Origin of the sequence: Pseudacidovorax intermedius, from assembly GCF_003350475.1 — a bacterium.
Taxonomy (GTDB): domain Bacteria; phylum Pseudomonadota; class Gammaproteobacteria; order Burkholderiales; family Burkholderiaceae_C; genus Xenophilus; species Xenophilus intermedius.
This window is the reverse complement of record NZ_QQAV01000009.1, coordinates 166,398-222,508: the sequence shown is the minus strand read 5'-3', so window position 1 is coordinate 222,508 and position 56,111 is coordinate 166,398. Positions and strand designations below refer to the sequence as shown.

Genomic DNA, 56,111 nt, shown 5'->3' with positions numbered 1-56,111 from the left:
AAGCGCGCGGCACCGATGCTTGGCCGTACCACCAAGGTCGCATCGCCCACCACGAAGGGCTGGATGAAGGCTTGCTCGATGCGGCTGCTCAATAGGTAGGCGCCGCGTCCGCCGATGTCCTGCTCCAGCAGCACCACGAATTCGTCGCCGCCAAGCCGCGCTAACACATCGGCGCTCCTAACCGTTGCACCCAGCCGGTCAGCCACGGACTGCAGCAGGCGGTCGCCCATCGCGTGGCCCATGCTGTCGTTCACCCGCTTGAATTCGTCCAGATCGAGGAAAAGCAACGACAGCTCCGAATCGCGCTCCTGCGCCGCGCGTACTGCGGCGGACAGGCGCTCGACGAAGGAACGGCGGTTGAGCAATTGGGTCAACTGGTCGCGTTGGGCGAGGGTCTGCAGACCCACATGGAGTCGCTTGCGTTCGATTGCGGTCGCCACCTGGGACGCGATGAAATGCAGCAGTTCGGCATCGGCGGCCCCATAGCCCTTCTCGGGATCCTCACTGCGCAAAACCAGTGCGCCGATCGGCCCGTCCTGCGTGGGCAGCGCGGCGGCGAGTAGCCCCGGCGGCGAGTCGCCCGCCTCCTCGGCCGACGCCTGGCCAAGCAGACGCGCCAGCCAGGGCGCATCTGCCGGGCTCACCGGCCCAGGCGCTCTGCCCATCACGTCGACTTGGTAGGCAGGGTGCAGCAGCTGCTTTGCGTCATCGAAGAGCAGTACCGCGAAGTTCCGCGCGTCGAGCAAGGTGCCGACGATGCCGTGCACGCTTTCGAACAAGGAGAACAGGTCCTGCGCCGTATGCGCCGCTTCGGAGATGGCGTAGAGCGCCGCCTGCAGGGCGCGACTCTGATGCAGCTCGGTGATGTCGTGCGCGACGGCCACGCGCAGGCCGGCGCTCTCCACCCACTGCGCCGTCCACCTCACGTGGACGACACCCCCATCCTTGCGGATGTAGCGGTTCTCGAAGTGGAGTTGCAGATGCCCCTGCATCACCCGACGGGCGGCCTCCAGGGTGGGCGCCCGATCATGCGGATGCACGAACTCCATCATGTTCCGACCCACGACCTCTTGCGTGCCGTAGCCGAAGATTCGCTCGAACGCCGCGTTCACGAAAACGAAGTCACCCGACGGCGTGACCGCACAGACGGCATCGAGCAGCAGGTCCAGAAAGTTTTCGGAAACGAATCCGCGCATGGGCATGGGGAGCCGGGCTTGAAACCTAGAGGCTCATTGTCCCGCCATTCGCCCCGAAGGAGGGCTTGAGCGTGTCGCGCCCCGCCGATGGAGACACACCACCGCAGTGATGCGGACGAAAAAAAACGCCACTGGATGGTGGCGCCTTCTTGGAATGGTGGTGGGCGGTGAGGGCTTTGAACCCCCGACCCCAGCAGTGTGAATGCTGTGCTCTACCCCTGAGCTAACCGCCCGAGGAGAAGGACTTTTTGTCTTTCTCTTCAGTTTCGTGCAGTGCTGCGCGAAGCCTTAGATTATGCCATGCTTTTTTGATCTTGCAACCGAAAAATGGTTTTTCCGCCGCTGGCCTTGTCCAGGTCGAGCAACGCCTGTTCATGCGAAGCCAGTTCGTCCACGGTCGCGGCCAGCACAGGCAGGCTGAACTGGCGCAGATCCACATCGACGATGATGCCCTGCTCTTCGCTTTCGCCCGTGTCGATGTCGATCAGCAGCGCGTCTTGGCCGCGCGTGAGATTGATGTAGACGTCAGCCAGCAGCTGGGCGTCGAGCTTGGCGCCGTGGAAGGTCCGGTTCGACCGGTCCACGCCGAAACGGTCGCACAACGCATCGAGCGAGTTGCGCTTGCCCGGGAAAAGTTGCTTGGCCATGACCAGCGTGTCGGTCACCTCGGCCACGTAATCGCGCAACGGCTTCAGGCCCGCACGTTCCAACTCCTTGTTAAGGAAGCCGACGTCGAAGGCCGCGTTGTGAATGATCAACTCGGCGCCACGCAGGTACTCGATCACATCCTGCGCCATCGTGACGAACTTGGGCTTGTCGCGCAGGAACTCGGTGGTCAGGCCGTGGACCCGGAGGGCGTCCTCGTGGCTCTCGCGCTCCGGATTGAAGTACAGGTGCAGATCGTTGCCGGTCAGCTTGCGGTTGACGAGTTCTACACAGCCCAGCTCGATCACACGGTCGCCGTTCTCTGCCGACAGGCCGGTGGTTTCGGTATCGAGGACGATCAGGCGCGACATGCTCTTTCCTTGCCGGGCACGCAACGGGTGGCGGACACGGCCATGGTCAGTGGTTTTCCTTGGCGTGGTTGATCGTGTACTTGGGAATCTCCACGACCAAGTCCTTCTGCGCCAGGATCGCCTGGCACGACAGGCGCGACTGCGGTGTCAGGCCCCAGGCGCGGTCGAGCAAGTCTTCCTCTTCTTCCTCGGCCTCGTTCAGGGAGGCGAGGCCTTCCCGCACGATCACATGGCACGTCGTGCAGGCGCAGCTCATCTCGCAGGCGTGCTCGATCTCGATGCCGTTTTCGAGCAGCGCTTCGCAGATGGAGGTGCCGGCCGGCGCCTGGATCTCGGTGCCCTGCGGACAGTACTCGGCGTGGGGAAGAATCTTGATGATGGGCATGGGTCTCAAACGGATTCGATGCTGCGGCCCGCCAGCGCCTGGGCGATGCCCTTGTTCATGCGCTGCGCGGCGAACGCCTCGGTGCCATGGGCCAGTGCCTCGGTGGCCTCGGAGATGGCCGACTTGTCGTCGCCATCACGTACGGCAGCCAAGGCATCCAGCAACTGATCGATGGCCTGGCGCTCCGGCGCGCTCAGCAGCGCGCCGTCGGCTGCCAGTGCGGTGCGGGTGGCCTGCAACATGCGGTCGGCCTCGACGCGCGCCTCGATCAACGCGCGCTGCTGCATGTCGGCTTGCGCGGTCGCGAAGCCCTCCTGCAGCATGGTGGCAATCTGGTCGTCCGACAGGCCATAGGAAGGCTTGACGGTGACGCTGGCCTCGACGCCGCTGCTCTGCTCCTTGGCGGAAACAGAAAGCAGGCCGTCGGCATCCACGGTGAAGGTCACGCGGATGCGCGCCGCGCCAGCCGCCATCGGCGGAATGCCACGCAGCGTGAAGCGCGCCAGGCTGCGGCAGTCGGCGACCAGATCGCGCTCGCCCTGCACCACATGCAATGCCAGAGCGGTCTGGCCATCCTGGTAGGTGGTGAAGTCCTGCGCCATCGCGGTGGGGATGGTCGTGTTGCGCGGCACGATGCGCTCCACGAGTCCGCCCATGGTCTCGAGTCCGAGCGACAGCGGGATCACGTCCAGCAACAGCAGGTTGCCTGCACCATCGTTGCCAGCCAGTTGATTGGCCTGGATCGCCGCGCCGAGCGCCACGACCTCGTCAGGATTGAGGTTGGTGAGCGGCGGACGCCCAAAGAAATTGCCCACGGCCTGCCGGATCTGCGGCATGCGCGTGGCGCCACCCACCAGCACGATGCCCTGCAATTCGTTCGGCGTCAGCCGCGCATCGCGTAGCGCCTTGCGCACGGCGGCGAGGGTGCGCTGCGTCAGGGGCTGCGTGGCGGCATCGAAGTCGGTGCGCGTGATGGTCAGCTCGTGCGTCGCACCTGCCAGCTCGACCTTGAGCGGCGCCGCGTCGGCATCGGTCAAGGCCTCCTTGCAGTGACGCGCGGCAACCAGCATGCGTGCCCGCTCCTCGTCGTTGGCCGGCACCCGTCCCAGGCGCTTGATCACCAGGTTTGCCAGCGCATGGTCGTAGTCGTCGCCGCCCAGGGCCGAGTCACCGCCAGTGGCAATGACCTCGAACACGCCCTGCGTCAGCCGCAGCACCGAGATGTCGAAGGTGCCGCCCCCCAGGTCGTAGACGGCGTACACACCCTCGCTGCCGTTGTCGAGGCCATAGGCGATGGCAGCGGCGGTGGGCTCGCTGATCAGGCGCAGAACGTTGAGCCCCGCCAGTTGCGCGGCATCCTTGGTGGCCTGACGCTGGCCTTCGTCGAAATAGGCCGGCACGGTGATGACCGCGCCATACAGGTCGCCATCGAAGGTGTCTTCTGCGCGGTAGCGCAGCGTGGCCAGGATCTCCGCGCTCACCTCCACGGGCGACTTGGGGCCGGCGACGGTCTGCACCTTCACCATGCCGCCCTCGTCGAGCAGCGTGTAGGGCATGGCAGACCGGTTGGCGATGTCGCCCAGCCCGCGGCCCATGAGCCGCTTGGCGGACGTGACGGTATTGGCCGGATCCGCAGCGCGCGCATCCAGGGCCGCAAATCCGATCTGCCGCCGGTGCGCATCCAGGTAGCGCACCGCCGATGGAAGGATCACCCTGCCCTGCTCGTCGGGCAGGCATTCGGCGACGCCATTGCGCACCGAGGCAACCAGCGAATGGGTGGTGCCCAGGTCGATGCCGACTGCGATGCGCCGCTGATGCGGGTCCGGCGCCTGGCCGGGTTCGGAGATCTGAAGAAGTGCCATGGAGAAAACTATTGTCCCAGCCGGTCGAGTCGCTCATCGAGCTCGGTCGAAAAGCGTTCGATGAACATGAGGGCTCTCACCTGCTGAGCTGCGGCGGGATAGTCACCCTTCTCGTCGATCAGCCAGTCCAGGCTGGAGAGGGCGCGGGCGCGGGCGGACTGGACCCCCTGCTGCAAGGCATCGAGCGCCGACGCGTCGCCGGCTTCTTCCAGCTCCTCACGCCAACTCATCTGCTGCATGAGGAAGTCCGCCGGCATGGCCGTATTGTTCTCGGCCTGCACGGGCGCGCCGTTCATCTCGCACAGGTAGGCCGCACGGCTCAACGGATCCTTCAGACGCTGATAGGCCTCATTGATGCGCACGGACCATTGCATGGCCAGTCGCTGCGCCGCCGGGCCCTGCGCCGCGAAGCGATCAGGATGCGCCTCACGCTGCAATTCCTTCCAGCGCGTATCCAGCGCACCCCGATCCTGCCCGAACGTGGGCGGCACCGCGAACAGCGTGAAGTCATCGTCGGTCAATTGCATGGGCCATTCCTCGTGCTGCCAAGAAAAAGCCGCCAAGCCCTTTCGGGTGGCGGCCCCGCTCCCTCCGAGTCGCAATCAGACGCGGAAGCTCTCACCGCAACCACAGCGGTCGCGCTCGTTCGGGTTGTTGAAGCGAAAGCCTTCGTTCAGCCCCTCGCGCACGAAGTCCAACTCCGTGCCATCGATGTAGGCCAGGCTTTTGGGATCCACCAGCACCTTGACGCCATGCTCCTCGAAGATGACATCCTCCGGCGCCGACTCGTCCACGTACTCCAGCTTGTAGGCAAGACCGGAGCAGCCCGTGGTCTTCACACCCAGCCGCACGCCGATCCCCTTGCCACGCTTGCTCAGGTAGCGGGACACATGGCGCGCCGCAGCTTCGGTCAGCGTGATCGCCATTGCGTTCGAAGCTCCGGTCACGAGGCGAGGGCTTCGGCGCCGGTCTTCGCGCCAGCCTTGGCGCGATAGTCGTTCACGGCGGCCTTGATGGCATCCTCGGCCAGGATCGAGCAGTGGATCTTGACCGGCGGCAATGCCAGCTCTTCGGCGATCTGCGCGTTCTTGAGCGAGGCGGCCTCGTCGAGCGTCTTGCCCTTCACCCACTCGGTGACGAGCGACGACGATGCGATCGCAGAGCCGCAGCCATAGGTCTTGAAGCGCGCGTCCTCGATGACGCCGGTCTGCGGATTCACCTTGATCTGCAGCTTCATCACATCGCCGCAGGCGGGCGCACCCACCATACCGGTGCCGACGGTGTCGTCGCCCTTGTCGAAGGAGCCGACGTTGCGGGGGTTTTCGTAGTGGTCGATGACCTTGTCCGAATAAGCCATGGGGTCCTCTTCTTTCTTGGTGGATTCAGTGGGCAGACCACTGGATCGTGCTCAGGTCGACGCCATCCTTGTACATCTCCCACAGCGGGCTCAGCTCGCGCAACTTGGCGACGTTGTGGCGGATGGCCGCGATGGCGACGTCGATTTCTTCCTCGGTCGTGAAGCGACCGATGGTCATACGCAGGCTGCTGTGGGCCAGCTCGTCGCTGCGACCCAGGGCGCGCAACACGTAGCTCGGCTCCAGGCTGGCCGAGGTGCAGGCAGAGCCCGACGACACCGCCAGGCCCTTGATGCCCATGATCAGCGACTCGCCTTCGACGAAGTTGAAGCTGATGTTCAGGTTGTGCGGCACCCGGCGCTCCAGGTCGCCGTTGATGAACACCTGCTCGATGTCCGACAGACCGTCGATCAGCCGCTTCTGCAGTGCGCGGGCCTTGGCGAGGTCCTGCGCCATCTCTTCCTTGGCGATGCGGAAGGCCTCACCCATGCCCACGATCTGGTGGGTGGGCAGCGTGCCCGAACGCATGCCGCGCTCGTGACCACCGCCGTGCATCTGGGCCTCCAGGCGCACCCGCGGCTTGCGACGCACGTACAGGGCGCCGATGCCCTTGGGGCCGTACGTCTTGTGCGAAGCCAGGCTCATCAAGTCGATGGGCAGCTGGGTGACGTCGATCTCGACCTTGCCGGTGGCCTGCGCTGCGTCGACGTGAAAGATCACGCCCGTCTCGCGGCATGCGTTGCCGAGCGCGACCATGTCCTGCACCACGCCGATCTCGTTGTTGACGAACATGACGCTCGCCAGGATGGTGTCCGGCCGGATGGCGGCCTTGAACTTGTCCAAGTCGAGCAGGCCGTTTTCCTCGACGTCGAGGTAGGTCACCTCGAAGCCCTGGCGCTCCAGCTCACGCATCGTGTCCAGCACGGCCTTGTGCTCGGTCTTCACAGTGATGAGGTGCTTGCCCTTTTCTTTGTAGAAGTGGGCAGCGCCCTTCAGCGCTAGGTTGTCGGACTCGGTGGCACCGGAGGTCCAGATGATTTCGCGCGGATCGGCATTGATCAGGGCGGCGACGTCGCCGCGGGCCTTTTCCACCGCCTCTTCCGCTTCCCAGCCCCACGCATGGCTGCGCGAAGCGGGATTGCCGAAATGCTCACGCAGCCAGGGGATCATGGCGTCGACCACGCGCGGGTCGACCGGCGTGGTTGCGCCGTAATCAAGATAGATCGGGAAATGAGGAGTGACGTCCATGGCTCGCTCGTGCTGGCGTGGATACGGAAACAATCACGAACGGAGGAGCCGGCAGCGACAGGCCGCTGCGGCTCGCCCGCCGTGCATCAGGACTTGGCGAAGGCGTTGCCGAGGGCGAACACCGAGTTGGGCGCATTCACCCGGATCGGCTTGACCACCGGCTGGCTTGAGATCGCCCGCTTGACGGCCGGCTTGTTCTCAACCTGCACGCCCTTGGCGATCTGGTCGTCCACCAGCTTCTGCAGCGTGACGGAATCCAGGAACTCGACCATCTTCTGGTTGAGCGAGGCCCACAGCTCATGGGTCATGCAGCGGCCGGCTTCGCCCATGCAATTTTCCTTGCCGGCGCAGTGGGTAGCGTCGATCGGTTCGTCCACCGACACGATGATGTCGGCGACCGTGATGTCCGCCGCCTTGCGACCCAGCGAATAACCGCCGCCCGGGCCACGCGTGGATTCCACCAGCTCATGGCGACGGAGCTTGCCGAAAAGCTGTTCCAGGTAGGACAGCGAAATCTGCTGCCGCTGGCTGATTGCGGCCAGCGTGACCGGACCGGAGTTCTGGCGCAGTGCCAAGTCGATCATGGCGGTGACCGCAAAACGGCCTTTGGTAGTGAGACGCATCGCAAGCTCCTTCAGTTGGCTTACCGTTAAACAACACCTGGGATCCACAGGATCCGGTGGCGCCCGTCTCCGCCCTGCCCGGCATCCCGCCCATCGAAAGGTAGGAGCCGGCCCTTCATCGCGAAGTTCTTTGTTCTTGAGTGTTTCGCTCAAGTATAACAGAAACCCCGAGCCGTGCTCGGGATAACGCGGGTTTTTCCTCTCACTTTCGCCCGCCGACCGGGAGCACCGCGATGTTGTCGCCGCCCGCCGCCCCGAAGGCCTGCTCGCGCAGCAGCGCCAGTTGGTCGCGCACGCGGGCCGCCTTCTCGAATTCGAGGTTGCGGGCGTGCTCCAGCATCTGCTTTTCCAGTCGCTTGATCTCCTTGGCCACGTCGCGCTCGCTCATGTCCTCGACGCGGGCACGCTCGACCTCGCGCTTGCCGGCCTCCTTGACGGACTTCTCGCCGTAGACGCCGTCGATCAGCTCGCGGACCTGCTTGACGATGCTGCGCGGCACGATGCCGTTGGCTTCGTTGAAGGCGATCTGCCGCTCGCGGCGGCGCTGCGTCTCGCCGATGGCCTTGTTCATCGACGCAGTGATGGTGTCGGCGTACAGGATGGCCTTGCCATGCAGGTTGCGCGCCGCGCGGCCGATGGTCTGGATCAGGCTGCGCTCGGCGCGCAGAAAGCCTTCCTTGTCCGCATCAAGGATGGCAACGAGCGACACCTCGGGAATGTCCAGGCCCTCGCGCAGCAGGTTGATGCCCACCAGCACGTCGAAGCTGCCCAGACGCAGGTCGCGGATGATCTCCACCCGCTCCACGGTGTCCACGTCGCTGTGCAGATAGCGAACCTTCACGCCGTTGTCGCTCAGGTATTCGGTGAGCTGCTCGGCCATGCGCTTGGTCAACGTGGTGATCAGCACGCGCTCGTTCTTCTCGACGCGGATGCGGATCTCGCCCAGCACGTCGTCCACCTGGTGGGTGGCGGGCCGCACCTCGACCTCGGGGTCGATCAGGCCCGTGGGCCGCACCAGTTGCTCCACCACCTGGCCCGCATGCTCCTGCTCGTAGGCCGCCGGTGTGGCCGACACAAAGATGCACTGCCGCATCCGGCGCTCGAATTCCTCGAACTTGAGCGGCCGGTTGTCCAGCGCCGACGGCAGCCGGAAGCCGTACTCCACCAGCGTGGTCTTGCGCGCCCGGTCGCCGTTGTACATGGCGGCGAGCTGGCCGATCATCTGGTGGCTCTCGTCCAGGAACATCAGGGCGTCCTTGGGCAGGTAGTCCGTCAGAGTGGCCGGCGGGTCGCCGGGCGCGGCGCCCGACAGGTGCCGGGTGTAGTTCTCGATGCCCTTGCAGTGGCCGATCTCGGCCAGCATCTCCAGGTCAAAGCGGGTGCGTTGCTCCAGGCGCTGGGCCTCCACCAGCTTGCCGCCACCGACGAGTTCCTTCACCCGGTCGGCGAGCTCCAGTTTGATGGTGTCGACGGCGCGCAGCGTCTTGTCGCGCGGCGTGACGTAATGGCTGGACGGGTAGATCGTGAAGCGCGGAATCTTCTGCCGGACGCGGCCCGTGAGCGGGTCGAACAGCGACAGGCTCTCGATCTCGTCGTCGAACAGCTCGATGCGGATGGCCAGCTCGCTGTGCTCGGCCGGAAACACGTCGATGGTGTCGCCCCGCACCCGAAAGGCGCCGCGCGAGAAGTCCTGCTCGTTGCGCGTGTACTGCATGCGGATGAGCCGGCCGATCACGTCGCGTTGGCCGATCTTGTCGCCCACGCGCATGATGAAGCGCATCTCGGTGTAGTCCTCCGGGGCGCCGATGCCGTAGATGGCACTCACCGTCGCAACGATCACCACATCCCGCCGCTCCAGCACGCTCTTGGTGGCCGACAGCCGCATCTGTTCGATATGCTCGTTGATCGACGAGTCCTTCTCGATGAACAGGTCGCGCTGAGGCACATAGGCCTCGGGCTGGTAGTAGTCGTAGTAGCTGACGAAGTACTCCACCGCGTTCTTCGGGAAGAACTCGCGGAACTCGCTGTACAGCTGCGCCGCGAGCGTCTTGTTGGGCGCGAACACGATGGCCGGCCGGCCCAGGCGTGCGATGACGTTGGCCATGGTGTAGGTCTTGCCCGAGCCCGTCACACCCAGCAGCGTCTGGAAGACCTCGCCGTCCTGCACGCCCTCGACCAGTTGCTCGATGGCCTTGGGCTGATCGCCCGCCGGCGGATAGGGCTGGAACAGCTCGAAGGGCGAATCGGGGTAGCGGACGAACTCGCCTTTGGCGGGCGCGGCGGCATCGTCGGCGGTCTGAAGGTCTGCGGTCATGGTGGTGAGGCTCCGGGGCAGCAGTCCAACTGTGGGGCGGCCGGTAAAATTCCAAGCGAACCGGCAAGGCTAACCCAAAGGCGATGCCAGGTTCTGCACCCAGCCTCGCCGGCCGCGAGGCTCGCCCCAGCATCCAAAGGACTTTCTCCATGTCTCTCTTCTCCGCCGTCGAGATGGCGCCGCGCGACCCCATCCTGGGTTTGAACGAACAATTCGCCGCCGACACCAACCCCAACAAGGTCAACCTGGGCGTGGGCGTGTACTACGACGACAACGGCAAGCTGCCGCTGCTGGAATGCGTCAAGAAGGCCGAGGCCGACATGATGAAGGCCCCCTCGGCCCGCGGCTACCTGCCCATCGACGGCATCGCTGCGTACGACAACGCCGTCAAGGCCCTGGTGTTCGGCGCCGACAGCGAGCCGGTCAAGTCCGGCCGTGTGGCCACCATCCAGGCCCTGGGCGGCACCGGCGGCCTGAAGGTCGGCGCCGACTTCCTCAAGAAGCTCTCGCCCTCGGCCCAGGTGCTGATCAGCGACCCGAGCTGGGAAAACCACCGCGCACTGTTCACGCAGGCTGGCTTCGAGGTCGGCACCTATGCCTACTACGACGCTGCCAAGCGCGGCATCGACTTCGACGGCATGCTGGCCGCGCTGCAGGGCGCTGCCGCCGGCACCATCGTCGTGCTACACGCGTGCTGCCACAACCCGACCGGCTACGACCTCACGCCCGCGCAGTGGGACCAGGTGGTAGAGGTGGTCAAGGCCCGCCAGCTGACGCCCTTCCTGGACATGGCCTACCAGGGCTTCGGCTACGGCATCGCCGAAGATGGCGCCGTGATCGGCAAGTTCGTGGCCGCCGGCCTGACCTTCTTCGTCTCCACCTCCTTCTCCAAGAGCTTCAGCCTGTACGGCGAGCGCGTGGGCGCCCTGTCGGTGCTGTGCGAGAACAAGGAAGAAGCAGCGCGCGTGCTGTCGCAGCTGAAGATCATGATCCGCACCAACTACAGCAACCCGCCGACGCACGGTGGCGCCGTCGTGGCGGCTGTGCTGGGCAACCCCGAGCTGCGCGCCCTGTGGGAGAAGGAGCTGGGCGAGATGCGCGTGCGCATCAAGGCCATGCGCCAGAAGCTGGTGGACGGCCTGAAGGCCGCCGGCGTGGAGCAGGACATGAGCTTCATCACCAGTCAGATCGGCATGTTCAGCTACTCGGGCCTGACCAAGGACCAGATGGTGCGCCTGCGCAACGAGTTCGGCGTCTACGGCACCGACACGGGCCGCATGTGCGTGGCCGCACTCAACAGCAAGAACATCGACCACGTCTGCGCGAGCATCGCCAAGGTGGTCTGAGGCGTTGCGGCCGCTGCCTCCTCTCGGAGGTGGCCGCGCACCAAAGAAAAAGGCAGCACGGGGATCCATGCTGCCTTTTTCTTTGCAGCCCGCCAGCATAGGACCGGCGGGCCGTCCTCACCCGACGATCAGGCGAAGTTCTTTTCGGCGAATTCCCAGTTGACCAGCTTGGCCAGGAAGGTCTCGACAAACTTGGGACGCAGATTGCGGTAGTCGATGTAGTAGGCGTGCTCCCAGACGTCGACGGTCAGCAGCGCCTTGTCTTCGGTCGTCAGGGGCGTACCGGCGGCGCCCGTGTTGACGATGTCGACGGAGCCGTCGGCCTTCTTCACCAGCCAGGTCCAGCCCGAGCCGAAATTGCCGACGGCGGACTTGACGAAGGCTTCCTTGAAGGCGTCGTAGCTGCCCCATTTGGCCTCGATGGCCTTGGCCAGCGCGCCAGAAGGAGCGCCGCCGCCTTGCGGCTTCATGCAGTTCCAGAAGAAGGTGTGGTTCCAGATTTGCGCGGCGTTGTTGTAGATGCCGCCGCTGGACTTCTTCACGATTTCTTCGAGCGTCATGCTCTCGAATTCGGTGCCCTTCTGCAGGTTGTTCAGGTTCACCACATAGGCGTTGTGGTGCTTGCCGTAGTGGTACTCCAGCGTTTCCTTGGAGTACTCGGGGGCCAGCGCGTCCATCGCGTACGGCAGGGGAGGCAGAACATGTTCCATGTGAAGCTCGTTCGTGGGTTGGTTGACAGAAACCGTGGGATTCTAGGAAGGATTGCCGCTGCCTGCGTCGGACGACGTCCCTTGCTGGAGGGTGATGACCTGCAGGTTGGCCGTGCCATCCGCCAGTGTGGCGTTCACGGATTCGCCCGGACGCAGTTGGGCCACGCGGGTCACGGTGCGTCCCTTGGCATCCGCCAGCCAGGCATAGCCCCGCTGGAGCACCACCGCAGGGTCGAGCATCTGGAGACGCAACGCAGCACGCTCCAGCCGATCAGAACGGTTGCGCAAGCTGGTCCGACCCGCGGCGGGCCATCGCCCTTCAGCGGCATCGAGCCGACGCTGCGCCTGATGCAGCCACGCGGTGGTGGCGCGATGCAGACGCTGGTCCCACTGCGCCAGCACCGCCTGCTGCCGCGCCGCGAGCCCGGAGGGTCGGCCAAGCCGGGAAGCAGCCTGGTCGAGCCGCTGCGACAGCCGGTCCAGCCGGCCTTGCAAAGCATCTCGCAGATCGTCTTCGAGCGCATCCAGCCCCTGGAGCCAGCCATCGCGCGAAGGCGCGACGAGTTCGGCGGCGGCGGTCGGCGTGGGTGCGCGCAGGTCGGCGCAGAAGTCGGCGATGGTGAAGTCCGTCTCATGCCCCACGCCGACGACCACCGGTACCTGGCTGGCCACGATGGCGCGCGCGAGTTGCTCGTCGTTGAATGCCCACAGGTCTTCCAGCGAGCCGCCGCCCCGCACCAGCAGGATGGCATCGGGCCGCGGCTCGATCTCCTGCAAGGCCGACAGGGCAGCGACCAGTTCACCCGGCGCCTGGCCGCCCTGCACGGACGCTGGCGCGACCACCACCTCCACATGCGGGGCGCGTCGGCGCAGCGCCGTCACCACATCGTGCAAAGCCGCCGCACCCAGGGAAGTGACCAGCCCGATGCGGGCGGGAAACATCGGCAACGGGCGCTTGCGCGAGGGATCGAACAGCCCCTCGGCCTCCAGCTTCGCCTTGCGCTGCACGAACTGCTCGAACAACGTGCCCTGGCCCGCCCTGCGCAGGCTCTCCACCACCAGTTGCAGGTCGCCGCGGGCTTCGTACACCGTCAGCCGTCCGCGCAACTCGACCAGATCGCCATTGCGCACATCGAAGTCGACCAACGATGCGGCACGGCGGAACATCGCGCAGCGCATCTGCCCCTGGCCATCCTTCAGCGAGAAATAGCAATGGCCGCTGGTGGCACGAGAAAAGCCGCTCACCTCTCCCTGCACCGCCACCGGGTTAAAGCGCGCATCGAGCGCGTCCGCCGCGGCCCGGCACAGCGCCCCCACAGCCCACACGCGCGGCTGGATGCCGAAGCCTTCAGCCATGGCCCGCCGCCTTGCGTCTTCCACAAGTACCGCGGGCACTGACGCGCGTGCGGCGCATGACACTGGAGAGCCACGGTTTGTGGTGCAAGTGCTTGATGGAGAAAGAAAAACGACTGCTCAAAATCTGATCGTCCTGACGCCGGGCCCGTCAATGCTGGGCGCGCCAACGTTGCCCGCAGGGTTAGCCACAAAGTTATCCACAGAAAATGTGGGCGGCTGCAGCGCAGACGCACCGGGTCGCGAGAAACATTCGGTCATAATTTTCGGCTGTTGGGCAGCGCTTCGCGACCACGCAGGAGGAACCTTGTTTTCGATCTTAGTCGCCGCAGGCTGGCCCATCGTGCCGCTGCTTTTGTGCTCGATCATCGCCACTGCTCTCGTCATCGAGCGCTTCCTCAGCCTCAAGGCGGCCAAGGTGCTTCCACCGCAGTTGCTCAACGAGGCCATCGCCGTCTCCCAGGACGGCATTCCTCCCTCCGACGTGATCGCCAAGCTGGAAAGAAATTCGGCGCTGGGCGAGATGCTCGCCAGCGGCTTCCGTGCCGCCCAGGCCGGCCCGGGCCATCCGGCGGATGAAGTGCGCACGGCCATGGAGACCTCGGGCCGGGCGATCGCCCACCGGCTCGAACGCTATCTGCCCGCGCTCGCCACCATCGCCTCGGCCGCGCCACTGCTCGGCCTGCTGGGCACCGTCATCGGCATGATCGAGATCTTCGGCTCGCAGGCACCGGGAACCGGCGCTGCCGGCAATCCGGCGCAACTGGCGCACGGCATCTCCATCGCGCTCTACAACACGGCCTTCGGCCTGATTGTGGCGGTGCCGACGCTGATCTTCTGGCGCTACTTCCGCAGCCGCGTCGACGGCTATCTGCTGCACCTCGAACTGGCCGGCGAGCGCTTCGCCCAACACTTGGCCGGGTTGCGGGCGGCCCCCCGCCCATGAGCGCGCCCCTGCCGGGGGGCGCCCGCCCCGCCTCTGCGCCGGGGAGTCGCCGCAGCGGACGGATTCAACTGCGGGCCGCGTCACGCGACGAGCCGGAGATCAACCTGATCCCCTTCATCGACGTGCTGCTGGTGATCCTGATCTTCCTGATGCTGTCGACCACCTACAACCGGTTCACCGAGATGGAAGTCCGACTGCCCACGGCCGACGCCGAGACGGCCACGACCCGCCCGCGCGAGATCGTAGTGGCGGTGGCGGCGGACGGCCGGTATGCCGTCGACCGGCAAGCACTGCCGGATCGCAGCGTGGAGGCCCTGGCCAGCGCCCTCGCGCCGCTCGCCAAGGTCGACACCGGCGCTCCGGCGCCGATCCTCATCATCAGCGCCGATGCCGCCGCCGCCCATCAGTCGGTCATCACCGTGATGGAGGCGGCGCGGCGTGCGGGGCTGATGCAGATCACCTTTGCCACGCAGACCTCGGGCAAGGCGGCCCGCTGACGTGCTGGCCGAAGCCTGGGAACGCCGCGGCGCACGGGCTTGGTTGCTCCGGCCGCTGGCATGGCTCTTCGGCCTGCTTGCAGCCGCTCGGCGGCAGGCGTATGCCCGCGGGTGGCGCACGGTGCACCGGCTGCCCGTGCCCGTTGTCGTGGTCGGCAACGTGGTGGCAGGCGGCGCGGGCAAGACACCCGTGGTGGTGTCGCTGGTCCGGCACGCGCAGGCCCAGGGCTGGCCGGTTGGCGTCATCTCCCGAGGGCATGGGCGGCGCACGCGGGAGGGGCAGGTCGTCCACGCCGACAGCGATCCGCGCGACGTGGGGGACGAACCTCTGCTGATCCATCGCGCGACCGGCGCACCCGTGGTGGTCGATGCCGACCGGGTGGCCGCCGGGCGCCGGCTCCTGGCGCTGCATCCGGACACCCGCCTCATCGTCGCCGACGATGGTCTGCAGCACCTGCCGCTGGCACGCGATGTGGAGATCTGCGTGTTCGACGACCGCGGCATCGGCAATGGCTGGCTGCTGCCGGCGGGCCCGCTGCGCGAGCCCTGGCCGCGCCGGTGCGATCTGGTGCTGCACACCGGCGAGCAACCGGCCTTCGCGGGCTTCCGCGGACATCGGGCGCTGGCAGCACATGCGCTTGACCGGCAGAAGCAGCCCGTGCTCCTGACTGAACTGGCGGGGCGGGACGATCTGGTGGCAGTCGCAGGCATCGCCCAGCCCCAGCGTTTCTTCGACATGCTGCGCGCCCGGAGCCTGCGCCTGCAGCGCTGCATCGCGCTGCCAGACCACCATGACTACACGGACTGGGCACCGCCCAAGGGCGTGCAGCTGCTCTGCACAGAAAAGGACGCAGCCAAACTGTGGCCACGCGCGCCCTCGGCCCTGGCCGTGCCGCTGGAGTTCTCCCTCGAGCCGGCCTTCTTCGAGGCCCTCGACGCGCGGCTATCATCCCTCGATGGATCCGAAGCTGCTTGAACTGCTGGTCTGCCCGGTCACCAAGGGACCGCTGCAATGGGACGCCGCGCGTCAGGAACTGTGGTCGCGCAGTGCACGTCTCGCCTACCCGGTGCGCGATGGCATTCCTGTGATGCTCGAAAACGAGGCGCGCCCGCTCACGGACGAAGAACTCGGCCTGTGAGCTTCACCGTCCTGATTCCGGCGCGCATGAAGTCGACGCGCCTGCCCGACAAACCACTGGCGGATATTGGCGGCCTGCCGATGGTGGTGCGAGTGGCGCAGCAAGCCGCACGTTCGGGCGCCAGCAGGGTGTGCGTGGCCTGCGACGATCCACGCATCGTGCAGGCCTGCGAGGCGGCCGGCGTGCAGGCCCTGCGCACCCGCGCCGACCATCCCAGCGGCAGCGACCGCTTGGCCGAGGCCTGCGCCCTGCTCGGGTTGGCCGACGACACCATCGTGGTCAATGTCCAGGGCGACGAGCCGCTCATCGAGCCGACCCTGATCGACGCCGTCGCCCAGTCGCTGGCCGCCCGCCCGGACACGCCCATGGGCACGGCGGCGCACGCCATCGAGGACGAGGCCGACTTCGTCAACCCCAATGTCGTGAAGGTGGTACTCGACGCGGCAGGGCAGGCGCTCTACTTCAGCCGCTCTCCCCTTCCCTTCTGGCGCGACGGCGGAATGCCGCCCAGGCTTTCCGCGGACCACCCGGCGCTTCGCCACATCGGCATCTACGCCTACCGCGCCGGCTTCCTGCGCAGCTTCCCGGGCTTGGCAGCTTCACCGCTGGAGCGCGTCGAATCGCTCGAACAGCTTCGGGTGCTGTGGCATGGTCATCGCATCGCCGTGCACGTGACCCCGCACGCGCCGGGCACGGGTGTCGACACGCCCGAGGATCTGGCCCGCGTGCGCCTGCATTTCTGAACCGGCGGCGCATCCCGTTCGGTGCGGGGGGCGCATGCTATCCTCACCGCGATGGCGCGCCCGGAGGAGCCGGCACTGCTCGCCCACACGATTTCCATAAAAAGCTTCCGAGGACACCATGAGACTCATCCTGTTGGGCGCGCCGGGCGCCGGCAAAGGCACGCAGGCCACCTTCATCTGCCAGAAGTTCGGCATTCCCCAGATCTCCACCGGTGACATGCTGCGCGCCGCCGTGAAGGCGGGCACGCCGCTCGGACTCCAGGCCAAGGCCGTGATGGACGCCGGGGCGCTGGTGAGCGATGACCTCATCATCAACCTCGTCAAGGAGCGCATCGCGCTGCCCGACTGCGCCAATGGCTTCCTGTTCGACGGCTTTCCGCGCACCATTCCCCAGGCCGATGCGATGAAGGCGGCCGGCGTCAAGCTGGACTACGTGCTGGAGATCGACGTTCCCTTCTCCGACATCATCGAACGCATGAGCGGTCGCCGCTCGCACCCGGCCTCCGGCCGTACCTATCACGTGCGCTTCAATCCGCCGAAGGTCGAAGGCAAGGACGACGTGAGCGGCGAAGACCTGATCCAGCGCGAGGACGACAAGGAAGAGACGGTGCGCAAGCGCCTCGACGTCTACAGCCAGCAGACGCGCCCGCTGGTGGACTACTACGCGAAGTGGGCCGAGCAGGACCCCGTCAACGCGCCCAAGTACCGCGCGATCAGCGGCGTGGGCACGGTCGACGAGATCACACGCCGCGCGATGGCTGCGCTCGAGGGCTGACCCTCACGCCCTGGGGCTTACGCCCTCGGCATTCCCACGCCAAAGGCCGGCCGCAAGGCCCGGCCTTTTTGCTTCATGCAGGCCGATGGCGGCTGTCCATCAGATGGAGCATGAGCGAGATGCGCGCCTTCACCGGGGACAGGTCGAAGGCATGGGGACAACGATCCTCGCCACTCGACAGCACCGCCCCGTCCGCACAGCGGGTGGCACGTACCACGGCGATTCCCGCAGCCTGCGCCTTCGCGAGCGCCTCCTGGAGGCTCTCGTGGACTGTGCCATTGCCAGTCGCCGCCACCACGATGCCATCCACGCCGCCGGCCTGGACAAGCGCATCGACCAATGCCGTGTCGGCCCCTGCATGACTGGTGATGATCTGCACCGAAGGCCAGAGATCGGCGGCAGGCAGCCGCTGTGCGGAAAGCCTCGGGGCCAGCACCTCGGGCCACGCACAAATGCGCCGAATGCGCCCCTCCTCCACGAAGCCGACCGGTCCGCTTTCACCCGAGGAAAAGGCATCCAGCCGATAGGTGTGCACCTTGCGCACCTGCCGAGCCCGATGGATGGTGCCGGCACAGACTGCAAGCACGCCCCGCGCGCCGTCGGCCACCGCCACGGTCAAGGCGTCTCGCAGGTTCTGCGGGCCATCCGGGACGGGGGAACTCGCCGGCCTCATGGCGCAGGTAAGCACCACAGGCTTGTGCGCCATCAGCAACTCGCCGAGGAAGAACGCCGTCTCTTCCAGCGTGTCCGTGCCATGGGTGATGACGATGCCGCGCACGCCTGGGTCATCGAGCAGTTGCTGGCACCGGGAGGCCAGCGCCCGCCAGTGCGCATGCGACATGTCCTTGCTGTCGAGGTTGCACACCTGTTCGGCGGCCCAGGTGATGCCTTCAGGAATCGGCACGTCCGCAAGGAGCTCGCCGACCTCCACCTGCCCGGCCACGTAGCCGAGGTTGTCGCCAGCAATCGCCGCACGTCCGGCAATCGTGCCTCCGGTGCCGAGCACCACGACGCAGGAGGGATGGACGGGGGTGAGATGAGGACTTGTCAACGGTTTGAAAACTGGTTAAAAATACAGACACTGGATATGCACACAGTATGTGCATCAACCGCTGGAGCCGCAGACACATGCTCAAAGTGCCCACTCCCACCGCGTCGGTCAAGCTTACCGCCCGACAGCAGCAGATTCTCGAGTTGATCCGCGCCACCATGGCTCGCACGGGCGCGCCACCGACACGCGCCGAGATTGCTGCCGAGTTGGGCTTCAAGTCCGCCAATGCTGCCGAAGAGCACCTGCAGGCCCTCGCGCGAAAGGGCGTCATCGAGCTGGTGAGCGGCACCTCGCGTGGCATCCGGCTCAAGAGCGAGGCGCTGCGCAACCTGCAGGAGAGCCGCACGCCGCAGTTCTCGCTGCCCATTCCTGGACTGTCGCAGCTGTCCCTCCCGCTCATCGGCCGCGTCGCCGCTGGTGCTCCCATCCTGGCGCAGGAACATGTCGACCAGACCTATTACGTCGAAAGCACGCTGTTCCAGCATCGCCCCGATTACCTGCTCAAGGTGCGCGGCATGTCGATGCGCGACGCCGGCATCATGGACGGCGACCTGCTTGCAGTGCAAAGCACTCGCGAGGCACGCAACGGCCAGATCGTGGTGGCCCGGCTGGGCGACGAGGTCACCGTCAAGCGGCTCAAGCGGCTCAAGGACGTGGTCGAACTTCATGCCGAGAACCCCGACTACCCCACCATCATCGTCCAGCCCGGCGAGCCGTTCGAGATCGAAGGCCTGGCCGTCGGCCTGATCCGCAACACCATGCTGATGTAGCCCCCGCAGTCATTTGCTGCTGCCGCACCAGGTGGCGGGCGTATGGCCGGATGGCCATCACCCTGGTGCGTCGGCTTCGCTTCTCAATCCTGCCTGTGTCCAAACCCCTTCCGATCCTCAGGAGTTCAACATGGGAACCGCTCTGCTCGCCTTGTCCAGTCTTTTCGCCCCGATCCAGTCCTGGGTCGCTCGCCACGCCGATGCCCGCCGCAGCAGTGGACTGAATGCAACGGAGCTGCATTATGTGAATGTCCGCCCTCGCCCCGGCCGGGAGATGCGGCATGCCGCAAGCAGTCGGCGCGATGCAGCCGAGCGCCCCCCGCTGCGCGTCGTGCGGGTGGTGGAGCCGGGAGCGCCGCGCTCCCACGGTTCAAGACTGGTAATTGCCGGCCGCATGGCCGACGTCTGCGCCGAACTCGACCGCCTCGTCGAGAAGGAATTGCGCGAAGCCGCCCGGCCATCTGGCAGCACGCTGCACTGACGTCGCGCGACAGACGCTCGTCCTTTCGAGGACGAGCGGAAGACCGCCGGAGCCGGAGGCAAAATGGGCGGCCATGAACATCGTGATTCTCGACGACTACCAGGACGCCGTACGCAAGCTGCGCTGCGCCTCCAAGCTGGATGCCTATACCGCCAAGGTCTACACCAACACGGTCAAGGGCATCGGGCAGTTGTCGGTCAGGCTGCGGGACGCGGACGTGATCGTGCTGATCCGCGAGCGCACCCAGATCTCCCGCCAGCTCGTCGAGAAGCTGCCACGCCTCAAGCTGATCTCGCAGACGGGCCGCGTGGGCAGTCATGTGGATGTGAATGCATGTACCGAGTACGGCGTGGCCGTGGCCGAAGGCACCGGCTCTCCACTGGCTCCGGCCGAACTCACATGGGCACTGATCATGGCGGCCACACGCCGGCTGCCGCAGTACATCAGCAACCTCAAGCACGGCGCCTGGCAGCAGTCGGGACTGAAGTCTGCGTCGATGCCGCCCAACTTCGGCCTGGGCTCCGTGCTCAAAGGCAAGACGCTGGGCATCTGGGGCTATGGCCGCATCGGCCAGTTGGTGGCACGGTACGGACAGGCCTTCGGCATGCAGGTGGTGATCTGGGGTCGTGAGGCGAGCTGCGAGCGCGCGCGCAACGACGGCTTCCAGACGGCACCGAGCCGCGAGGCGCTCTTCGAGATGGCGGACGTGCTCACCCTGCACCTTCGGCTGAACGACGACACGCGCGGGCTGGTGAGACTGGAGGATCTGTCCCGCATGAAGCCGACCTCGCTGTTCGTCAACACAAGCCGCGCCGAGCTCGTCGAGTCCGACGCCTTGCTCGCCGCGCTCAACCGAGGCAGGCCTGGCATGGCGGCCATCGATGTCTTCGAAAGCGAGCCGCCCCTGCAAGGTCACGCGCTGCTGCGTCTCGAGAACTGCATCTGCACGCCGCACATCGGTTACGTCGAGCAGGAAAGCTACGAGCTCTACTTCGGACAGGCCTTCGACAACGTCGTGAGTTTCATCCGCGGCAATCCCACGAACATCGTCAATCCGGGGGCACTGCAGGTGCGCCGGTGAGGCGCGAGGCGCCCTGGCCGGGGGCGCTGTGGGCCCTGCTCTTCGGCAATTTCGCGATCGGCACGGGCGTGATGGTAGTGCCGGGCACGCTGCCCGAACTGGCTGCTTCGTTTTCGACCTCTATTGCCGCTGCGGGGCAGTTGATCACGGCGGGCGCACTGGTGGTCTGTGTTGGCGCTCCGCTGCTGGCCGGCCTGGTGGCGGGCTGGGACAGGCGACGGCTCCTCGCCGCCTCACTGGCTTGGTTTGCCTTGGGACACCTGGCGTCCGCACTGATGCCGACGCTCGGTGCGCTGATGCCCGTCCGCATGGCCACGCTTGTCGCGCCCGCGGTCTTCACTCCCCAGGCTGCCGCTTGCGTGGGCATGCTGGTGCCTGCGCACAGGCGCGCAGCGGCCGTGGCCTTCATTGTCCTGGGATGGTCCCTCGCGTCGGTGCTCGGGTTGCCGATGGCCGCCTACCTCGGCGGGCATTGGGGCTGGCGCGCGGCCTTCGGCGTCATCGCCGCCCTGACGGCGATTGGCGCCCTGTGGGTCTGGCGCACCATGCCGGCCGGAGTCAAGCCTGCCCCGCTTTCTCGCGAAGGCTGGTTGCAGGTGCTGCGCCATCCGATCCTGATGCCCGTCGTGGGCATCACGCTGCTTCAGGCAGCGGGGCAGTTCGTGCTCTTCAGCTATTTCGGGCCGCTGCTCGTCCAGCGACTGCACGCGGGTCCGGGCGAACTCAGCCTGATCTGGTTATGGATTGGCCTGTGCGGCGTGGTGGGCAATCTGCTGGCCACGCGCTACATGGACCGGTTGGGCAGTGCCGGGATGGCGATGCTCGCGATGGCGCTGATCAGCGTCAGCCTGCTGTTGTGGCCTTTGGGCCTGGCCCTGGGCTGGGCGGCGCTGACAGCGGTCCTGCTGCCCTGGGGCCTGGGCTGCTTCGCCGCCAACTCGTCGCAGCAGGCCAGGCTGGTGGGGCTGGCGCCCACGCTGGCCTCTGCGTCCATCGCCCTCAACAGTTCCGCGATGTACATGGGGCAGGCGGCAGGCGCAGGGTTGGGGGGCTGGCTGCTCGCCCGAGGCACGTCTTCGTGGATGAACTGGTGCGGCTTGGCGTGCCTGGTGGCCGCCATGCTGCTGAGCCTCCATCTGGGCCGCTGCGGCCGCGCTGCCGCCTGAGGGCGCAGCAGGCGGGCGGTGCACGCCCTAACGGCCGGCCCAGCCCAGCAGACTCAAGGAGTCGGCGGCTTCTTGATGGACGCGCCCGGCCGGATGCTGTCCTCGAGTTCCGGATCGAAGAGCTGGAAGTCCGGCGGCACCGGGTCGAAATCGTTCGGCACGGTCAGCGCCGCATCGGCATCGTGTGCGGCGGGTGGCGCCGGCTCGGCGGGGGGCGTGCGACCCTTCAGCGCCTTGGGGATGGTGTCGATGGACGACGCTTCCAGGTCTGAAAGGTCGAAGTCGATCGTGCCGGGCGGCGGCCCTGCCACGATAGGAGTCGCCGCGCCCCCGGCTGTCCCCGCCGCCAGCGGCAGCGGCGCGGTCGGCGGCTGCGAGACGGCCATCGGTGCCAGCAACCCCATCGCCGAGGTCGTCCCGGCATCGCTGGCCATCATCATGCTGCCGTTCGCGATGCGCTCCTGGGCGGCACCATACAGGGCCAGCAGCTCACGATACGCGGGCAGGTCGAAGGGCGCGTGGCCCTGCGAGTCCACGGCCTGGAACAGGAAGCCCTCGATGACGCCCAGCACCTCCCGGCGCGGCCACGCCTTCTCGATGCGCTCGACCGCCTCGGGATAGGCCGCCAGCGAACGACCTTCGTCCTGGAAGTCGTCATAGGCCGGCAACTCGAGCCCCAGCGCCTTGCGGCATTCGCGCCGTGTGGTGTCGTAATCGGCCCTGCGCCCCTGGGAATGCAACAGCCGCAGCAGTTCCATGTACATGAGCGGGCTGGTGACGCCGTACTCGTCCAGGTGATCGGCCAGCACGCCGACGGCCTGATCGAACTGCCCGAGCGACAGGCAGAACTCGGCCTGCTGCTGCACGTCGAGCAGCCTGTCGGCGCTCACCGGTTCCGGGCCATCCGGGGGCAGCGTGGAAATGGTGTCAGGCCCCGGGTCGGCCACCACCGCCACGGGGGCGGGCGTGGCAGCCGCACCGGCGAGATCGCCGGCAGCAGCGACGGCTGCCAGGCCAGCGGGCTTGATCGGCGGATCCGCTGGCAGATCGGCATCCGGCTCCACCTCGCTAGGCTGCCACCAGGATGCCTCCGCCGCCTGGCGCCTGGCACGGCGCCACAGCACGCCGGCCACGGCGAGCAGCACGGCCAGCAACAGCAGCAACGGCCAGAGCCACCACGGCCTTTCCGAGGCGGCCTCACGGGCCTGCGCCAGCTCGGTCCTGAGGCTTTCGATGGTGCGGTCGCGCTGAGCCATCTGTGCGCGCAGCGCCGCACTCTGACGGTCGGCGGACTGCGCGTCCTGGGGTGCGCTCGCCGCAGCGGCCGGCGTGGCGGCGGCATCGCTCGCGCCACCCTGGGGCAGTGGCGCAACGGCACCGGCCTCGATATTCCTCAGCCGGGTTGCGATCTTGAGCCAGGCGGGTGGCAATGTGTAGTCGTCTGCGGCGCCGGACGCGGCAGCAACGCCGGCAGCAGCCGCTGCGCGGGGGTCGAGCGCGTCCACACGCAGCCGTCCGCCGGTGGTGGCTGCGGGGGTCCGCGGCGCGGTCCGGACAGCACCGCTGGCCCGCTGCGCCGGCGTAGTGTCTCGCGTGCGCGCGCCGGCGGAGGCACTGCGCCCCTCGGTGCTGCGCGCCCCTTGGCGCGGCGGCTGAGCACCCACGGGCGGCAGCGACGCACCCAGCGCTCGCTCGGCGCGGTCGGCATCGATGGCCGAAACCGGGGGCGGGTCGGCCAGCAGCGCGAACTCACGCACCATCGTGGCGCCGCAACCCACACGCACATTCACTGTGACGACCGGCTCGTCGATCGGCCGGGTGGTGCGGATGCGCAGCCAGGGCGCGTCCGGCGAACGCCCCGGCTCCACGGTGGTGCCGAAGTCGCGGTCGGAGAGCGTGGCATCGCCCAGCTTCACACCGACCGAGGGACACGCACCGCCGCTGCCCTCCAGTTGCACGGGCACGCGCAGATCGAGCGGCTTGCCGATCCACACCGCCCCTTCCGGCCGGCCGATCGTCAACGCCGAGGCGGCAACGGGAAGCACAAGCCCCAGTCCGAGTACAAACGAAGCAGTCGATGCAGGTTTCGGAGGCACAGCGGGGCGTCGAGGGGAAGTAAAAGGTTTAAATATTTTCACACCACCCTGACGTTTATGAACAAACAAGATGCATATTTCTAACAGGGCTGCCGCCTCAGCCAAGCATCCCGACTCAATTGGCCTCGCCTCGACGCCATTTCACCCGCATTGCGACACCCTCCCGACGATGACAATCGCCGGGTTTTTTGTATTTCTGGAGACAACTGCCATGCCTCTTTCGCCCCGGCCTGACGCCGCCACGGAGCCTTCCCGATGAGCGCGGAATTGAAGAGCACCACGCAGGGCCGCACGATGGTGCTGACCCTGTCCAATCCTGCCCAGCGCAATGCGCTCGGCCCCGAGATGTACGCCGCCGGCGTCGAGGCCCTGGACGGCGCTGGCAGCAATGCCGAAATACGCTGCGTGGTGCTGGTCGGCGAAGGCCGCTGGTTCTGCGCGGGCGGATCTCTGCAGCGGCTGCAGTCCAACCGGGAGCGCGATCCCAGCGTGCAGGCCGAAAGCATCGACGCACTGCACAACTGGATCGAGGCCATCCGCAGCTTTCCGAAGCCGGTGATCGCCGCCGTCGAAGGCGCCGCCGCCGGCGCGGGGTTCTCGTTGGCGATGGCGTGCGATCTGGTGGTCTCGGCGCGCGATGCCGTGTTCGCGGCGTCGTACAGCAACGTCGCCCTGTCCCCCGATGGCGGCCTCAGCTGGCATCTGGCGCAGTGGCTGCCGCGCCAGCTGGCCACCGAATGGCTGATGAACGGCGAGCGCATCACCGCATCGCGCCTGCACGAACTCGGCCTGGTCAACACGCTGACCGAGACCGGCAATGCGCTGGACGAAGCGATGGCCCTTGCCCAGAAGCTGGAGGCCCGTGCCCCCAATGCGTTGGCCAGCATCAAGGAGCTTCTGGGCGAGGCCCGGGGCCGCACGCTCGGCGAGCAGCTGGGCCAGGAGCGCGAACACTTCGTGCGCAACCTCCACCATGCCAACGCCGGCATCGGCATCGGCGCTTTCCTCGGCAAGACCACCCCGAACTACCAATGAGCATGCTGGTCGCCCCTGCGACAAGCCTGCCAGATCCAGTCACGCAAACGACACGCCATGGATGACCCCATTCTTACCATCGAAGAACGAGAAGCCATCAACAGTGGCCGCTGGTTCACTTCACTCTCCCCTTCGCTCCGTCACGACATCCTCCGATGTGCCTTCGTCAAACGCTACAAGGACGGCGACCTGATCGCCGCACGGGGCGATCCGCCAGACCAGTGGATCGCCTGTGCGAAGGGCGCGGTGCGTGTGAGTTCGACGGCGGTCTCGGGCAAGCAAGTGACGCTGACGTACGTCGAGCCGGGCATCTGGTTCGGGGACGTCGCGATGTTCGATGGCGACCGGCGCACGCACGACGCCTATGCGCATGGCGACACGACCATCCTGTGCGTGGCACGTGCGGACTTCAACAAGATCCTCACCGCCCACGTGGAGTTGTACGAGGCGCTGATGCGCCTGCAGGCGCGACGCATCCGCACGCTCTTTGGCCTGGTGGAAGACCTGAACACCCTGCCCCTTCGGGCGCGGCTGGCCAAGCAGCTGGTGCATCTGGTGCGCAGCTACGGCGTCCCCAATCTGGCCGACGGAAGCCAGACGCGCATCGGCCTGCAGCTGGCACAGGAAGAGTTGGCGCAATTGCTGGGTGCCTCGCGTCAGCGCGTCAACCAGGAACTCAAGACGATGGAGCGCGAGGGCGCGATCCGCATCGAGCCGGCGGGGCTGGTGGTGCTGGACCGCGACGCGCTCACCCGCATCTCGCAGGCGGACAGCTGAGCGCGCCGTGCGGGGCGCGACAGGGCCGCCCCGCTCCCTTTCAAGAACAAAGAAAAAGCCAAGAGACATGAGCCAGGACTTCAGCACCTTCGTCGGCACCCGCGCGGTGTCCTCCCAGCATGCGGTCGACGTGCAGGCTCTCGAAGCCTGGCTCACCACGCACGTGGAAGACTTCAAGGGCCCATTGAGCATCGAGATGTTCAAGGGCGGCCAGTCCAATCCCACGTACAAGCTGCTGACGCCCGGCCGTCAGTACGTGATGCGCGCCAAGCCAGGCCCGGTGGCCAAGCTGCTGCCCTCGGCCCATGCCGTGGAGCGCGAATACAAGGTGATGCATGGCCTGGCAGGCTCCGATGTGCCCGTGCCGAAGATGCTGGCCCTGTGCGAGGACGAATCGGTGATCGGCCGCGCCTTCTACGTGATGGAGTGCATGCAGGGCCGCGTGCTGTGGGACCAGACGCTGCCCGGCATGTCCAACGCCGAGCGCGCCGCGATCTACGACGAGATGAACCGCGTCATGGCGGCGCTGCATACGGTCGACTTCGCCTCTCGCGGCCTGGGCGACTACGGCAAGCCCGGCAACTACTTCGAGCGCCAGATCGGCCGCTGGAGCAAGCAGTACAAGGCCTCCACCGATGGCGCCGGCGAGTTGTCGCAGCCCATCGACGAGATGGAGCGCCTGCTCGAGTGGCTGCCGGCCAACATTCCGGCCAGCGCACTCGATGCCTCGAAGGTGTCGATCGTCCACGGCGACTACCGCCTCGACAACATCATGTTCGCGGCCGATCAGCCGCGCGTCATCGCGGTGCTGGACTGGGAGTTGTCCACGCTGGGCCATCCCCTGGCCGATTTCAGCTACCACTGCATGTCCTGGCACATCCCCGCGGGCACCTTCCGCGGCATCGGCGGGGTGGACTTGGCGCCTCTCGGCATTCCGTCCGAGAAGGACTACGTGCGCCGCTACTGCGAGCGCACAGGGCTGACCACCCCCGAGGCGCTGGCGCAGGACTGGAACTTTTACCTCGCCTACAACCTGTTCCGTATTGCCGCCATCCTGCAAGGCATCGCCAAGCGGGTGGAAGCCGGCACCGCATCCAGCGAGCAGGCGGTCAATTCCGCCAAGGGCGCCCGTCCCATGGCGCAGTTGGCCTGGCAATTCGCCCAGCGCGCCTGAGGACAGCGCCGCTTTTCACGACACGACACCCACCACCGGAGACAGCATGGAGTTCGATTTTTCCCCCAAGGTCAAGGACCTGCAGAAGCGCGTCAGCGACTTCATGGACGAGTACATCTTTCCGGCCGAGGCGGAGTATGCGCAGGAGATGGAAGCCAACACGGCCGCCGGCAAGCGCTGGACGCCGCTGCAGGTGATCGAACGCCTGAAAGACAAGGCCCGCGCCCAGGACCTGTGGAACCTGTTTCTGCCCAACGACACGGCCGAGCTGGCCAAGAAGAAGGGCGGCGGCCTCACCAACATGGAGTACGCGCCGCTGGCCGAGTTGATGGGCCGTGTGCCATGGGCATCCGAGGTCTTCAACTGCTCGGCGCCCGACACGGGCAACATGGAGACCATCGCGCGCTACGGCTCCGATGCGCACCGCGAGCAATGGCTGACACCGCTGCTCGACGGCAAGATCCGCTCGGCCTTCGCCATGACCGAACCTGCTGTGGCGTCCAGCGATGCCACCAACATCGAGACCCGCATCGAACGCCAGGGCGACGAGTACGTCATCAACGGCCGCAAGTGGTGGATCTCGGGCGCCGGTGACCCGCGCTGCAAGGTCTTCATCACCATGGGCAAGTCCGACCCTGAAGCGCCCAAGCATTCGCAGCAGAGCATGGTGCTCGTGCCCGAGGGCACGCCCGGCATCAAGATCCTGCGTCCGCTCAACGTGATGGGCTACGACGACGCGCCCCATGGCCACATGGAGATGGTGTTCGAGAACGTGCGCGTGCCGGCCAGCAACATCCTGCTGGGCGAAGGCCGAGGCTTCGAGATCGCCCAGGGCCGCCTGGGCCCAGGCCGCATCCACCACTGCATGCGCCTGATCGGCCTGGCCGAACGTGCGCTGGAGCTCATGTGCCGCCGCGCGTCGTCCCGCGTTGCCTTCGGCAAGGCCGTGGCCGCGCAGACGGTGACGCAGGAGCGCATTGCCGAAGCACGCTGCCGCATCGACATGGCCCGCCTGCTGACGCTCAAGGCCGCCTGGCTGATGGACGTCGCCGGCAACAAGGTCGCCAAGACGGACATCGCCATGATCAAGGTGGTGGCGCCCAGCATGGCCTGCCAGGTGATCGACTGGGCGATGCAGGTGCATGGCGGCGGTGGCATGAGCGATGACTTCCCGCTGGCCTACGCATACGCCAATGCCCGCACGCTGCGCTTCGCCGACGGCCCGGACGAAGTGCACCGCAATGCCATTGCGAAGTGGGAACTGGGCAAGTACGCGGCGGACAAGACGCCGATCGAGCCGCCCGTCACGCGCTTCTGAGTTCAGGGCCGCACAGAGACAAGAGCCGCTGCTGCCTCGACGGGCTGCAGCGGCTTTTTGCTTGCAGGGTCGCGTCACTGCCGATCGAGCGCGATCACGCGCGGACGACAGCAGGCGAGCTAGAGCTTCTTCTGAAGGAAGATCGCCTTGCCGTACGCCGGGTCGAGCTCGTAGCCATCGAAACCCGCGCGCCGGTAGGCATTGAGCGCGGGCGCATTGCCGGAGAGCACTTCCAGCGTCAGCTTGCAGGCGCCGCGCCGACGGGCCTCTTCCTCCACGACAGCCAGCATTCGCTGCGCCACGCCCTGCCCGCGCGCATGCGCCAGCACCACCACGTCGTGGACATTCACCAGCGGCCGGCAGGCAAAAGTGGAAAAACCTTCGAAGCAGTTGATGAGCCCGACGGGCTCGTCCTGCGCGTCATAGGCCAGCACGCTGAAGGCCTGCGGGCGGGCTGCAAGGGCGGCCGGCAACTGGCGTTTGGCTTCGGCATCCAGCGGTTGCCCGCCACCGGCCGGATCGCAGGCATAGGCATCGAGCAGCCGCACCAGCGCCTCGGCCTGCTGCGGATCAAGGTAGTCGACAAGGCGGGTGCGCATCAGACAGGCTCCAAGGGACGATAGGGCTCGGCAGGCTGGACGACGGTGATAGCATCACCGGCGGCCACCGAACCACCCGTGGTCACGACGGCCATCACACCTGCCTTGCGCACGGTATGGCCCTCGGCATCGCGGTCCAGCACTGCGGCCATCAACCCGGGCTGGAAGCGGTCGATCTGCTTGCATGGATTGCGCAGGCCCGTGAGCATCACTTCGGCGCTCGCGCCGAGCCGCAGCCGCGTGCCGGTGGGGAGGCTCAGAAGGTCCAAGCCGCGCGTCGTGATGTTCTCGCCCATTTCGCCGGGAAAGACCGGGAAGCCCCTCGGCATCAACTCGTCGAACAGTTCGGCATGCAGAAGGTGCACCTGGCGCAAGTTGGGCTGCTGCGGATTGCGGGCCACGCGCGAGCGGTGCTTCACGGTCGTGCCCGCATGGGCATCCCCCTCGACCCCCAGCCCTTCGACCAGCACGATGTGGTCTTCCTCGAACTTGGAGAAGCCGTGCACGGTGCTGGCGTGGACGGCCGCGACGCGCGCTTGCATGTCCGCCGGCTCAGGCGACGGCGACGGTGGCCGCAATGCGCGAGGCCAGCGCCTGGGCGCGCGCTTCCTCGGGGGCTTCCACCATCACCCGCAGCAGCGGCTCCGTGCCGCTGGCACGGATCAGCACGCGGCCCTGGTCGCCCAACTCGGTCTCCACGCGGGCGCTTTCCTCGGCCAGGGCTGGATTGGCCTTCCAGTCCTGCCCGGGGGCGAGCCGCACGTTGACCAGGCTCTGCGGGAAGAGCTGCACCTCGGCCAGCAGTTCGGCCATGCTGCGTCCCCGCCGCACGATGGCCTGAAGCACCTGCAGTGCACTGACCAGACCGTCCCCGGTGGTGTGACGGTCCAGCGCCAGAAGGTGCCCCGAGCCTTCGCCGCCCAGCAGCCAGCCTCTACGATCCAGCTCTTCCAGCACATAGCGATCCCCCACCTTGGCGCGGACGAAGTCAATGCCGGCATTGCGCAAGGCCACCTCGACCGCCTTGTTGGTCATCAATGTGCCGACCACACCTTCGACGGGCATGCCGCGGGCCACGCGGTCCATGGCCATCAAGTACAGGAGCTCGTCGCCATTGAACAGCCGCCCCGACGCATCGACCATCTGCAGGCGATCGGCGTCGCCGTCGAGCGCGATGCCGTAATCCGCACCCTGCGCCCTGACCTCAGCCATCAACGCCCCGGGATGGGTGGCACCCACGCCCTTGTTGATGTTGAGTCCGTCGGGCCGCACGCCGATGCTGGCCACATCGGCACCCAACTCGTGGAAGATGTTGGGCGCCACCTGGTAGGCCGCGCCGTGCGCTGCATCGACCACCAGGCGCATTCCGCGCAGGCTGAGGTCGGTCGGGAAGGTGCTCTTGCAGAACTCGATGTAGCGGCCCGCGGCATCGCTCAGCCGACGGGCACGGCCCAACCCGGCGGAGTCGACCCACACGGGCGGTTCGGCCAGCGCAGCCTCGACCTCTGCCTCCCACTCGTCGCTGAGCTTGGTCCCCTGCGCGCTGAAGAACTTGATGCCGTTGTCGGGATAGGCGTTGTGGCTTGCACTGATCACCACGCCAAGACTGGCTCGCTGGGCACGAGTCAGGTAGGCCACGCCCGGCGTCGGCAAGGGGCCCAGCAGCAGAACGTCGACGCCCGCGGAGTTGAAGCCAGACTCCATCGCCGACTCCAGCATGTAGCCGGAGATGCGCGTGTCCTTGCCGATGAGCACGGTGGGCCGCGCCTCCTTGCGCTTGAGCACCCGCCCCACCGCATGCGCGAGGCGCAGCACGAAGTCGGGGGTGATCGGGGCCTGCCCCACGGTGCCACGGATACCGTCCGTGCCGAAATACTGTCTGGTCATGTGTCGGGTTCTTGTTGTTGTGGTCGAGGGGCTGGAGTCTGGGCCTGCATGGCTGACCACACGGCCAACCCCTGCACCGTCTCGCGCACGTCGTGCACACGCAGCACGCGAGCGCCGCGGTCGGCCGCGAGCACGGCCGCCACGACGCTGGGCAGGGCGCGTTGCGACGCCTCCGCCAGGCCGGTGACGGCACCCAGCGCGGATTTTCGCGACCATCCCGCAAGAATCGGGAAACCAAGTTGCGCAAAGGCCTGCTGGCGGCCCAGAAGTGAGAAATTCTGCTCAACGGTCTTGCCGAAGCCCACGCCAGGGTCGATCACGATGCGCTCGGCAGCCACCCCCAAGGCTTGAAGCTGACGCGCCTGTTCCGCCAGAAAGTCCACCGCCTGGGCCACGGCATCGCCCTCCATGGGCGCCACCTGCATGGTCTGGGGATCGCGGTGCATGTGCATCAGGCAGACGCCGCAGCGAGGATGGCCCGCCACGACCTCGCGGGCGCCTCGCTGACGCAGGCTCCAGATGTCGTTGACGATGTCCGCGCCCAGGTCAAGCACGGCCTTCATCACCTGGGGCTTGTAGGTGTCGATGGACAGCGGCACATCCAGCCGGACCGCTTCGCGGATCACCGGCACGACCCGTCGAAGCTCTTCCTCCAGCGGCACGGCGGGACTTCCGGGCCGGGTGGATTCGCCGCCGATGTCGAGAATGTCGGCTCCTTCGGAAAGAAGTTGTTCGCAGTGCGCCAGCGCAGAAGACACATCCGCATGCGACCCGCCGTCCGAGAAGGAATCGGGCGTCACGTTGACGATGCCCATCACCAGCGGCCGGGCCAGATCCAGCTGGAAACGGCCAGCCTGCCAACCAAAGAAAACGGGGCCCGAAGGCCCCGTCTGCATGAGGTCCGCGGCCGGCATCATGCTGCGGTGGGCGCCGGGTCGGGCTTGACGGCCGGCGCGCCACCGCTGCCGCCACCGGAGGACGGCGTGCGCGGCGTGAAGTCCTTGGGCGGACGCGGCTCACGGCCCGCCATGATGTCGTCCAGTTGTTCGGCGTCGATGGTCTCCCACTCGAGCAGGGCCTTGGCCATGGCGTGCATCTTGTCGCTGTTCTCCTCGATCAGGCGACGCGCCAGGGCGTACTGCTCGTCGATGATGCGGCGCACCTCCGAGTCCACCTTCTGCATGGTGGCCTCGCTCATGTTGGTGGTCTTGGTCACCGAACGGCCCAGGAACACCTCGCCCTCATTCTCGGCATAGACCATCGGGCCCAGGGCTTCGCTCATGCCGTACTTCATGACCATGTCGCGGGCCAGATTGGTGGCACGCTCGAAGTCGTTCGAAGCGCCGGTGGTCATCTGGTTCATGAACACCTCTTCGGCGATCCGGCCACCGAACAGCATGCTGATCTGGTTGAGCATGTACTCGCGGTCGTAGCTGTACCGATCGTTCTCGGGCAGGCTCATCGTTACGCCGAGCGCGCGGCCGCGCGGAATGATGGTGACCTTATGGACCGGATCGCACTTGGGCAGCATCTTGCCGATCAGCGCGTGGCCGGACTCGTGGTAGGCCGTGTTGCGGCGCTCTTCCTCGGGCATGACCATGCTCTTGCGCTCGGGACCCATGAAGATCTTGTCCTTGGCCTTCTCGAAGTCCTGCATCTCCACGACGCGGGCATTGCGGCGGGCCGCCATTAGCGCAGCTTCGTTGCACAGGTTGGCCAGGTCGGCACCTGACATGCCCGGCGTGCCGCGAGCGATGACGCTCGGGTTGACGTCCTGGCCTACCGGGATCTTGCGCATGTGCACGCTCAGGATCTGCTCGCGACCTCGGATGTCCGGCAGCGTCACATAGACCTGGCGGTCGAAGCGACCAGGGCGCAGCAGCGCGGCGTCCAGGATGTCCGGGCGGTTCGTCGCAGCGACGACGATCACGCCGAGGTTGGTCTCGAAGCCGTCCATCTCGACCAGCATCTGGTTGAGAGTCTGCTCGCGCTCGTCGTTGCCGCCGCCCAGGCCCGCGCCACGCTGGCGGCCGACGGCGTCGATTTCATCGATGAAGATGATGCAGGGTGCGTTCTTCTTGGCGTTCTCGAACATGTCGCGCACACGGGCCGCGCCGACGCCGACGAACATTTCCACGAAGTCGGAGCCCGAGATGCTGAAGAACGGCACCTTGGCTTCGCCTGCGATGGACTTGGCCAGCAGCGTCTTGCCGGTGCCCGGAGGGCCGACCAGCAGCAGGCCCCGGGGAATGCGCCCACCAAGCTTCTGGAACTTCTGCGGGTCCTTCAGGAAGTCGACGACCTCCTTCACCTCTTCCTTGGCCTCGTCGCAGCCCGCGACGTCCGCAAAAGTGACGGTGTTGTTGTTCTCGTCCAGCATGCGCGCCTTGCTCTTGCCGAAGCTGAAGGCGCCGCCCTTGCCGCCGCCCTGCATCTGGCGCATGAAGTACACCCACACGCCGATGAGCAGCAGCATGGGGCCCCAGCTCACCAGCAGCGTCATGAGCAACGAGCCCTCTTCGCGCGGCTTGACGTCGAACTTGACGTTGTGGTCGATGAGGTCGCCGACCAAGCCTCGATCGAGGACCGTGGCGTTGGTGCGGATCTTCCGGTCGTCGTTGGTGATGGCGGTGATTTCGCCACCGGCCAAGCCCTCGGGGATGACCGCGCTCTTGATCTGGTTGTTGCGGACCTGCTCCAGGAACTCGGAGTAGTTCACAGTGCCGGATCCCATGGCGCCCCGGGTGTCAAACTGCTTGAACACCGTAAAAAGCACCATGGCGATGACCAGCCAGACGGCGATCTTGGAAAACCACTGATTGTTGTTCAAACGAAGCTCCAGTCGTAATGCGCGATCAGACACGCGCCATCGTGAACCCTTGCACGATGCTAATTGACGGTCATTTTAGGCTTTTCAAGCTGCGAAAAAGACCTACACGCCTATGACGTCCATAGGACCAGCACGGTTACGAAATTCGAATCGCGCTGAAGCTGCGGCACGTCAAGACTTCAGCCCGATGCCCACGAGGAAGGTTTCCGACGAGCGGTCCCGCGAAGACTTGGGCTTGTGGGGCTTTACCACCTTGAACGTCGCCTTGAAAAGGCGCACCAGCGGATCGTAGGCGGCACCATGAAAAACCTTCGTCACCAACGCCCCTTCAGGACGCAGGTGATGGAGCGCGAAATCCACGGCCAGTTCCACCAGGTTCTCGACACGCGCCGCGTCCGCCGACTCGATGCCCGAGAGATTGGGGGCCATGTCCGACACCACCAGATCCACCGGCCGCCCGGCGACGGCGGTCTCCAGTTGCGCGAGCACCTCCGGCTCACGGAAGTCGCCCTGCAGGAAGACGACGCCTTCGATCGGTTCCATCGGCAGCATGTCCAGCGCGATCAGCGTCCCGTCCAGCGCACCTTGCGCAGCGCCCACGGGTGCCATGCGCCGACGCAGGTACTGACTCCAGGCACCCGGTGTGGACCCAAGATCCACCACCACCTGCCCCGGTCGCACCAGGCCGAAGGCTTCGTCGATCTCCTTGAGCTTGTAGGCCGCGCGGGCGCGGTAACCCTCCTTCGCGGCCAGTTTGACGTAAGGATCGTTGACGTGATCGTTGAGCCAGGCCTTATTGACCTTCTTGCTCTGGGTGCGGACTTTCATGCGGGCTCGATAATACGGGGATGCCCGCCATTCAACTGACTCCCGCACAGCGCAAGGCGCATCGTGCGGACGCCCACCACCTCGACCCGATCGTCATGATCGGCAGCGACGGGCTTACCGACGCTGTCAAGAAGGAAGCCGACGCGGCCCTCAAGGCACACGGCCTCATCAAGATCCGCGTCTTCTCCGACGACCGCCTCGCCCGCGACGCCATGCTGGGCGAACTGGCCGATGCCCTGGACGCCGCGCCCATCCAGCACATCGGCAAGTTGCTCGTGCTGTGGCGTCCCAAGCCGGCCAAGGCGCGCGGCGAAGAGGACGAGGACCGCATGCCCGGCCCGCGTGACGTCAAAATTCTCAAGTACAGCAAGCGCGGCGGCCAGCGGCCGGAGGTCAAGATGCTGCGCGTGCTGGGCAACCAGCGCCTCACGCCTGGCGGACTTGTCAAGCGTGCCAAGCCCAAGCAGAAATCGATCAAGAAGCGGCAGGACTGACGCGTGAGCGCGATTTCAGTCGCTGGCGCCGATCACGGCGCGCCTGCGCAGCGGCAACGACACATCCTGTGCATGAAGTGGGGCACCAAGTACGGGCCCCACTACGTCAACCGTCTTTATGCAATGGCCCGCCGGCAAATGACCGGCGACTTCAGCTTCGTCTGCCTCACGGACGACGAGCGCGGCATCCGCCCCGAGGTGCGCTGCCTGCCCATCCCGCAACTGGCGATGGAGCTCAAGCCGGGTCAGCCAGACCGCGCCTGGCGCAAGCTCACCACCTTCGAAGCGGACCTGCACGGCCTGCGCGGCACGGCGCTGTTCGTCGACCTAGACGTGGTGATCGTCGGTGGCCTGGATGCCTTCTTCGAGCAACCCGGTGAATTCCTCATCATCCACGACTACCCGCGCTTCTGGCGATTGGGCGAACGGGTGACGGGCAATTCCTCGGTCTATCGCTTCGAACTGGGTGCTCATGCCGACGTGCTGGCGTACTTCCGCACCCACATGGACGAGGTGCCGCGGCAGTACCGCAATGAACAGGCCTATCTGTCGGCCTTCCTGCACCGCCAGGGCAAGCTGAGCTACTGGCCTGCCGAATGGTGCCCCAGCTTCAAATACCACAGCATTCCGCCGTGGCCCCTCAACCTCTGGAAGCAACCCGAGGTGCCGCCCGGCGCCCGCATCGTCATCTTCCACGGGGAATGCAACCCGCCCGATGCGCTCGCGGGCCGACGCAACCGGCGATTCCGGCACATCGAACCCGCCGGCTGGGTTGACCAGCACTGGCGCGAATAGTCGCGCCTGCGCGGGCCTGAGCTTGGTTCAGGCCGCAGCCTCCGCCCCCACAAGCGCCCGCCCCGTCAGGCGTGTGAGGATGCCGAGCGGGCTCGCTGCGGGGTCGTACTCGCCGCCTGCGCGCAGGAACAGGGTCTGCTCCATCATGTACTGGCCCGACATCGCGGCATGCGAGGTCTGGTCCGAGAAGCAGACCCAGGTCGAGCCTGCCGGGAAGTGGACGGTCTGTTGCGGCGAGTTGCGCTGATAGTCGAGGTCGCGCTTCATGCCGTCATGCAACTGGAGCATCAGGTGGTCGTACTCGCTGCGCAGCGACTTGGTCACATGCAGCGCCGCCAGCGCCTTGGCCTGCCAGAGCGCATAGGGCTTGGCGCGCGGCAGGAAGGTGCGGGCGACGGTCTCGAACGGCTCGCCCACGCGCCAGACGCGCTCGCCACCCGAGGGATGGATGTTGGTGAAGACACGCAGGATGCGCTCGCCGCGGTTGGGCCGTGAGGGAAAGGCATCCACGTGCAGCCGGCGGTCGTCGGCGCGCCAGGACTGCTCGCGGCTCTCCACCTCCGAAGGGCGCAGGCTCGTGGGTGCCAGCCGCAGCTTGTGCTGGTAGCCAGGCAGCAGCCGCGCGATCAACTCCTGCGACTGCGCCCGGAATCGGCCCATCCAGTCGGTGACGGCTGCCTGGACGGCGCCCTCGCCCGCCAAGCCTTTGAGTCGGCCGTCGGCATCGAGGCTGATGTTGCGCGACTTCGGATCACGCATCTCGGGCCGCAGCAGCGCCTGCTCCTCAGCGCTGAGGCCAAAGCCCAGGTGCGGAAAGTACAGCACCTTGCCGGACTCGAGCGCGGCGGTCCACGCCGGGTTTTCCTGCAACTGCCCCACGGACGAGGCGGTGATCTCGATGATCTGGGACTCCATGGTCACTCTTGATGTTGTTATGACCGGCCATGGTGCCACCAAGTGGCGGAACGCGCCTTCGCTAGGCTCTACGCCACAGGGTTGCACCCGCACACAGCCATTGCGCCGCGTACATGGCCGTTCCCACGCCGTGCCACAGGCGAAGGTTCTCGCGCGCGACGATCCGCGGCGCGACGGCGTACTCCACCAGCAGGGCCAGCAGCAAGCCGCCGAGCATCAGCATCACCACGCCCGGGGGCGTCTCCGGCTCGCCCTCGTCCCGGCGGCCCATCGCCACCAGCATGAGGAGCACGCAGCCCACGGTGATCCAGGTCTGGGCGGAGAACAGCTTGGCCGCGGTCGCCCCGGCGAGCGCGGGCGTGGGCAGGTGCATGAACAGCAGCGGCACAGCAACGAAGCCGATTGCCGTGAGACTGCCCCACCAGAGCCCGGCGGCCATCAAGGCCACCCGCGGTTTCCAGGCCATGTGCTCAGGCGTAGCTGACGCCGACGATCTCGTAGCGCTTGACACCACCAGGCGCCTGCACCTCGGCCACGTCTCCCTCCTCCTTGCCGATCAGGGCACGGGCGATGGGGCTGGAAATGTTGATCAGACCCTGCTTCAGGTCGGCCTCGTCCTCGCCGACGATCTGGTACTTGACGGTATCGCCGGTGGACTCTTCCTCGAGCTCGACCGTCGCGCCGAAGACGACCTTGCCACCGCCGTCGATTTCGGAAGGATCGATGACCTGCGCAGCAGACAGCTTGCCTTCGATCTCCTGGATGCGGCCTTCGATGAAGCCCTGTCGGTCCTTGGCAGCGTCGTAGTCGGCGTTCTCGCTCAGGTCGCCCTGGGCGCGCGCCTCGGCGATGGCGTTGATCACGGAGGGACGCTCCACCGTCTTCAGGCGATGGAGTTCTTCGCGCAGCTTTTCTGCGCCACGCTTGGTGATGGGAATGGTGGCCATGTCCGTCGTCGTTCTGGTCTGTCAAAGAAGCCCGGGCGGCCCATCCCAAGGAGGGGCTGCCCCACCGATGCGCGACGCGCACAGCGGCATGGGCCGGCGGCAAAAAAGAACGACACCGCCGGGCCGGAGCCGGGCGGTGTCGGTCATTCGATTATGCCGGCTGTTGCGGCCGGGTCAAAACCCGCACGGACGAGGCAGGCGATCCGGTGACATCAGTCGCGGCCCGCCTCCTCGATCTTCGCGGCGAGCAGGGACGGATTGGAAAAGCACAGCTCATGGCTGCCCGCGCACTCCACCAGCCGGAACAGCCCCAGCCGCTCGGACAGACGCGGATGCCACGGCAGGCTGTGCGGCAGCGCGGTGTCCTGCTGGGCATTGAGGTAGCTCTTGCCCACCTCCAGTGCAGCCAGCGGCTGCGGCAGGACGGCCGGTTCGGTGAACGTGCGGTAGGGGTGCGGATTGAGCAGCGCATAGGTGCTGCGCGCCAGAGCCTCGTCAGCGTCGTTGATGAAGGATTCGCGCCAGATCGGAAAAGGCAGCATCACCGCCTGACCATTGGCCGCCGCCACGCCGTCGAAGAGTTCTCGGTAGTGTGGCGGCACCATGTCGTTGAGGCATTGCCCATCCAGCGGCACGAAGGCGTTCCAGTAGACGAGGCGACGGATGCGCCCCGGAAGCCGGTGCGGCATGTGGCTGATGACCATGCCGCCGTAGCTGTGTCCTACGAGCCGGACGTCCTTCAGATCCTGCTGCTCGATGAAGGCCGCCAGGGAGTCGACGGCATCGGCCAGGCCGATGACGGATCGGTCGTCGCCCGGACGATTGCCGGCCAACGTGGGACAGTGGACGACGTGGCCGCGCTCACGAAGGAATTGCGCGGTCGCTTCCATCTCGGCGCCGGTGTGCCAGGCGCCATGCACGAGAACGTAGGTGTCTGCCATGGGGTTGCTCCATTCGATGATCAAGGCAGCCGGCCGCAGGAAAAAAACGGTGGCCGGCGCAGGGCTGACCTTAGAGGGCCGGTGGGGCCCGCGATGGCCTGCAAGAGCCACATGCATGGACGCCCCGTGCCATGACGACCGCTGTGCAGCACGACCGCCGCAACCCGGCTCAGCCGGCGCGACCCGATCCAGCCGCGCGACCGCGCGCGACGAAACGCCCGCAACTCAGCGCCTGCGACGCCAGGCCGCCGGCGTCGCCCCGACACTCCGCTGGAACTCACGCACGAAGTGCGACGCATCGGCGAAGCCGCAGCGCCGGCCGATTTCGCCAACGCCCAGATGGGCAAGCCGGGGCTGCGTCAACAGAGCCTGCGCCCGCTCGATGCGCAGGGACCGGAGCGTGCCCGCGAAGGTGCCGCCCGCCGCGGCAAAGGCGCGATGCAGCGTCCGCAGCGAAACGCCGGCCCCGTGGGCCAGCATCTCGGCCCGCAGGCCCGGCTGGTCGAGTTGCGCGCGCATCAGGGTCAGCAGCCGGCCGTGCAGGCTGACGCAGGCGCCCTCCTCCGCCCGCGGCGGCTCGAAGGCAGCGCCCATCAGCGCGCCCAGGTGCTGCGCGAACATGGGCGCGGGCATGGCGGCCGCGGTGTCCGGGTCGCGCGCGAGTTGCACCAGCAGCGCCCCCAGGCTGCGGCCCCAGCCCTGGTCGTGCCACGCCACGCGGGGACCATGCGCCTCCGGCCGGCTCAACCATTGCGCAACCCACGCCCGTGGAAGCTGCACCGACACGCAATGCACGCCCTGCGGAAAGTGCAACTCGTACGGCACCGCGGCGTCGACCAATGCCGCGTCGCCGGGACGCAGATGCGCCACCTGGCCACCCTGGCGCACATGCCAGGGCCGGTTGGCCTGACCGATCAGGTAGAAATGGGAACGCCGGCTGCGGGCAATGCCGGCCGGCGTTCTGTAGACGTCCTGCGTGGACGCGATGACCTGGTTGACCGAAAGCTCCTCGATGTCGCGGCTCGCGAGCTGCCCGCCGAAGGCCTCGGCCTCACGCGAGCTGCAGTCCATCTCGAGGAAGGCCTCGCAGATCGCGCCGACCCAGTAGTCCAGCCGCTCGCTGCATCCGACGGCCTCCGTGCTCCAGAGGCGTCGGTGCTCGGCAATGGCAGGCGGTGCGGACGGCATGCGCGCACTCTAGCGAGCCGTCCGCGCCGTGCAAGCGGGCGAGCCCCAAGGCTCGTCCGCCGCCGCGGTCAGGCGCCGGCCAGCTCCGCGTGCATCTCCTGCACGGAGATCACGCCCAGGTCCTGCAGGTGCTGCATGCCCTCGACGGCGGCCTCGGCGCCGAAGATCGTCGTGATGGTGGTCACGCGGGCCAGCAGCGCTGAGGTACGGATCAGGCGGGAATCGGCGATGGCGTTGCGGCGCTCTTCCACCGTGTTGATGACCAGGGCGATCTCGTTGTTCTTGATCATGTCCACGATGTGCGGACGGCCCTCGGTCACCTTGTTGACCACCGCGCAGGCCAGGCCCGCGGCCTGGATGGCGGCCGCCGTGCCCTTGGTGGCGATCAGCTCGAAGCCCAGCTTGGCCAGGCCGCGGGCGCATTCCACCGCGCGGGCCTTGTCGTTGTTCTTCACCGAGATGAAGACCTTGCCCGACTTCGGCAGGATGGTGCCGGCGCCCAGCTGGCTCTTGACGAAGGCTTCGCCGAAGGTCTTTCCAACGCCCATCACCTCGCCGGTGGACTTCATCTCCGGCCCGAGGATCGGATCCACGCCCGGGAACTTGACGAAGGGGAACACCGCTTCCTTGACGCTGAAGTACGGCGGCGTGACTTCCTTGGTGACGCCCTGGCTGGCCAGCGACTGGCCGGCCATGCAGCGGGCCGCGACCTTGGCCAGTTGGACGCCCGTGGCCTTGCTCACATAGGGCACCGTGCGCGAGGCGCGCGGGTTCACTTCCAGCACGTAGATCACGTCCTGGCCGTCTTTTTCCTGGATGGCGAACTGCACGTTCATCAGGCCGACCACGTTCAGGGCCTTGGCCATGGCGGCGCTCTGGCGCTTGAGTTCGGCGATGGTCTCGGCCTTGAGGCTGTAGGGCGGCAGCGAGCAGGCGGAGTCGCCCGAGTGCACACCGGCCTGCTCGATGTGCTCCATCACGCCGCCGATGAGCGTGGCGCCCTCGGCATCGCGGATGCAGTCGACGTCGCATTCGACGGCGTCGTTCAGGAAGCGGTCCAGCAACACCGGCGAGTCGTTGCTCACCTTGACAGCCTCGCGCATGTAGCGCTCCAGGTCGCGCTGCTCGTGCACGATCTCCATCGCGCGGCCGCCCAGCACGTAGCTCGGGCGCACCACCAGCGGATAGCCCAGCGCGGCGGCCTTCTCCAGCGCTTCGGCCTCGGTGCGGGCCGTGGCGTTGGGCGGCTGGCGCAGACCCAGCTCGTGCAGCAGCTGCTGGAAGCGCTCGCGGTCTTCCGCGGCGTCGATCATGTCGGGCGTGGTGCCGATGATCGGCACGCCGTTGGCCTCCAGGTCGAGCGCCAGCTTCAGTGGCGTCTGGCCACCGTACTGCACGATCACACCGGTGGGCTTTTCCTTGTCGACGATCTCCAGCACGTCTTCCAGCGTCAGCGGCTCGAAGTACAGGCGGTCGGAGGTGTCGTAGTCGGTCGAGACGGTCTCGGGGTTGCAGTTGACCATGATGGTCTCGTACCCGTCCTCGCGCATCGCCAGCGCCGCATGCACGCAGCAGTAGTCGAACTCGATGCCCTGGCCGATGCGGTTGGGACCGCCGCCGAGCACCATGATCTTCTTCTTGTCCGTCGGCTCGGCCTCGCACTCCTCGTCGTAGGTGGAGTACATGTAGGCGGTGTCGGTGGCGAATTCGGCGGCACAGGTGTCCACGCGCTTGTAGACCGGCCGGATGCCCAGGGCGCGCCGCTTGTCGCGGATGGCCTTGTCGGTGGTCTTGAGCTGGCGCGCCAGGCGGCGGTCCGAGAAGCCCTTCTGCTTGAGCACGCGCAGCGTGTCGGCGTCGATGTCGTCGAGGGTCTTGGTCTCCAGCTCGAGCTCGATCTTCACGATCTCCTCGATCTGCACCAGGAACCAGCGGTCGATCTTGGTCAGGTCGAACACCTCGTCCACGCTCAGGCCCTGGGCGAAGGCATCGCCCACGTACCAGATGCGCTCGGGGCCGGGCTCGCCCAGCTCCTTCTCGAGCACTTCGCGGTCCTGGGTCTTCTCGTTCATGCCGTCCACGCCCACTTCCAGGCCGCGCAGCGCCTTCTGGAAGGACTCCTGGAAGGTGCGGCCCATGGCCATCACCTCGCCCACGGACTTCATTTGCGTGGTCAGGCGCGAATCGGCCTGCGGGAACTTCTCGAAGGCGAAGCGCGGAATCTTGGTGACCACGTAGTCGATCGAGGGCTCGAAGGAAGCCGGCGTGGCGCCGCCGGTGATCTCGTTGCGCAGCTCGTCCAGCGTGTACCCCACGGCCAGCTTGGCCGCGACCTTGGCGATCGGGAAGCCCGTCGCCTTGGAGGCCAGCGCCGACGAACGCGACACGCGCGGGTTCATCTCGATGACGATCATGCGGCCATCCTTCGGATTGACCGAGAACTGCACGTTGGAGCCGCCCGTGTCCACGCCGATCTCGCGCAGCACCGCGAGCGACGCGTTGCGCATGATCTGGTATTCCTTGTCAGTCAGCGTCTGCGCGGGAGCCACGGTGATCGAGTCGCCCGTATGCACGCCCATCGGGTCCAGGTTCTCGATGGAGCACACGATGATGCAGTTGTCCGCCTTGTCGCGGACCACTTCCATCTCGTACTCCTTCCAGCCGAGCAGCGACTCTTCGATCAGCAGCTCGTTGGTGGGCGAGGCTTCCAGGCCGCGCTTGCAGATGGTCTCGAACTCTTCAGGGTTGTAGGCGATGCCGCCGCCGGTGCCGCCCAGCGTGAAGCTGGGGCGGATCACGGTCGGGAAGCCGACACTCTTCTGCACCGCCCAGGCCTCGTCCATGGAATGCGCGATGCCGGAGCGGGCCGAGCCCAGGCCGATCTTGGTCATCGCGTCCTTGAACTTCAGGCGGTCTTCGGCCTTGTCGATGGCCTCGGGCGTGGCGCCGATCAGCTCGACCTTGTATTTGTCGAGCACGCCATTGCGCCACAGGTCAAGCGCGCAATTGAGCGCCGTCTGGCCGCCCATGGTCGGCAGGATGGCGTCGGGCCGCTCCTTGGCGATGATCTTCTCCACCGTCGGCCAGGTGATGGGCTCGATGTAGGTGACGTCGGCCGTGGCCGGGTCAGTCATGATCGTCGCGGGATTGCTGTTGATCAGGATGACCTTGTAGCCCTCTTCGCGCAGCGCCTTGCAGGCCTGCACGCCGGAGTAGTCGAACTCGCAGGCCTGGCCGATGACGATCGGGCCGGCGCCAATGATGAGGATGCTCTTGATGTCTGTGCGCTTAGGCATTCACCGCCTCCGCCTTGTGTTTTTCGATGAGGGCCGTGAAGCGGTCGAAGAGGTAGCCGATGTCGTGCGGGCCGGGCGATGCCTCGGGGTGCCCCTGGAAGCAGAAGGCCGGCTTGTCAGTACGCGCCAGGCCCTGCAGCGTGTTGTCGAACAAGCTGATGTGCGTCGCCCGCAGGTTGGCGGGCAGCGTCTTCTCGTCCACGGCGAAGCCGTGGTTCTGGCTCGTGATGGAGACTCGGCCGGTGTCCAGGTCCTTGACCGGATGGTTGCCACCGTGGTGGCCGAACTTCATCTTGAAGGTCTTGGCGCCCGAGGCCAGGGCCATGATCTGGTGGCCGAGGCAGATGCCGAAGGTGGGAATGCCGGTCTCGATCAGTTCGCGCGCTGCGGCAATGGCGTAGTCGCAGGGCTCGGGGTCGCCAGGACCATTGGCCAGGAAGACGCCGTCGGGCTTGAGCTTGAGCACGTCCGCCGCGGGCGTCTGTGCCGGCACCACCGTGATGCGGGCGCCGCGCTGCGCCAGCATGCGCAGGATGTTCTTCTTGACGCCGAAGTCGAAGGCCACGACATGGAAGCGCGGCGTGATCTGCACGCCGTAGCCGGCGCCCAGCTTCCACTCGGTCTGCGTCCACTCGTAGGTCTGGCGGGTGGAGACCACCTTGGCAAGATCCAGTCCCGCCATCGAGGGCGCCGCCTTGGCGGCGGCGATGGCGGCGTCGATGCGTTCCTGCGTGGGCGTCTCGCCGGCAGCCAGGCCGACGATCGTGCCGTTCTGGGCACCATGGGTGCGCAGGTGGCGGGTCAGGCGGCGGGTGTCGATGCCGGCGATGGCAACGGTGCCGTTGGCGGCGAGGTACTCGCTCAGGCTGCGGGTCTTGCGGAAGTTGGACGCCAGCAGCGGCAGGTCCTTGATGATGAGCCCGGCGGCCTGGATCTTGTCGGCTTCGATGTCTTCCTCGTTGACGCCGTAGTTGCCGATGTGCGGATACGTCAGGGTGACGATCTGCTGCAGGTAGCTGGGGTCGGTGAGGATTTCCTGATAGCCGGTGATGGCGGTGTTGAACACCACCTCGCCGACTGTGGTGCCGGGGGCACCGATCGACTTGCCGAGAAAGACCGTGCCGTCAGCGAGCGCCAGGATGGCGGGCGAAAAAGACCCTTGGAGGGACAAAAGCACTGGGTTCTCCGGATAAGACGGTCGCCCAAGGTTCGTGGCCGCGCTGGCTGCGAACAGTGCTAGGGAATTTTCTGGCGAAGAAAAGAATCGGGCGACGCTGTTTGCGAAAAGCCGCCTATTGTAGCCTCGCCGTCTCACCCTCGAGCCGGCTGGTGTATGCCGACACGTCGAAGTCCGCCATCTCGCACCGGTTGCGCCCGGCCCGCTTGGCGCGATAGAGCGCCTGGTCGGCGCGGCGCAGGAGTTCGTGAGTGTGGACCTTGGCGTTCTGGCGCGTGAGCGCCACGCCGAAGCTCGCAGTCACAGCCATGGTGCCGTGGTCCGGGATCGAGAACGGTCGCCCCAGGGCGCTGCGCAGTTGTTCCGCCAACGCCATGGCCTCGGCCGGACGGGCCACGGCCCGGAACACCACGAACTCCTCACCCCCGATGCGTGCGGTCTGGTCGGGCCGGTGCAGGGTCGACCGCAGCCGGTCCGCCAGCTGTCGCAGCAACTGGTCTCCCACCTCATGCCCATGCTGGTCATTGATCTGCTTGAAGTGGTCGATGTCGAACATGATCAGCGCCAGCATCTGGCCACCGCTCTCGGCACCGGCCTGCTGCAGCCGCTGCTCGAAGGTGCGGCGGTTGGGCAGCCCGGTCAGGTGGTCCGTGCCGGCCAGCACATGCAGGCGGGCAATCAGGGCATCGCGTTCGCGGCGCACATGGATCGAGCGCTGCAGAAGGTCCTCCAGATGCCGCAGAGCGGCAAAGATGGTCCTCAGTTCGCGCGCATACCCGCCGCGCCGCTGCGCCGGCGCCAGCGGCGTGAACGTGGTGTCTTCCTGGGTCAGGCCGATCAACCGGTGCACGGTGTCGAGCAGGGGTGAGAGCAGCCGACGGTTGAGCATCACGAGGCCTACGGCCAGCAGCATCGTCAGCGACAGCGTGGCGACCACCACGCCCACCAGCACCCACCAGGCGCGATCGTGCAGACCGGAGAGATGGCTCTGCGCCAGCCGGGTCTCCAGATCCCGCAGCGCCACGATCGGCGCCATGGTGGGGACATAGGCCTCCGCGAACTCGGCAGGTGTCGGACCGCGACGCTGCGCCATGCGCTCGAGGGTCGCGTCGAAATAGGTCATGCCCTGGCCGAAGTAGATGTCGGCCACGCGCCCGAAGGCCCGGGCTTCTTCACCCTGGCCCTGCGCGGCAGGTATCGATGCCTGCAGCAGTTCGCAGAGCTGGCGGATCCGCCCCAGCAGCTCGGCCACCCCCTGCCGCTCAGGGGCGGACAGCTCGCGCTGGGTGGCCAGGGCCACGGTCAACCGGGAGCCCAGGCGCCCTGCGTTCTCCCTCAGGCGGGCGGCCAGCCGGGCCCGGGTCACGGGGGCGGCAATCTCCGGCGCGAGCCGCTGGAGGTTCTGGCCGAGTTGGTCGATCAGTCGGAACTCGAGATCAACGACGCCGATCATGCGCTCGATGGTCAGGGCCATCTGCCCCGGGTCACGCTGCGCGAGCGTCTGCGTCAGCATGGCCTGCACCTGCGTGCGGGCCTGCTGCAACTCGCTCTCGATGGCCGCGAATTCGTAGGGGCCCAGCTGGCAGGAACTGCAGGCCGACGCGGCACGTCGGAGGGCTTCGAGGGAAATGTCTGTCTTGCGGCGCGCCGCATCCAGCGTCGGCGCGAACTGGCCGGGGCGTCCGAGGGCTGCATTCATCGGCCCGCGCTCGGCCGACACCTGTTCGACCGCGCTCAGGGCGAGGCGATACACCTGCAGCTGGTCTTCGATCTCGTGCACCGCACGCACGCGCTGGACCGACCAGGTGAACACGAGGGCAGCAAACACCGCCGCCACCAGCAGCACGGCCGCTACCACCGCATTGACCAGCTGATTCAGCACCTGGGGCGCCGCACCGTTGCCACCGTGATGTTGCATGAACGAGCGCAAACAGTATCCTGGCTGACGTTTTCGCCAACTCGGTCAATGTTTTTGACACGAAAGTTCACAATTCTGCCCCAACGGGCGCCGCTTGCCCAGCAAGTTACGCACGAGTGTGAGAAATTGCACGCCCGGAAGCGCGTTGCGCGCCCCGGGCGGTTCCCCCGTCAGGGCTGCGCGGACAGCTTCAAGGCGGCGCTGGCGTGAAGGCAGACGGCGGCTGCGGCTGCGACGTTGAGCGACTCCTCGCCACCCGGCTGGGCAATGCGGATGTGCAGGTCCGCCCGGGCATCGAGCCCCGCGCCCAACCCCTGCCCTTCGTGCCCCATCATCCAGGCGCAGGGCCAGGGCAACGGGGCCTGGTGCAGCCAGAGCCCCCGATGGGAGCTCGTGGCCAGCAGCGGCAAGCCAAGATCGCCCACGGCCTCGGACTCCAGGCCTTCAACGAGCCGCAAGGCGAAGTGCGCCCCCATGCCCGCCCGCATCACCTTCGGCGACCACAGCGCCACCGTTCCCTTGAGTGCCAGGATCTGCCCGAATCCAAAGGCAGATGCACTGCGCAGGATGGAGCCGACGTTGCCGGGATCCTGAAGGCGGTCGAGCACGACCGACGCCAGTCCCGCCTGGACGGAATGCTGCTCAGGCAGATCCATCAGGAAGCCGACCGGCGCGGGTGACTCCAATCCACTGGCCTCCGCCAGCAGCGCGTCCGGCAGCAGGAAGACCTTGGGCGCCGCCTCGGCGAGCTGCTTCGGCGCGTGGGCCCAGAAGGATTCCGCGAAGACCGCAGCCGCCGGCCGAAGACCCCGATTCAGCGCCGCACTGCAAAGGTGGTCCCCCTCCAGCCAGAGCCGTCCCAGGCGCCGGTAGGCGGTGCCCTCGCGGGCCAGGCGACGCAAATCCTTCAGAAGCGGGTTGTCGCGCGAGCTGATGCGCACGGGCTCGGCCGCACGGTGAGGCGTGGCCGGGGAGTGGAAACCGTCCGGGGCCCTCGAACCCGCACTCATGGCAGCAGACGCTCCGGTGATGCGGCCAGCTGCACCCGCACGGTGCTCTCCACCTGCACCACCACGGGCGGCACGCCGGCCACCTGCAGCGCCTGCGCTACAGGCGAGAACGAACGCCGGTGATGGACGCAGGCACCGTGCTGGCGCAACGCCGCCAGGTGCTCGGGGGTGCCATAGCCCTTGTGGGCGGCAAAGCCATACTGCGGAAACTCATCGTGCAGCGCCAGGCACAGCCGGTCCCGATGGACCTTGGCGAGGATCGAGGCGGCAGAAATGGCCTTCACCCGCGCGTCGCCCTTGACGATGGCTTCGGCCAGCACATCCAGGGGCGGCAGGCGGTTGCCGTCGACCAGCACCTTGGAGGGCCGCAGGCGCAGGCCCTGCACGGCGCGGCGCATGGCCAGCATCGTCGCCTGCAGAATGTTGTGGGTGTCGATCTCCTCCACCGTGGCGGTGGCGATCGAGCAGCACAGTGCCTTGGCCAGGATCTCGTCGTGCAGTTTCTCGCGCCGCAGCGGCGTGAGCACCTTGGAATCGGCCAGGCCTTTGATGGGGTGCAGGTCGTCCAGGATCACCGCCGCCGCCACCACCGGTCCGGCCAGGGGGCCGCGCCCGGCCTCGTCCACGCCGGCCAGCAGGCCCGGGGCATCCCACGCGAGGGGCACCTGTTCAGGCTTGGAGGACTTTCTCGATCGCATCGGCACAGAGTGTGGGGGTGTCACGCAGCAACTCACCATGGAGTTGCGTAAACCGCTGGCGCAGTGCGGCCACGCGGTCCGGCGCGTCGAGCCACGCCAGCGTGGCATCAGCGAGTGCCTGCGGCGTGGCAGCTTCCTGCAGCAATTCCGGCACGACGAAATCGCTGCACAGGATGTTCGGCAGTCCCACCCAGGGCTGCAGCTGCTGCCGGTGCATGAGGTGCCAGGAGACGCGGTTCATGTTGTAGGCGATCACCATGGGCCGCTTGAAGAGCGCCGCCTCCAGCGTGGCCGTGCCGCTGGCGATCAGCGTCACGTCGCAGCTGGCCAGCACCTGGTGCGAGCGGCCGTCGACGAGCCTGATCGCGCCGGCCATTTCGCTGGCTGCCAGCAAGGCCTCGGCCTCCGCGCGCAGGCTGGGGATGATGGGCGCCACGAACTGGAGCTCCGGCTGGCTGCGCCGCATGCGCGCAGCGGCGGCGAAGAAGCGTGTCGCCAGATATCGCAGTTCAGAACGCCGGCTGCCGGGCAGGAGGGCGACCACGGGCCGGTCTTCGTCCAGATCCAGGGCGCGGCGGGCGGCACGCCGATCCACCTCCATCGGGATCACATTCGCCAGCGGATGGCCCACGTAGCTGGCCGAGACGCCCTGCTCCGCCAGCAGCGCGGGCTCGAAGGGGAAGATGCACAGCACATGGTCGGCGGCGGCGCGGATCTTCTCGATGCGGTCTGCCCGCCATGCCCAGATGGAGGGACAGACGAAGTGGACGGTGCGGATGCCGCGCCCGCGCAGTGCGGCCTCGAGATCGAGGTTGAAATCGGGTGCGTCGACGCCGATGAACAGCTGTGGCCATTCGCGCAGCAAGCGGGCCCGCAAGTGCCTGCGGATGCCGGCGATCTCGGCATAGTGGCGCAGCACTTCGATGTAGCCACGCACGGCGAGCTTTTCCTGGGGCCACCAGCTCTCGAATCCGCGGGCAAGCATCTGCGGCCCACCAATGCCCACCAGCGAGGCGTCGGGCCAACGGGGCTTGAGACCGTCGATTAGCAGGCTGGCCAGGAGATCGCCGGACGCCTCGCCCGCGACCATCGCGAACTGGCGCGAAGACACGGAAGTCCCCGCCATGTCAGCGTGCAATGCCGCGCGTGCTGTCCGCGAGAAAGGCGCTCATCAGCTGAACGTCGACTGCCGCATCGGGCATGTCGACGGCGAGTGCGTCGATGGCGGCGCGGGCGTCGTCGAGCGTGCGGCCCTGGCGATACAACAAGCGATGCATCTGCTTGATGGCGGCAAGACGCGCTGCCGAAAAATCCCGGCGCTTCAGGCCCACGATGTTGAAGCCGCGAACGGCCATGGGATTGCCATCGACCAGCATGAAGGGCGGGACGTCCTGGGAAACGGCGGTCGCGAAACCGACCATCGCATGCGCCCCCACCTTCACGAACTGGTGGATGCCCACCAGGCCGCCCACCGTCACCCAGTCGCCCAGTTCGACATGGCCGGCCAGGGTGGTGTTGTTGGACAGCGTGGTGTGGTCGCCGACCCGGCAGTCGTGCGCAATGTGGCTGTAGGCCATGATCCAGTTGTCGTGGCCCACCCGCGTGATACCACCGGCGCCTGGCACGCCCAGGTTGAAGGTACAGAACTCCCGGATCGTGTTGCGGTCGCCAATCTCGAGGGCCGTGTCCTCGCCGGCGTATTTCTTGTCCTGGGGAATCGCCCCGAGCGACGCGAATTGGAAGATCCGGTTGTCACGCCCGATGGTCGTGCGCCCTTCGATCACACAGTGCGGGCCGACGGAGGTGCCCGCCCCGATGCGGACCTTGGGCCCGATCACGGCGTAAGGGCCGACGCTGACCGACGCATCCAGCTCGGCGCCCGGGTCGACGATGGCGGTCGGGTGGATCTGGGGCATGCCTCAGGCCTCGATGCGACGCATGGCACACATCAGCTCGGCCTCGCACGCGAGTTCTTCGCCCACCTTGGCGCGGCCCCGGAACTTGGAGATGCCCGCCTTCATGCGGTCGATCTCGACCTCGAGCGTCAGCTGGTCGCCCGGCTCTACCGGACGCTTGAAGCGTGCGCCGTCGATGGCGGCAAAGTAATAGACGGTGTTGTCGTCCGGCACGATGTCCAGCGAGCGGAAGGACAGCAGTGCCGCGGCCTGCGCCATGGCCTCCAGCATCAGCACGCCGGGCATCACCGGGCGATGCGGAAAGTGGCCGTTGAAGAACGGCTCGTTCATCGTCACGTTCTTCAGCGCCGTGATGCGCTTGCCCTTCTCCATGTCCAGCACCCGGTCGACCAGCAGGAAGGGGTAGCGATGGGGCAGGAGCTTGAGGATCTGGTGGATGTCGAGCGTGTTCGTCATGGTGTCAGGCCGGAGGCGGCTTGCTTCTCGAGCGCGCGCAGGCGCTCGCGCAACTGGTGCAGATGACGCAGCGTGGCGGCATTGCGCTCCCAGGCCGCGTTGTCATCAATGGGAAACACGCCAGTGTACTGCCCCGGCTTGAGGATCGAACGGGTGACCACGGTGGCGGCGGAGACATGGACGCCATCCGCCAGCTTGAGGTGACCCAGCACCACCGCGCCGCCGCCGATGGTGCACTGCGCGCCGATGTCGGCGCTCCCTGCCACGCCCACGCAACCGGCCATGGCCGTGTTGCGACCGACGCGCACGTTGTGGCCGATCTGGATGAGGTTGTCCAGCTTGACGCCGTCCTCGAGCACCGTGTCCTCCAGCGCGCCCCGGTCGATGCAGGTGTTGGCGCCGATCTCCACGTCGTTGCCGATGCGCACCGCGCCCAGCTGCTCGATCTTGACCCAGGCACCTTCATGAGGCGCCAGTCCGAAGCCATCGGCACCGACGACCACGCCAGGATGGAGCAGGCAGCGATCACCGATGACACAGTCCTCGCTGACGGTGACGCGCGACTTGAGGACGGTACCAGCCCCGATGCGCGCACCGCGTTCGACCACGCACAGCGGACCGATGACCGCCGTCGCATCGACATGCGCACCCACATCGACCACCGCCGAGGGATGGATGCCCGGTGGTTGCGCCGGCGCGTGCCGCGCCTTCCACAGCTGTGTCAGCCGGGCAAAGTAGAGGTAGGGATCGTCGACGACCAGGCAGGCTCCGCGTGCCATTGCCTCGTCCCGCATGGACGGGGCCACGATAACGCAGCCCGCACGGGAGGCCAACAGTTCCTTGCGATAACGAGGGTGGCTCAGGAAGCTGATGGCGGCCGGCCCGGCCGCCACAAGCGATGCCAAGCGCTCCACCACCATCGCCGCATCGCCGAGCAGCTCGCCGCCGAGCGCGGCAACGATCTCGCCCAGAAGCAGGCTCACGGCGCCAGCTTCACTTGCTGCCGCTGCCGTTCGGCGCGGCCGCAGCGTTCAGGGCCTTGATCACCTTGTCGGTGATGTCGTGCTTGGGATTGACGTAGACCGCATCCTGAAGGATCACGTCGTACTTCTCGGCCTCGGCGACCTGCTTGATCGCACGTTGCGCGCTCTCGTACACCTTCTGCAGTTCTTCGCTGCGACGGAGGTTGAGGTCTTCCTGGAACTCACGGCGCTTGCGCTGGAAATCGCGGTCCTGATCGACCAGTTGACGCTGCCGCTGGGTCCGCTGCGTCTCGGACAGGGTCGGCGCATCGCGCTCCAACTTGTCCGAGGCCGCCTTGAGGGCCGCTTCCTGGTCCTTGAGGTCCTTCTCGCGCTTGAGGAACTCCTGTTCCAGGCGAGTCTGCGCGGCCTTGGCCGCCGGCGCCTCGCGCATCACGCGATCAGGATTGACCACGCCAAACCGGAAGGATTCCTGGGCGTACGACACGCCCGTCATCATCAGGCCTGCCAGCAGTGCGGCCGCAGACCACGAGTACATCTTCTTCATTGACTGACTCAGAATGCCGTACCGATCTGGAATTGGACGCGCTGCGTGCGGTCCGCCGGCACCAGCGGGACGAGAGGATTGTTGGGGTCCGGCACTTCCTTCTGCTGCCGGATCGGCACTGCATAGGCGATGCGCAGAGGGCCGAGCGGCGAGATCCAGCTGATCCCCAGGCCGAAGGAGGCACGGATGCGCTGCTGCGCCTTCCACTGCTCATCGGTCTGGCCGTCGCGGCGGTCGGCAAACACGTTGCCGGCGTCGAGGAAGGTATAGAGACGCAGCGTGCGGTCATTGCCCGCGCCCGGGAACGGCGTGCTCAGCTCGATGTTGAACACGGCCTTCTTCGTGCCACCCAGTGCCGCGGTCGTGACCGTGTCGCGCGGACCGAGCGAGTTCTGCTCGAAGCCGCGGATGGAGCCCAGCCCACCGGCATAGAAGTTCTTGAAGATCGGGTAGTCCTTGCCGCCGAACGCCTTGGCATAGCCCAGTTCGGCATTGAGGGCCAACGTGTACTGCTTCGACAGCGGGATGTACTGCTGGAACTGGTAGCTCGTCTTGCCGTAGCTGAAATCGCCGCCAACGCCGAACTCGAGGTTGGCGCGCTGAACGCGACCCTTGGTCGGAACCAGGGCGCTGTCCCGATCATCGCGGGCCCAGCCGATCGTCAGGGGCACACCCCAGACCGAGTCGCGATTGCAGTCCAGCGAGGTGGCGTAGCCGCCCGCGCCATACTGGAAGCCGCACTGGAAGTAGTTCAGGTACGCCTGCGGGATCGACTTGCCGTACAGGTCACGGTAGTAGGTCGCCAAGGCCGGGTTGACGAGTGCGAGCAGCGAATAGTCGGGCACATCGCCCGGCTTGAACTTGTAGCGTTCGATGCCCGCACCGAAGAAGACCGTGTCCACTTCGCTGAACGGCACGCCGAAACGGATCGAACCGCCCTCGGCCACGAGCGAGTAGTCGCCGTCGGTGCTGTAGTACGGCCGCGTGGTCTGATGGAAGACGCTGATCGTCCGGGAGATGCCGTCCTGCGTGAAGTACGGGTCCGTGGTGGTCAGGGAGATGGTGCGGTAGTACTTGCTGGTGTTGACGTTCAGACCGAGGTAGTTGCCCGATCCGAAGACGTTCTCCTGCGTGATGCCGAAGTTCAGCGAGATCTTGTCCGAACTCGAGAAACCCGCGCCCAGTTGCAGCGAGCCCGTCGGCTTCTCGACCACGTTGTAGGTCAGGTCGACCTGGTCTGGCGAACCCGGCACTTCCTGCGTGTCGACATTGACCTCGGTGAAATAGCCGAGACGGTCCACCCGCTCGCGCGACAGCTTGATGCGATCCCCGTCGTACCACGAAGCCTCGAATTGACGAAACTCGCGGCGGATCACTTCGTCGCGCGTCTTGTTGTTGCCGGACACGTTGATCCGGCGCACGTAGACGCGGCGCGACGGATCGGCCTGGAGCACCAGCGCGACACGGTTGTTCTCACGGTCGATCTCCGGCTTGGCCTGCACACGGGCAAAGGCATAGCCGAAGCTGGCGAAGTAGTCGTTGAAGGCCTTGGTGGTCTCCGTCACCTGCTCACCGTTGTACGCCTCGCCGGGCTTGATGGTGATCAGCGATTTGAACTCGTCGTCGCGCCCAAGGTAGTTGCCATCGAGGCGGACACCCGAGACGACGTACTTCGGACCTTCGTGGATGTTTACGGTGATCGACAGATCCTGCCGGTTGGGCGAGATTGCCACCTGCGTGGAGTCGACACGGAACTCCATGTAGCCACGCGTGATGTAGTACTGCTTGAGCGTCTCAAGGTCGGCGTTGAGCTTGGTGCGCGAGTACTGGTTCGACTTCGTGTACCACGACAGCCAACCGCCGGTGTCCTGGTCGAACAGCCCGAGCAGCGTGGACTCGCTGAAGGCATTGGCCCCCACGATCCGGATGTCGCGGATGCGGGCGGGCGCGCCTTCGGTGACCGTGAACGTGAGGTTGACCCGGTTGCGCTCGATCGGCGTCACCGTGGTCACCACCTCGGCGTTGTAGAGGCTGCGGGAGATGTACTGGCGCTTGAGCTCCTGCTCTGCACGATCCGCGAGCGCCTTGTCGAAAGGACGGCCGTCGGTCAGGCCGACCTCGCGCAGCGCCTTCTTCAGCGCTTCCTTGTCGAACTCCTTGGCGCCCACGAAGTCGACATCGGCGATGGTGGGACGTTCCTCGACGATCACCACCACCACGTTGCCATTCACGTCGATGCGCACGTCCTTGAACAGGCCCAGGTCGAACAGCGCACGGATGGCCGCGGAGCCGCGATCATCGGTGTAGGTCTCGCCGACGCGCAGGGGAATGGAAGCGAACACCGTGCCGGGCTCGACACGCTGCAGGCCCTCGATGCGGATGTCCCGGACGGTGAACGGCTCAATGGCCCAGGCGGCCGTCGCGGCCAACGCACTGGTGAGCACCGCTGCCACGCTGCGCAGGCGAAAGCGACTGATCTGTTGGTTCATGTGTGAAGAAGAAGGCCGGCGCCGCCAGGGGCCGGCTGAAGGTTAACCAAAGAGACGATTCACGTCGTTGAAGAGTGCAATCGACATCATCACCAGCAGCAGCGCGACACCCCCACGCTGAAGACGTTCCATCCAGGCGTCGGACACGCCCCTGCCAGTCAGGCCCTCCCAAAGATAATACATCAGGTGCCCTCCATCGAGGACCGGCAGCGGCAGCAGGTTCAGCACGCCCAGACTCACGCTGATGAGGGCCAGGAAGACGAGGTATTGGGTCAGCCCCAGGCTGGCGGACTTGCCCGCGTAATCGGCGATGGTGAGCGGCCCGCTGATGTTCTTGATGGACGCTTCCCCGATCACCATCTTGCCCATCATCTTGAGCGTCAGCGCCGACACCTCCCAGGTGCGTTGTACGCCCTTGACGAGGCCATCCAGGGGGCCCTGCCGCACCGTCACCATCTCGGGCGCGGCACCGACATAGGCGCCGATTCGTCCGATGGCGGTACCCGACTCGTCGCGGACGTCGGGCCGCACCTCCAGGGTCAGCATCCGCCCGTCCCGCTCGAGATGCCAGGGTTGCGCGCGGCCTTCCCGCCCGTCCACCGAGCGGCGGATGAGTTCGCGCAGGTGCTGGCCGTCGATCACCGCCGTGCTGCCGACCGACAGGACCTGGTCGCCCGCCTTCAGGCCGGACCGGCTTGCAGCCCCGTCGGCCATGACCTCGCCGATGATCGGGCGGGTGAACGGCGCGGCCAGGCCGATCCTGGCGAACATCTGCGGATCGGCATCTCGTGCGCCCATGCTGCTCAGGGGCAGCACCACCTCGCGCGTTCCTCGGCCTGCGGCGCCTTCGATCTCGAGCCGGAGGTCGCGCCCGTCCAGGGCGGCTCGCGTCGCCTGCCACCGAAGATCCTCGAAAGAGGAGACGGGACTGAGCGAGTCGGCGCCGTCATCCCCCACCCGCAACACCCGTTCGCCGCCCTGAAGCCCAGCCTGGGCAGCCAAGGAAGATTCGGCGGGCTTGCCGATCACGGCTGCAGGCTCCTGGACGCCGATCCATCCCACCACCGCGTAGAGAAGAACGGCCAGCAGCAGGTTGGCCACAGGGCCGGCAGCCACGATGGCGGCCCGGGACTGCAAGGGTTGCGTATTGAAAGCGCGATGGCGCTCTTCGGGCGCCACCGGTGCCTCGCGCTCGTCGAGCATGCGCACGTAACCGCCCAGCGGCAACGCGCCCACGACGAACTCCGTGTCCTGGCCGGGACGCTGCCGGCGAGGCTTCCACCGCAACAAGGCGGGACCGAAACCGATGGAGAAACGGATGACCCGCACATTGCAGGCCACGGCCACGCGGTAATGGCCGTATTCATGGACGGCGATCAGCAGCCCCAGCGCGACGACGAAGGCAACGAGGGTAAGCATGGCAGGCAGGGGGTTGCAGTCAGGATGCCATCCGGCCGACGGCAAGCTCGGCGGCACGCCGGGCCTGCGCATCCAGATCCAGCAGATCGGCCAGGGACTGCGCCTTCGAGGGCCGCACACGATCCAAAGTTTCGACGTTGACGGCGTGGATCCTGTCGAAGCGCAGCCGCCCGTCCAGGAAGGCCGCCACCGCCACCTCGTTCGCCGCGTTGAGCACCGCCGGCGTGCCGGGCGCGGCCTCGAGCACCTGCCAGGCAAGCTTAAGCCCCGGGAAGCGCCGCTCGTCGGCCTCCTCGAAGGTCAGCGAAGCCAGCTGACGGA

55 protein-coding genes and 1 tRNA gene (2 of these 56 cut by a window edge) are annotated in these 56,111 nt (G+C 66.7%); 17 read left to right on the top strand and 39 right to left on the bottom strand.

Going from position 1 to position 56,111, the window contains the following annotated elements:
• From DFR41_RS20790 to uvrB, 11 genes are all read right to left on the bottom strand, one after another.
• A protein-coding gene (locus tag DFR41_RS20790; protein ID WP_114804112.1) for a sensor domain-containing protein crosses the window boundary here: on the bottom strand, positions 1-1,202 show its 5' portion. It extends 175 nt beyond the left edge of the window; only the first 1,202 of its 1,377 coding nucleotides appear in the window; the start codon lies at positions 1,200-1,202; the stop codon falls past the left edge of the window.
• 152 nt (positions 1,203-1,354) lie between these two features.
• Positions 1,355-1,429 (bottom strand) — tRNA-Val (locus DFR41_RS20785).
• A 60-nt stretch (positions 1,430-1,489) separates the two neighbouring features.
• Positions 1,490-2,212 carry a DNA polymerase III subunit epsilon gene (dnaQ, locus tag DFR41_RS20780; RefSeq protein ID WP_017756978.1) on the bottom strand — a complete coding sequence of 241 codons (723 nt, stop codon included), beginning with the start codon at positions 2,210-2,212 and terminating at the stop codon, positions 1,490-1,492.
• 46 nt (positions 2,213-2,258) lie between these two features.
• Complete coding sequence (gene fdx / locus DFR41_RS20775; protein ID WP_017756979.1) at positions 2,259-2,597, bottom strand: ISC system 2Fe-2S type ferredoxin; 339 nt, start codon at positions 2,595-2,597, stop codon at positions 2,259-2,261.
• Between the two features lie 5 nt (positions 2,598-2,602).
• Positions 2,603-4,459, bottom strand: coding sequence for a Fe-S protein assembly chaperone HscA (gene hscA, locus DFR41_RS20770; protein WP_114804111.1), 1,857 nt, complete (start codon positions 4,457-4,459; stop codon positions 2,603-2,605).
• Positions 4,460-4,467: 8 nt separating this feature from the next.
• The gene (gene hscB, locus DFR41_RS20765; protein ID WP_017756981.1) at positions 4,468-4,986 is read right to left on the bottom strand and encodes a Fe-S protein assembly co-chaperone HscB; all 519 of its coding nucleotides are present in this window, start codon (positions 4,984-4,986) and stop codon (positions 4,468-4,470) included.
• A gap of 75 nt (positions 4,987-5,061) precedes the next feature.
• Positions 5,062-5,385, bottom strand: a complete 324-nt coding sequence (gene iscA, locus DFR41_RS20760) for an iron-sulfur cluster assembly protein IscA (RefSeq protein ID WP_017756982.1) — start codon at positions 5,383-5,385, stop codon at positions 5,062-5,064.
• Between the two features lie 17 nt (positions 5,386-5,402).
• Complete coding sequence (gene iscU / locus DFR41_RS20755; protein ID WP_017756983.1) at positions 5,403-5,816, bottom strand: Fe-S cluster assembly scaffold IscU; 414 nt, start codon at positions 5,814-5,816, stop codon at positions 5,403-5,405.
• 25 nt (positions 5,817-5,841) lie between these two features.
• Positions 5,842-7,062, bottom strand: a complete 1,221-nt coding sequence (locus tag DFR41_RS20750; RefSeq protein ID WP_017756984.1) for an IscS subfamily cysteine desulfurase — start codon at positions 7,060-7,062, stop codon at positions 5,842-5,844.
• Positions 7,063-7,148: 86 nt separating this feature from the next.
• Positions 7,149-7,685 carry a Fe-S cluster assembly transcriptional regulator IscR gene (iscR, locus tag DFR41_RS20745; protein WP_017756985.1) on the bottom strand — a complete coding sequence of 179 codons (537 nt, stop codon included), beginning with the start codon at positions 7,683-7,685 and terminating at the stop codon, positions 7,149-7,151.
• 202 nt (positions 7,686-7,887) lie between these two features.
• The gene (gene uvrB / locus DFR41_RS20740) at positions 7,888-9,999 is read right to left on the bottom strand and encodes an excinuclease ABC subunit UvrB (RefSeq protein ID WP_114804110.1); all 2,112 of its coding nucleotides are present in this window, start codon (positions 9,997-9,999) and stop codon (positions 7,888-7,890) included.
• Positions 10,000-10,148: 149 nt separating this feature from the next.
• Here uvrB and DFR41_RS20735 point away from each other — a divergent pair, with 149 nt between their 5' ends.
• Positions 10,149-11,345 (top strand): amino acid aminotransferase, encoded by a 1,197-nt coding sequence (locus tag DFR41_RS20735; protein WP_017756987.1) that lies wholly within the window; start codon positions 10,149-10,151, stop codon positions 11,343-11,345.
• A 128-nt stretch (positions 11,346-11,473) separates the two neighbouring features.
• On the opposite strand, the gene DFR41_RS20730 is transcribed toward DFR41_RS20735, so the two are convergent.
• Together DFR41_RS20730 and xseA are read right to left on the bottom strand one after the other, a co-directional pair.
• Positions 11,474-12,055: a superoxide dismutase gene (locus DFR41_RS20730; protein WP_114804109.1), complete on the bottom strand. Its 582-nt coding sequence runs from the start codon at positions 12,053-12,055 to the stop codon at positions 11,474-11,476.
• Positions 12,056-12,097: 42 nt separating this feature from the next.
• Entirely contained in the window at positions 12,098-13,411 is a 1,314-nt protein-coding gene (xseA, locus tag DFR41_RS20725) for an exodeoxyribonuclease VII large subunit (RefSeq protein WP_114804108.1), read from the bottom strand.
• A gap of 304 nt (positions 13,412-13,715) precedes the next feature.
• On the opposite strand from xseA, the gene DFR41_RS20720 reads away from it, so the two are divergent.
• From DFR41_RS20720 to adk, 6 genes are all read left to right on the top strand, one after another.
• The gene (locus tag DFR41_RS20720; RefSeq protein WP_017756990.1) at positions 13,716-14,354 is read left to right on the top strand and encodes a MotA/TolQ/ExbB proton channel family protein; all 639 of its coding nucleotides are present in this window, start codon (positions 13,716-13,718) and stop codon (positions 14,352-14,354) included.
• Between the two features lie 62 nt (positions 14,355-14,416).
• Positions 14,417-14,851, top strand: coding sequence for an ExbD/TolR family protein (locus DFR41_RS20715; RefSeq protein ID WP_425326716.1), 435 nt, complete (start codon positions 14,417-14,419; stop codon positions 14,849-14,851).
• Positions 14,817-15,827 (top strand): tetraacyldisaccharide 4'-kinase, encoded by a 1,011-nt coding sequence (gene lpxK, locus DFR41_RS20710; protein WP_114804106.1) that lies wholly within the window; start codon positions 14,817-14,819, stop codon positions 15,825-15,827. The genes DFR41_RS20715 and lpxK overlap by 35 nt, the downstream gene beginning before the upstream one ends.
• A complete protein-coding gene (locus DFR41_RS20705; protein ID WP_017756993.1) occupies positions 15,808-15,990 on the top strand; it encodes a Trm112 family protein in 183 nt (60 codons plus the stop codon). Before lpxK ends, DFR41_RS20705 begins: the two co-directional genes overlap by 20 nt.
• Positions 15,987-16,733 carry a 3-deoxy-manno-octulosonate cytidylyltransferase gene (kdsB, locus tag DFR41_RS20700; RefSeq protein WP_114804105.1) on the top strand — a complete coding sequence of 249 codons (747 nt, stop codon included), beginning with the start codon at positions 15,987-15,989 and terminating at the stop codon, positions 16,731-16,733. The genes DFR41_RS20705 and kdsB overlap by 4 nt, the downstream gene beginning before the upstream one ends.
• A gap of 118 nt (positions 16,734-16,851) precedes the next feature.
• Entirely contained in the window at positions 16,852-17,508 is a 657-nt protein-coding gene (gene adk / locus DFR41_RS20695; RefSeq protein ID WP_043116162.1) for an adenylate kinase, read from the top strand.
• A gap of 73 nt (positions 17,509-17,581) precedes the next feature.
• Here the strand turns inward: adk and DFR41_RS20690 are convergent, their stop codons facing one another.
• The gene (locus DFR41_RS20690) at positions 17,582-18,517 is read right to left on the bottom strand and encodes an asparaginase (protein WP_017756996.1); all 936 of its coding nucleotides are present in this window, start codon (positions 18,515-18,517) and stop codon (positions 17,582-17,584) included.
• A gap of 119 nt (positions 18,518-18,636) precedes the next feature.
• Between DFR41_RS20690 and lexA the strand changes: the two genes are divergently transcribed.
• The 4 genes from lexA (at position 18,637) to DFR41_RS20670 (ending at position 22,057) form a co-directional block, all read left to right on the top strand.
• Positions 18,637-19,329 (top strand): transcriptional repressor LexA, encoded by a 693-nt coding sequence (lexA, locus tag DFR41_RS20685; RefSeq protein ID WP_043116164.1) that lies wholly within the window; start codon positions 18,637-18,639, stop codon positions 19,327-19,329.
• A gap of 130 nt (positions 19,330-19,459) precedes the next feature.
• Entirely contained in the window at positions 19,460-19,810 is a 351-nt protein-coding gene (locus DFR41_RS20680) for a hypothetical protein (RefSeq protein WP_114804104.1), read from the top strand.
• Between the two features lie 73 nt (positions 19,811-19,883).
• Entirely contained in the window at positions 19,884-20,891 is a 1,008-nt protein-coding gene (locus DFR41_RS20675; RefSeq protein ID WP_114804103.1) for a D-2-hydroxyacid dehydrogenase family protein, read from the top strand.
• Complete coding sequence (locus DFR41_RS20670) at positions 20,888-22,057, top strand: MFS transporter (protein ID WP_114804102.1); 1,170 nt, start codon at positions 20,888-20,890, stop codon at positions 22,055-22,057. Before DFR41_RS20675 ends, DFR41_RS20670 begins: the two co-directional genes overlap by 4 nt.
• A gap of 53 nt (positions 22,058-22,110) precedes the next feature.
• Here DFR41_RS20670 and DFR41_RS20665 read toward each other — a convergent pair whose 3' ends face one another.
• Positions 22,111-24,102: a hypothetical protein gene (locus DFR41_RS20665; protein ID WP_147284406.1), complete on the bottom strand. Its 1,992-nt coding sequence runs from the start codon at positions 24,100-24,102 to the stop codon at positions 22,111-22,113.
• 306 nt (positions 24,103-24,408) lie between these two features.
• On the opposite strand from DFR41_RS20665, the gene DFR41_RS20660 reads away from it, so the two are divergent.
• The 4 genes from DFR41_RS20660 to DFR41_RS20645 all read left to right on the top strand — a co-directional run bounded on the left by DFR41_RS20660 (position 24,409) and on the right by DFR41_RS20645 (position 28,457).
• Positions 24,409-25,188 (top strand): oxepin-CoA hydrolase, alternative type, encoded by a 780-nt coding sequence (locus DFR41_RS20660; RefSeq protein ID WP_017760001.1) that lies wholly within the window; start codon positions 24,409-24,411, stop codon positions 25,186-25,188.
• 57 nt (positions 25,189-25,245) lie between these two features.
• Positions 25,246-25,965, top strand: coding sequence for a Crp/Fnr family transcriptional regulator (locus DFR41_RS20655; RefSeq protein ID WP_017760000.1), 720 nt, complete (start codon positions 25,246-25,248; stop codon positions 25,963-25,965).
• A 67-nt stretch (positions 25,966-26,032) separates the two neighbouring features.
• Positions 26,033-27,139, top strand: a complete 1,107-nt coding sequence (locus tag DFR41_RS20650) for a phosphotransferase (RefSeq protein ID WP_114804100.1) — start codon at positions 26,033-26,035, stop codon at positions 27,137-27,139.
• A 46-nt stretch (positions 27,140-27,185) separates the two neighbouring features.
• On the top strand, positions 27,186-28,457 hold the full coding sequence (locus tag DFR41_RS20645; RefSeq protein WP_017759659.1) for an acyl-CoA dehydrogenase family protein: 1,272 nt from the start codon (positions 27,186-27,188) through the stop codon (positions 28,455-28,457).
• Positions 28,458-28,576: 119 nt separating this feature from the next.
• Here DFR41_RS20645 and DFR41_RS20640 read toward each other — a convergent pair whose 3' ends face one another.
• The 6 genes from DFR41_RS20640 to DFR41_RS20615 all read right to left on the bottom strand — a co-directional run bounded on the left by DFR41_RS20640 (position 28,577) and on the right by DFR41_RS20615 (position 34,601).
• Positions 28,577-29,056: a GNAT family N-acetyltransferase gene (locus tag DFR41_RS20640; RefSeq protein ID WP_017759658.1), complete on the bottom strand. Its 480-nt coding sequence runs from the start codon at positions 29,054-29,056 to the stop codon at positions 28,577-28,579.
• Complete coding sequence (locus tag DFR41_RS20635; protein ID WP_114804099.1) at positions 29,056-29,598, bottom strand: MOSC domain-containing protein; 543 nt, start codon at positions 29,596-29,598, stop codon at positions 29,056-29,058. Before DFR41_RS20635 ends, DFR41_RS20640 begins: the two co-directional genes overlap by 1 nt.
• A 10-nt stretch (positions 29,599-29,608) precedes the next feature.
• Positions 29,609-30,943: a phosphoglucosamine mutase gene (gene glmM, locus DFR41_RS20630; RefSeq protein WP_114804098.1), complete on the bottom strand. Its 1,335-nt coding sequence runs from the start codon at positions 30,941-30,943 to the stop codon at positions 29,609-29,611.
• Positions 30,940-31,758 carry a dihydropteroate synthase gene (gene folP, locus DFR41_RS20625; protein ID WP_244917818.1) on the bottom strand — a complete coding sequence of 273 codons (819 nt, stop codon included), beginning with the start codon at positions 31,756-31,758 and terminating at the stop codon, positions 30,940-30,942. The genes glmM and folP overlap by 4 nt, the downstream gene beginning before the upstream one ends.
• 98 nt (positions 31,759-31,856) lie before the next feature.
• Entirely contained in the window at positions 31,857-33,773 is a 1,917-nt protein-coding gene (gene ftsH, locus DFR41_RS20620) for an ATP-dependent zinc metalloprotease FtsH (RefSeq protein ID WP_017759654.1), read from the bottom strand.
• 171 nt (positions 33,774-33,944) lie between these two features.
• A complete protein-coding gene (locus DFR41_RS20615) occupies positions 33,945-34,601 on the bottom strand; it encodes an RlmE family RNA methyltransferase (RefSeq protein WP_114804097.1) in 657 nt (218 codons plus the stop codon).
• Positions 34,602-34,621: 20 nt separating this feature from the next.
• Here DFR41_RS20615 and DFR41_RS20610 point away from each other — a divergent pair, with 20 nt between their 5' ends.
• Both DFR41_RS20610 and DFR41_RS20605 read left to right on the top strand, forming a co-directional pair.
• On the top strand, positions 34,622-35,095 hold the full coding sequence (locus DFR41_RS20610; protein WP_017759652.1) for a YhbY family RNA-binding protein: 474 nt from the start codon (positions 34,622-34,624) through the stop codon (positions 35,093-35,095).
• A 72-nt stretch (positions 35,096-35,167) separates the two neighbouring features.
• The gene (locus tag DFR41_RS20605; RefSeq protein ID WP_114804096.1) at positions 35,168-35,890 is read left to right on the top strand and encodes a glycosyltransferase; all 723 of its coding nucleotides are present in this window, start codon (positions 35,168-35,170) and stop codon (positions 35,888-35,890) included.
• Between the two features lie 27 nt (positions 35,891-35,917).
• Here DFR41_RS20605 and kdoO read toward each other — a convergent pair whose 3' ends face one another.
• From kdoO to ispC, 18 genes are all read right to left on the bottom strand, one after another.
• Complete coding sequence (gene kdoO, locus DFR41_RS20600; protein WP_017757708.1) at positions 35,918-36,805, bottom strand: Kdo hydroxylase KdoO; 888 nt, start codon at positions 36,803-36,805, stop codon at positions 35,918-35,920.
• A gap of 61 nt (positions 36,806-36,866) precedes the next feature.
• On the bottom strand, positions 36,867-37,271 hold the full coding sequence (locus tag DFR41_RS20595; RefSeq protein ID WP_114804095.1) for a DUF4149 domain-containing protein: 405 nt from the start codon (positions 37,269-37,271) through the stop codon (positions 36,867-36,869).
• Between the two features lie 4 nt (positions 37,272-37,275).
• Positions 37,276-37,752: a transcription elongation factor GreA gene (gene greA / locus DFR41_RS20590; RefSeq protein WP_017757706.1), complete on the bottom strand. Its 477-nt coding sequence runs from the start codon at positions 37,750-37,752 to the stop codon at positions 37,276-37,278.
• A gap of 212 nt (positions 37,753-37,964) precedes the next feature.
• Positions 37,965-38,693, bottom strand: coding sequence for an alpha/beta hydrolase (locus tag DFR41_RS20585; RefSeq protein WP_114804094.1), 729 nt, complete (start codon positions 38,691-38,693; stop codon positions 37,965-37,967).
• A 225-nt stretch (positions 38,694-38,918) separates the two neighbouring features.
• A complete protein-coding gene (locus tag DFR41_RS20580) occupies positions 38,919-39,881 on the bottom strand; it encodes an AraC-like ligand-binding domain-containing protein (protein WP_114804093.1) in 963 nt (320 codons plus the stop codon).
• A 68-nt stretch (positions 39,882-39,949) separates the two neighbouring features.
• Positions 39,950-43,177, bottom strand: coding sequence for a carbamoyl-phosphate synthase large subunit (gene carB / locus DFR41_RS20575; RefSeq protein ID WP_017760243.1), 3,228 nt, complete (start codon positions 43,175-43,177; stop codon positions 39,950-39,952).
• Positions 43,170-44,354: a glutamine-hydrolyzing carbamoyl-phosphate synthase small subunit gene (gene carA, locus DFR41_RS20570; protein ID WP_114804092.1), complete on the bottom strand. Its 1,185-nt coding sequence runs from the start codon at positions 44,352-44,354 to the stop codon at positions 43,170-43,172. Before carA ends, carB begins: the two co-directional genes overlap by 8 nt.
• 115 nt (positions 44,355-44,469) lie before the next feature.
• On the bottom strand, positions 44,470-46,272 hold the full coding sequence (locus tag DFR41_RS20565; protein WP_114804091.1) for a GGDEF domain-containing protein: 1,803 nt from the start codon (positions 46,270-46,272) through the stop codon (positions 44,470-44,472).
• Between the two features lie 170 nt (positions 46,273-46,442).
• The gene (locus tag DFR41_RS20560; protein WP_114804090.1) at positions 46,443-47,282 is read right to left on the bottom strand and encodes a TrmH family RNA methyltransferase; all 840 of its coding nucleotides are present in this window, start codon (positions 47,280-47,282) and stop codon (positions 46,443-46,445) included.
• Positions 47,279-47,980 (bottom strand): ribonuclease HII, encoded by a 702-nt coding sequence (rnhB, locus tag DFR41_RS20555; protein ID WP_114804089.1) that lies wholly within the window; start codon positions 47,978-47,980, stop codon positions 47,279-47,281. Before rnhB ends, DFR41_RS20560 begins: the two co-directional genes overlap by 4 nt.
• Entirely contained in the window at positions 47,952-49,106 is a 1,155-nt protein-coding gene (gene lpxB, locus DFR41_RS20550; RefSeq protein WP_231394027.1) for a lipid-A-disaccharide synthase, read from the bottom strand. Before lpxB ends, rnhB begins: the two co-directional genes overlap by 29 nt.
• 1 nt (position 49,107) lies before the next feature.
• Entirely contained in the window at positions 49,108-49,896 is a 789-nt protein-coding gene (gene lpxA / locus DFR41_RS20545; protein WP_017761651.1) for an acyl-ACP--UDP-N-acetylglucosamine O-acyltransferase, read from the bottom strand.
• Positions 49,897-49,899: 3 nt separating this feature from the next.
• On the bottom strand, positions 49,900-50,352 hold the full coding sequence (fabZ, locus tag DFR41_RS20540) for a 3-hydroxyacyl-ACP dehydratase FabZ (RefSeq protein ID WP_017761652.1): 453 nt from the start codon (positions 50,350-50,352) through the stop codon (positions 49,900-49,902).
• Complete coding sequence (lpxD, locus tag DFR41_RS20535; RefSeq protein ID WP_114804088.1) at positions 50,349-51,335, bottom strand: UDP-3-O-(3-hydroxymyristoyl)glucosamine N-acyltransferase; 987 nt, start codon at positions 51,333-51,335, stop codon at positions 50,349-50,351. Before lpxD ends, fabZ begins: the two co-directional genes overlap by 4 nt.
• 10 nt (positions 51,336-51,345) lie before the next feature.
• A complete protein-coding gene (locus DFR41_RS20530; RefSeq protein WP_017761654.1) occupies positions 51,346-51,882 on the bottom strand; it encodes an OmpH/Skp family outer membrane protein in 537 nt (178 codons plus the stop codon).
• A gap of 8 nt (positions 51,883-51,890) precedes the next feature.
• Positions 51,891-54,371, bottom strand: coding sequence for an outer membrane protein assembly factor BamA (gene bamA, locus DFR41_RS20525; protein WP_017761655.1), 2,481 nt, complete (start codon positions 54,369-54,371; stop codon positions 51,891-51,893).
• Positions 54,372-54,413: 42 nt separating this feature from the next.
• Entirely contained in the window at positions 54,414-55,790 is a 1,377-nt protein-coding gene (gene rseP / locus DFR41_RS20520; RefSeq protein ID WP_114804149.1) for an RIP metalloprotease RseP, read from the bottom strand.
• 19 nt (positions 55,791-55,809) lie between these two features.
• Positions 55,810-56,111: the 3' end of a 1-deoxy-D-xylulose-5-phosphate reductoisomerase gene (ispC, locus tag DFR41_RS20515; RefSeq protein WP_043112677.1), read on the bottom strand. The gene runs 877 nt beyond the window's last position; 302 of the gene's 1,179 nt are visible here — the last part of the coding sequence; its start codon lies off the right edge, out of view — the gene reads right to left on this strand; its stop codon occupies positions 55,810-55,812.

Excerpts from the sequence above, each read along its gene's own strand:
- dnaQ (WP_017756978.1), bottom strand. The coding sequence starts at position 2,212 with ATGTCGCGCCTGATCGTCCTCGATACCGAAACCACCGGCCTGTCGGCA.
- fdx (WP_017756979.1), bottom strand. The coding sequence starts at position 2,597 with ATGCCCATCATCAAGATTCTTCCCCACGCCGAGTACTGTCCGCAGGGC.
- hscA (WP_114804111.1), bottom strand. The coding sequence starts at position 4,459 with ATGGCACTTCTTCAGATCTCCGAACCCGGCCAGGCGCCGGACCCGCAT.
- hscB (WP_017756981.1), bottom strand. The coding sequence starts at position 4,986 with ATGCAATTGACCGACGATGACTTCACGCTGTTCGCGGTGCCGCCCACG.
- iscA (WP_017756982.1), bottom strand. The coding sequence starts at position 5,385 with ATGGCGATCACGCTGACCGAAGCTGCGGCGCGCCATGTGTCCCGCTAC.
- iscU (WP_017756983.1), bottom strand. The coding sequence starts at position 5,816 with ATGGCTTATTCGGACAAGGTCATCGACCACTACGAAAACCCCCGCAAC.
- DFR41_RS20750 (WP_017756984.1), bottom strand. The coding sequence starts at position 7,062 with ATGGACGTCACTCCTCATTTCCCGATCTATCTTGATTACGGCGCAACC.
- iscR (WP_017756985.1), bottom strand. The coding sequence starts at position 7,685 with ATGCGTCTCACTACCAAAGGCCGTTTTGCGGTCACCGCCATGATCGAC.
- uvrB (WP_114804110.1), bottom strand. The coding sequence starts at position 9,999 with ATGACCGCAGACCTTCAGACCGCCGACGATGCCGCCGCGCCCGCCAAA.
- DFR41_RS20735 (WP_017756987.1), top strand. The coding sequence starts at position 10,149 with ATGTCTCTCTTCTCCGCCGTCGAGATGGCGCCGCGCGACCCCATCCTG.
- DFR41_RS20730 (WP_114804109.1), bottom strand. The coding sequence starts at position 12,055 with ATGGAACATGTTCTGCCTCCCCTGCCGTACGCGATGGACGCGCTGGCC.
- xseA (WP_114804108.1), bottom strand. The coding sequence starts at position 13,411 with ATGGCTGAAGGCTTCGGCATCCAGCCGCGCGTGTGGGCTGTGGGGGCG.
- DFR41_RS20705 (WP_017756993.1), top strand. The coding sequence starts at position 15,808 with ATGGATCCGAAGCTGCTTGAACTGCTGGTCTGCCCGGTCACCAAGGGA.
- adk (WP_043116162.1), top strand. The coding sequence starts at position 16,852 with ATGAGACTCATCCTGTTGGGCGCGCCGGGCGCCGGCAAAGGCACGCAG.
- lexA (WP_043116164.1), top strand. The coding sequence starts at position 18,637 with ATGCTCAAAGTGCCCACTCCCACCGCGTCGGTCAAGCTTACCGCCCGA.
- DFR41_RS20680 (WP_114804104.1), top strand. The coding sequence starts at position 19,460 with ATGGGAACCGCTCTGCTCGCCTTGTCCAGTCTTTTCGCCCCGATCCAG.
- DFR41_RS20675 (WP_114804103.1), top strand. The coding sequence starts at position 19,884 with ATGAACATCGTGATTCTCGACGACTACCAGGACGCCGTACGCAAGCTG.
- DFR41_RS20660 (WP_017760001.1), top strand. The coding sequence starts at position 24,409 with ATGAGCGCGGAATTGAAGAGCACCACGCAGGGCCGCACGATGGTGCTG.
- DFR41_RS20655 (WP_017760000.1), top strand. The coding sequence starts at position 25,246 with ATGGATGACCCCATTCTTACCATCGAAGAACGAGAAGCCATCAACAGT.
- DFR41_RS20650 (WP_114804100.1), top strand. The coding sequence starts at position 26,033 with ATGAGCCAGGACTTCAGCACCTTCGTCGGCACCCGCGCGGTGTCCTCC.
- DFR41_RS20645 (WP_017759659.1), top strand. The coding sequence starts at position 27,186 with ATGGAGTTCGATTTTTCCCCCAAGGTCAAGGACCTGCAGAAGCGCGTC.
- DFR41_RS20640 (WP_017759658.1), bottom strand. The coding sequence starts at position 29,056 with ATGCGCACCCGCCTTGTCGACTACCTTGATCCGCAGCAGGCCGAGGCG.
- DFR41_RS20635 (WP_114804099.1), bottom strand. The coding sequence starts at position 29,598 with ATGCAAGCGCGCGTCGCGGCCGTCCACGCCAGCACCGTGCACGGCTTC.
- glmM (WP_114804098.1), bottom strand. The coding sequence starts at position 30,943 with ATGACCAGACAGTATTTCGGCACGGACGGTATCCGTGGCACCGTGGGG.
- folP (WP_244917818.1), bottom strand. The coding sequence starts at position 31,758 with ATGGGCATCGTCAACGTGACGCCCGATTCCTTCTCGGACGGCGGGTCG.
- DFR41_RS20615 (WP_114804097.1), bottom strand. The coding sequence starts at position 34,601 with ATGAAAGTCCGCACCCAGAGCAAGAAGGTCAATAAGGCCTGGCTCAAC.
- DFR41_RS20610 (WP_017759652.1), top strand. The coding sequence starts at position 34,622 with ATGCCCGCCATTCAACTGACTCCCGCACAGCGCAAGGCGCATCGTGCG.
- DFR41_RS20605 (WP_114804096.1), top strand. The coding sequence starts at position 35,168 with ATGAAGTGGGGCACCAAGTACGGGCCCCACTACGTCAACCGTCTTTAT.
- kdoO (WP_017757708.1), bottom strand. The coding sequence starts at position 36,805 with ATGGAGTCCCAGATCATCGAGATCACCGCCTCGTCCGTGGGGCAGTTG.
- DFR41_RS20595 (WP_114804095.1), bottom strand. The coding sequence starts at position 37,271 with ATGGCCTGGAAACCGCGGGTGGCCTTGATGGCCGCCGGGCTCTGGTGG.
- greA (WP_017757706.1), bottom strand. The coding sequence starts at position 37,752 with ATGGCCACCATTCCCATCACCAAGCGTGGCGCAGAAAAGCTGCGCGAA.
- DFR41_RS20585 (WP_114804094.1), bottom strand. The coding sequence starts at position 38,693 with ATGGCAGACACCTACGTTCTCGTGCATGGCGCCTGGCACACCGGCGCC.
- DFR41_RS20580 (WP_114804093.1), bottom strand. The coding sequence starts at position 39,881 with ATGCCGTCCGCACCGCCTGCCATTGCCGAGCACCGACGCCTCTGGAGC.
- carB (WP_017760243.1), bottom strand. The coding sequence starts at position 43,177 with ATGCCTAAGCGCACAGACATCAAGAGCATCCTCATCATTGGCGCCGGC.
- DFR41_RS20565 (WP_114804091.1), bottom strand. The coding sequence starts at position 46,272 with ATGCAACATCACGGTGGCAACGGTGCGGCGCCCCAGGTGCTGAATCAG.
- DFR41_RS20560 (WP_114804090.1), bottom strand. The coding sequence starts at position 47,282 with ATGAGTGCGGGTTCGAGGGCCCCGGACGGTTTCCACTCCCCGGCCACG.
- rnhB (WP_114804089.1), bottom strand. The coding sequence starts at position 47,980 with ATGCGATCGAGAAAGTCCTCCAAGCCTGAACAGGTGCCCCTCGCGTGG.
- lpxB (WP_231394027.1), bottom strand. The coding sequence starts at position 49,106 with ATGGCGGGGACTTCCGTGTCTTCGCGCCAGTTCGCGATGGTCGCGGGC.
- lpxA (WP_017761651.1), bottom strand. The coding sequence starts at position 49,896 with ATGCCCCAGATCCACCCGACCGCCATCGTCGACCCGGGCGCCGAGCTG.
- fabZ (WP_017761652.1), bottom strand. The coding sequence starts at position 50,352 with ATGACGAACACGCTCGACATCCACCAGATCCTCAAGCTCCTGCCCCAT.
- DFR41_RS20530 (WP_017761654.1), bottom strand. The coding sequence starts at position 51,882 with ATGAAGAAGATGTACTCGTGGTCTGCGGCCGCACTGCTGGCAGGCCTG.
- bamA (WP_017761655.1), bottom strand. The coding sequence starts at position 54,371 with ATGAACCAACAGATCAGTCGCTTTCGCCTGCGCAGCGTGGCAGCGGTG.
- rseP (WP_114804149.1), bottom strand. The coding sequence starts at position 55,790 with ATGCTTACCCTCGTTGCCTTCGTCGTCGCGCTGGGGCTGCTGATCGCC.